Below are 41,484 nucleotides of genomic sequence, written 5' to 3'. Positions count from 1 at the left end.
AATTAAACATATAATAAACCTCACCCTCAATCCCTCTCCGATACTTTGGAGAGGGAAGCCGGAGGCAGGGTGAGGTTTTAGAAACTTCGGCGCTTGTTTTGTCCCCGGCTACAAAAGAAGCCGTAAGTATGTGGAGAGCGGGGTCTAAGAACGCGGACATGATATTACTTATTACTTATCATCTCGCACGGGCAACGGCATATCCAAAATCTCCATTAGCAAATCCAGACGAGAGGGGCGCGTTAGCAGTGGGATGATGTTCGGCAAACTGTAGTAGTCACCCGCGAAAGTAAACGTATCTACAGGTGCTTGCTGCTGCTTCAGTTGGCTCTCTACCCAGTTGTAATGAGTATCTACACGGACAATCACCACATTGGGCATTATCGCCAACTCTCGGCAGTAGTTCTTGTAGACTTCACCGAAATAAGGAGCCGCATTTTCGCCCTCATCCGTCACTAGGATAATCTGGTCAACTACCTGCTTTTTTCGCCGCATTGCTTCCAATGCACAGCCAATGCTAGTACCACCGCTTGCTTTGATGTGGCAGAAAGCACGCTCCCAGTCGGTCAACTCTTTGCCCTTTGCCGTAACAGCATAAGGAATGGTGTCGAAAGCGTAGACAAACAGTTCTGCCTGAGTGATACCAGAAATTAGGGCAGCGAGTTGCAAACCCGTGGCGATCGCATTTTGCATTGAACCAGACTTGTCCACCAATAAAGCAGTTGGACGAGCGATCGCACCGCGCCGCTTCACCTGCTCGTTTGTCACCTTTTCCAGTCGAGCAACGGTATCTGCGTCAAAATCTGCGGCATCTGTTGCAATCTGTGCTTTGAATGCTGAGACACGCCCACTCTTAGACGCTTCTTCCAGCTTGGAATCAATCAGCTTTTTGACTTCTGGGTGATCCATTGCACCCCTAGTCTGGAGAGACTTGAGGTTATTGATCGCTTCTTGTGGAGACATGCTGTTGATCAATGCCACCAATACAACTGGTGTGAGTTGCTTGATCGCACCAATTGCGATCGTGTATGGAATTTTGAACTCCACAATCAGCCGTGCCTGTTCTGCGGCATTTTCAGCCTTAGCAAGCTGCTTCAGCACATTTGCTAAGGAACCCTCACAAGGAGTATTGTCAAACAGAATCGCATTTGCTCGCTCATTTGGTTTGATGTGCAGCGAAGCATATAAGTGCTTCATTGCCTTACGACCTCGCAAAGCGGCGCGATCAAACAAAGCTGGATTGCTCTCCCGTGTCTTCAAATAACGCCGTACCGCAGTCCGAGCCGAACGAGGCAGTTTGTTTTGCTGCTGTTTCATAAAGTCCACTATCCGAGCCACTTGATAGGGTGGAAACTCTTGCAGCATCATAAATCCAGCATCCCGGTGTTCAGTTAAATTGCTAGTTAACAAGTAAGCAAGAAACACTTCCTTGTGGTCGCGGACATCACCATGACGCTGATACCAGACTGCCAGATGTCCGTAGAAGATGGGATCGAGTTCAACAATTAACTGATGAATTTCTGTGACTTGCTCAAGTTTGCGGTGAGGAGTTGTCAGCAAACTGTTGAGCATTTCCAAACGCAGGTCACGTTCTGCGGTATTCATTATGAACCTCCTTTAAGAATTTTGGATTTTGGATTTACGATTTTGGATTGCAATCAAAAATCCAAAATCTCAAATCTACGCATTGCAGGAGGCAGATGTTGCACGCGAGGCGATATCACCGCGCAAGTTGTAGAAGCATTGTGTATAACTTATTCAGAGTTATGTAAGCTTCTGCGATCGGGGCGCGGCAACAACTGCCAGTTTGGATGTAATACCATTTCACTTTAATAATGATACAAATAAGTAGGTCGGCGAGAAAAAACAAAACTATGTAACAAAAAGTAAAATTTCTGTATTTTGTTCGTAGTTGCGCTTTAGCGCTAAAGCGCAACTACAAACCAGTGATGATTATTTGCGCCGACTTCCTTACGCTTTTTTGGGGCTAGGCAATGCCTGGCCTTTACGATAAATCTATTGGGAGCATCCCGTCAGGTGCAAAAACCTTGATAGCCCTAACCTATCCCCCTTCATACGGGATTCGGCGAACTAGAATTATGTCTCCCCTCTCCCAAATATGGGAGAGGGGCTGCGGGTGAGGGAAAAGATTTAAGCATTCATTGAGATGCTCCCAATATATATGTATCAAAATTTTCGTAAATTGGTATAAGGTATGTTCGTACCTCGATATTGAAATGAAATAAGATCACCTCGTGCAAGTCGAAAAAGCTGTTGATTCACACACGGGATTTGAACCCGTAATCGCTTGATTTAGAGTCAAGTGCCTGTTCCAATTTGGCTAGTATGTAAGCTTTTTCAGTTAGGGCGCGAAGTGAAAATTTTATGTTTTAGAAATTTGATCTAAAATAAATCTAATTTCTTTCTTACTACACTGTTGTTTCCTGACAGCGTAAATTATTCGACCTCTATACATTGCGGCAGAACGATGAATTATACCTTTGACAACATCTGTCACATAATCAGTTGGTAGCGGTGGAAAATCTTCAAAGGTAATTAAATACCAAATCTCGTTTAATTTCTGGTATTGATGATAATTATCAATGATGACAATATCAGTTTGCTTCTGCTTTAGCTTCTGCTTTCGAGGCACTTTCTCGGCTGCACAAAGAATTCCGGTTTCAGGATGGATATAGAAGCGATCGCTATGGTTTGCATTTAGCTGAATTCGATACCCACGGTAAGGCTTGCTGTAAAAACCACCATCAATTATTTCTACATGCCGTTCAACGTAGCCCCACACATGACCGATAACATGCTGTCCGGCCATTGTGCTGGGATCTAATCGTTGACACAGTTGGCTGTAAACGTCATTCCAAGGCTGTCCGACTTGCGCTCGCAAAAACCGACGCAGGGGGCCCAGATGATCTGAAAGATACTTGGATTTATTTATTGGTTTAATCAGGTAGGAATTCAACAATCCATCCTGACTCGCTTCCTCAGTGATTTTGTGTAATTGCTTCTTAAAGCCAGTCACCTTTTTGAGGCTAATTTTCATCCCACCGCGAGGACGCTCAATCACAATCTCGCTCAAACGATGTTCGCTCATATCTCACGTTGTTTAAATGCAGTTGTTCTAATTGAATTGTTATTAAACATGAGTTAGCTAACATCATTGAACTTACCTCTGTATTGAGTAAAGGTTATAGACAAATACAATAAATAATTGGAATTTTGCACAAGTTAGCAAAGCAGTTTTCACCGTTGCCTATACCAATTTGGCTACGCTCCCATCAAAGGGAGCGGCAGGATTTGAACCTGCATTCCGTTACCGGAGTGTGTGTAGGCTTCACAAGTTAGGGCGCAAAATTAAGTCTTAAATCACCGGATGACTCTGAAATTTAACCATAGACAGCTTCAGGACGGACGATAAAATCACCACTGGGACGGCGATCAATTACGTAACCAGAAAGGCGATCGCTATTCACATCTAAATGCCGAGCAACGCGCTCCTTCACCGCTACATCATTCATCCCTGCGACAATTCCTAGTTGTGTTTCTGGCATATCAACAGAACGTCCTTCAAATCGAATATGAACCATTGCAATCACCTCTTGTTTTAATTACGAATTGATATTAGTGGAGCCGTCGGGAATTGAACCCGAATCCTGCAACCGTCCGTTTGTTGGTTTCGGAGCAGTCGAACACCAATCGCGGTCCCAAAAGTGGGTACTGCCGAAGTAAGTTGCTAAACTAATCCCCAAAAACTAGCAACTATTCAATTGTCAAGGTTCCGAAAGGTTTTGGTTTTGCCTTTTGACGAGGCTTTTATCTTTGTACTACAAATGTAATTCAAAACTTACACGTTGTCAAGGGGATACTACAAATTTTGCATTCCGATGTCTGGAATTTAGATTTTCTTGTTGCGAAAGTGCGAACATCCCAAATGTGTAAAACATAATTTGTCATTGCCTACTCCTTTGGAGAACCCGCAGGGTATGCTCGGCGCTGTCTGCATTTTTTGTGTATTATTCGCTAAAGTGGTTAGAGAATGTCTTTATCCTGGTTTAATGTATAAAATAATGCTTAATTAAACCTTGATTACCAAATATTAATGCTTTGAGCATTAAATGAGTATTTAATAGAGTTTAAAAGCTGTAAGTATTGATTTTGTGTTATTTCAAGGTTTTCTCAACTTAAACAAACCATTTGACTGGACTTCCCACGACTGCGTAGCGCGAGTGCGAAAATTATTGCGCCTCAAACGTGTCGGACATGCGGGAACGTTAGATCCAGCTGCGACAGGGGTTTTACCAATGGCTCTTGGTAAAGCCACAAGATTATTGCAATATCTGCCAGAAAACAAAGCGTACATTGCCACTATTCGGCTAGGTGTGCGTACTACAACCGATGATTTACAAGGTGAAGTCATCACTTCTGGTTCTTGTGGTGGATTGAGTTTGGCACAGGTGAAAAGTGCATTACCACAATTTGAAGGCAAAATTGAGCAAATACCACCGAATTACAGTGCAATTCAAGTGGATGGTAAACGTCTCTACGACTTAGCACGTCAAGGTAAAACGGTGGAAGTTCCAGTGAGGACAGTGGAAGTTTTTCAGATAGATATTTTGGACTGGAGAGAAGGAGATTTTCCCGAATTGGATGTGGCGATCGCCTGTGGTTCTGGTACATATATTAGAGCGATCGCTCGTGATTTAGGGGCAATTTTAGAAACTGGTGGTACTCTTGCGGCTTTGATTCGCACCCAAAGCAGTGGTTTCGATTTAACAGATAGTCTGACTTTGACAGATTTAGAAACTAAACTGCAAACCGGGACATTTCAACCAATTTGTCCAGATGCAGCTTTACAACATTTGTCATCTGTTACTTTACCAGCAACATCTGCTCAAAAATGGTGTCAAGGTCAGCGAATTCCTCTAAGTTTCGATGTTCCTGAAATAGTTAGAGTTTATGATGAAGAAACTCGCTTTTTAGGTATTGGGCAATTACAAGATGAAGTGTTGAGTCCCCAAATGGTTTTTGAACCGATTTCTTAAAACTGTGATCAGTTGAAGGTTTTAATTTGAACAAAGAGTTTGACCACAATAGACCTTCTACAAAATTGCCTAATACCCACCCCGATGCTTTGGGGAGGGGAGCGTAAGTTTACTCAAATGCGGGGTGGGGTTCTCTATTTTTGATTTATGCAAGAGGTCTAAGTAGGTAGGCAAGATAAAACCAAACTATGTAACGAAAAGTAAAATCTCTGTATTTTGCTCGTAGTTGCGCTTTAGCGCTAAAGCGCAACTACGAGCCAGTGATGATTATTTGCGCCCACTAACTTATTCAGTATGGGGAGATTTGACTGAAATCTTAGAAAATATAGATGCCCATAGACTAGTTCAAGAACATCTTGAACTATGTGATTATAAAGTTTGCGGCTACTGGGATGAGCAAGATAAATATTATGAAATAATTACTTTGCCTCGTGTCCTCGAAACAGAATTAGTTAGCAGTTCTATTGGCTTTACTCAGAAAAAACCCTTTCTAAAGCTAAAGTTTGTTTTCACAGTCTCTGGTATTGATGCTATAGATAAGCCAAGTCATAACGCTCAAAGAATTGGTGAGTTGCTTCTTGTCTATGATGAAAATCTAAAATTTGTAGATGAAAATTGGCTTTTAGATATTAATTCCCCTTTTTTGGATATCAAACTTCCTGACACCTGAATACTGTAGTAGCTTGAACTGTAATCGAACACTGCAATGCTTGGCAGCTAGCCGTATGACACGATTAGAAAAATAATATAACGAATTATGACAGAAAATCCAAATCGAATTCAGGCAATTTTAGAGCGGAAAGCAGAAAGGGCTGAAGCAAATACGACAGCGATCGCTGTTTTTACTAGACAGGAGAACAACGAGTAATGAGCGATCGCCATCCTACCACTGCTGCACGTCTCAATGTCTACATCCAAGGTCAAGGATTCCCCATTTTGGGTTTACATGGTCATCCTGGTACTGGTCGTAGTCTATCTGTCTTTACCAACCATTTATCGAAACGTTATAAAACTTTTGCCCCTGATTTACGTGGATACGGCAAAAGTCGCTGGAATGGCAATTTTGATATGAATGACCATTTGACTGATTTAGAAGCGCTGCTAGACCGCTTTGAGATTGAAAAGTGTCTAATATTGGGATGGTCACTTGGGGGCATTCTGGCAATGGAACTGGCATTACGTTTGCCAGAGCGGATTACAGGGCTGATTTTGGTGGCGACAGCCGCAAAACCCCGTGGGAGTCATCCTCCTATCACTTGGCAGGATAATTTATATACTGGCGTTGCTGCCCTAATAAACTATATAAAACCGAGTTGGCAATGGAATATTGAAACTTTTGGTAAGCGATCGCTTTTTCGCTACTTAATCCAACAACATACATCTACCACTTACAACTACATCGCCACCGCAGCAGTACCAGCTTATTTACAAACCTCTCCTGCTGCTACCCGCGCCCTCTATAGTGAAATTCAATCGGGATACAACCGACTTCTAGATTTGCCACAAATACAATGCCCTAGTTTAGTACTTGCTGGTGAACAAGACCGCCACATTACATCTAATTCCAGCTTAGAAACTGCTCAACATCTCAACAATTCTCAATGGCAGTGCTATCCAAACACCGCCCATCTTTTTCCGTGGGAAGTCCCCCAGCAGGTGCTGAATGACATTGACCACTGGCTCGAACTTCATCCGCAGGTAATTAGTAGTCAATAGTCCAAAAGTTTTGACTCTTAAACAAATAATTCGTAATTCGCAATTACAAATTACGAATTACGAATTACGAATTATATTGACTCTGGCCTAACTTAACTTAAATCTGACCGCCAAAGGCAGGCTGTACTTTGCGGTCAAATCTTTCCCCCAAGTCTTCAGCAATTGTTAAGGTATTAGGTTTGCAGCGCTTCACATTCACAGAAATTCCCGTAGCTCCTTCGATCTGCAAATCTTCTATATATCCAATGCTTGATAATTTTGCATCAGAAGAACTCAAAAATGGCCCGAAGTAGTATGTACAACGGGGATTTTGTGTCACAATCTCTACCCACCAAGCCAAGCCGATGGAGTTGAATGTGTTAATTAACACTTCCTTGAGGTTATGCCAAATGGTTTTCATGGTTTTCGCCAGTTTATAAACGTCTACAAGGTGTTAAACAATATCTTGCTTTATTATCTTTTACATTTCTTTATACTCTGTTACTGTTACTTTTTCAAAGAGATTTTTTGTAATTTATCTAAGTGCAGGGTATTTAGCGATCGCTGCCGATAAATTTCATAAAGCGTCATCCCTGCTGCTACAGAAGCATTGAGACTAGGAGTCTTACCTTGTAGAGGAATCGATACTAAGAAATCACACGAGCGTTGAGTTAACATACTCAGACCTTCGCCTTCTGAGCCGATTACCAAAACAATTGGCCCAGTGAAATTGACTGTATGCACAGCTTCGTTTCCACTTGCAGCAGTGCCGTAAATCCAATAGCCAGCTTCTTTTAATTCTTCTAAGGCGCGGCCGAGGTTGACAACTCTAGCTACAGCAAAATTTTCTAAAGCACCTGCTGCGACTTTCATCACAGTGGAAGTGATTCCAGAAGCCCTTCTTTGGGGAATCACCAAACCTTGAGCGCCTATTGCTTCGGCGGTGCGAATAATTGCTCCCAAGTTGTGGGGATCAGTAATTCCATCAGCCACGACAATTACAGGATCGGTTACAGCTTTTGCCTGTTCAATTAGATCGGGTAATTCGATGTAAGCGTAGGGAGCAACTTGTGCTGCCACACCTTGATGATTGGCCCCGTTGGTGAGATAGTCTAAGCGCTTGGGTTCAACCTCATCAATAACTGTGCCATTTTCCTTCGCTTGCAAGAGATAATGGTGAAAGCTGGGGTCGTAGCGCAAACGAGTAGTAATCCAGAGACGGTTGAGATTACGCTGATTTTGCAATGCACTCAATACTGGATGACGGCCGTAGATGAGATCGCTATCTTCTTCTGTCGGTGTAGATACAGGCGGCTGGGAGAAGTTACTATTTCGTTGGCGCGAGTCGTCAATGGGGTTGCTATCTATTTTCCTGGGATTGCGAGCCGGATTAGCACGAGCGTCAGCGTTGCTATCTATTTTCCTGGGATTGCGAGTCGGATTAGCACTAGAGACACCGTTGCTATCTATTTTTCTGGGATTGCGAGCCGGATTAGCACTAGAGACACCGTTGCTATCTATTTTTCTGGGATTGCGAGTCGGATTAGTACGAGCGTCAGCGTTGCTATCTATTTTCCTGGGATTGCGAGTCGGATTAGTAACAATACGCTTACCCTGAATTTTTACGGGTTGCCCACGATTGGATTCGTTAGAAGTCTTGACTTTTCTAGGTTTATTCTGCATTTGAGTTATAGATATAACGGATGGTTGATCGTCACAATTACCTCAATTTGTTGAACCTAATCTACTGCTGCGGCTACTGTAAAATTCAGTTGTCACTCTTTTTTTACATTAAGCATTTGCAACAGTTCGGTTAGACGCTGGTAATCGGTGAGATATAAGTAGCCAATTAAGGTTTCTAGACTGGTTGCCTGTTGATAAATTTCGGGATTAAGTCGCTTAGGGCGTCCTGTAGCGGCGTTTCTACCCCTTCGGACAATTTCTAATTCGGTGTCCCTGAGATGAGGAATCAGCGATCGCAAATGTAGCGCTTGTGTTTCCGCTCTTACCTGCTCCACTACCAGACTATGGTAAATTCCTGACCGCTGCAATGGCAACAGATAGAACATTCTAACATATAACTCATAAATTGCATCCCCCAAATATGCTAAAGCAGTAGGAGAAATTTGTTGCACTTGTGAGAGAGAAATCTGTTGGAATGGCCCTGTGGTTGTCAAGAGTGCTTGAGTCCAAGATAAGGTCTGTTTAGGAGTTTCATCTTGTCCGTCTAATACCTCTTCCTCCTGTGACTTCACAAATAAATCATTCCTTGACGGGCTACATTGGGCAGGCATTCTTTGCAAAGACTGATTTTTCGGAAGTAAGCCATAATCTTATACTTAGCATAATCAATACAATCAGAACTACTTACTAATTCGATCTTTTTGATTGATCAGAAAGCATTTTAGATCACCCTGATGTCAACGCCTGTAAACCAAATTTTGCCTACTTGTGGTCTGTGCCTAAAATAGGGTAAAATTTTGACATCAAACTCACCCTCTTACTTGATCACATTGTCACGCTTACTTAGGAAGCGACAATTTTTAAGTATACACTATCAAGTCAATACCTATAAACAAATCTGCTGGCTTTGTGTTTCTTACAAATTTCTCAGACTTGATTGTTTATCCGATAAGAAGCCAAAAATTACATACCCAAGAACTGGGTGTCTATATCTTTAATTATTGCTCAACTTTAAACATAATAGCTTAACTGGCTTTGTGCCTCTCCCACAAGGAGAGAGGTTTTCTGCCAGAAGTTTTAAAAATTAAGCTATCCGATGTTGAATCTGGATAGCCGAATTGATCTCTCGGTTCAAGCAATCAAGACTACTTGACGTTTTCTAGAGCTTCTTCAACTGATTTTTGCAGGGAGAGAAACTTCTCTAGGCGAACAAGCTTGACCGTTTGAGTTACCCGGGCATTCGTAACGATTTGTAAAGTGCCTTCGGCAGTTTGAGCCTGCTTGGCTAGCTGCACCAAAGCACCCAAGCCAGAGCTATCAATAAAGTCGATTTGTGAGAGATCCAAAATAATATGCTTAGGTCCCTCGTCAATCTTACTGCCAAGTACCTTGCGAAATGTCGGCTCAGAAAAGGCATCTAACAAACCTGTGAGGCGGAATAGCTGACAGTTATCCCGGACTTCACGAGTGCCTCTCAGGCTAACGGTTAGATTCAATGGATCAGCAATAATTCCCTCCTCATGAGTTAAAGTGAACGCTCAAGTATAGATGGTTTTTGAGCAAGTTGTCTACAATCTGCTGAAGTAGGGGATTGGGGATTGAAAAGAGGCAGAGGGGCAGCTTCTTGCTGCTCTTGTTGAGGGGAAAATTCTTCTCCCTTCTTCTTCCCCATTCCCCATTCCCCATTTTTACCTCACTTCGGCTGCCACGGCTTGACGTGCTGTTCGCATGGCTTGAACAAATTGCTCAAACAAGTAATCAGCATCGTGAGGGCCAGGGCTGGCTTCTGGGTGATATTGTACGGAGAATACAGGTAGATATTTGTGACGTACCCCAGCAACGGTGCGATCGTTTAAGTTCAGGTGGCTAATTTCCACAACTGCCGTAGGTAAAGAATCTGGGTCAAGAGCAAAACTATGGTTTTGGCTGGTAATTTCTATCCGTTGTTGTAAACCGGCTGGCTGATTTAAACCACGGTGACCAAATTTGAGTTTATAGGTTTCTGCCCCTAGTGCATGACCTAAAATTTGGTGTCCCATACAAATACCAAAGATGGGCTTTTCACTTAACAGCAGCGCTTTAGCAGTTGCAATCCCTTGAGTGACGGCAGCAGGGTCACCAGGCCCATTTGAAAGAAACACACCATCTGGATTGTAGTTGAGAATTTCCTCTGGTGGCGTATCAGCAGGCACAACAATTACCCGACAACCATAACTTGTTAAGCGACGCAAAATATTCCGTTTTACGCCAAAGTCAAGGGCAACAACGGTAAAGGGTTCTCCAAGATTTTCCGCAGCTTCCGAGTTGAATTCCCAAGCTGGAATGGTGGGATCTGACCATTCATAAGCCGTTGGGGTGGTGACTTCTTGAACCAGGTTCAATCCTGCCATGTTGGGAGCCGCTAGTACCTGCTCTAGCAATTCCGCCTCATCGAGAATGGCTGTGGAAATGCCACCGTTCATGGCTCCAAACATCCGAATTTTGCGGGTGAGGGCGCGGGTATCGATGCCGTAGATCCCCGGTACTTGGTTTTGTTTAAGGTAGTCTGGTAAGGATTGTGTCGATCGCCAGTTACTCGGTCGGTGACAAATATTCCGAGCGATCGCACCTTGAACCTGGGGGCCATCTGATTCCTCATCTTCAGAATTTACCCCAGTATTGCCTAATTCAGGATAGGTAAAAATGACAATTTGACCGCAGTAACTTGGGTCAGTTAATACTTCTTGGTAGCCGGTCATACCAGTGTTGAACACCACTTCTCCGATCGCGGTTCCCGTAGCACCGAAAGACCAACCGCGATAATTGGTTCCATCTGCCAGGACAAGTAAAGCTGGTATTGCGTCAGTCAGGGGCATAGTAAATTGGGGAGTGGGGAGTGGGCAAAACAGTTCTGAGTTAGGAGTTAGGAGTTAGGAGTTTGGAGTTAGGAGTTTGGAGTTTGGAGTTAGGAGTTTGGAGTTTGGAGTTTGGAGTTAGGAGTTTGGAGTTATTCTCCTCTCTGCCCCACTCAGCACTCTTGAGGGGCATTGGGAAAACTCTTCCCTATTTCCCAATACTGCGATTGTTAATTATCCCATGAGTTGAGCAATTGGGAGTTTTTAGAATAGTTAATTAAAATTAAAAGAGAATTAAATTAGCGGGAGTGGCTTTGGCAAAGCTTGGGCGGTTAAAATTAATTATGCTTCAGTCTTTTTTATCCCGTGCAACCCTAATTTTTTTATCAAGCACTCTAGCGGTTTTGTGTGTTGCCTGTAGTGAAGACCAACAAAACACTGCGAGTGGTGGCAATGAGCAACCCGCGCCAATTGGGGAGCGGGCATCAGTACAGCCTGCTGTCGAACCAACAACACCAGCAGTTACCCCAACCCCAGAAGCACAGCCGTTACCGCTAGAGCCGTCTGAAAGTGAACCAAGTCTTTTTGAGATGGGGCGAGACAAAGCTGTTGGCGCTTGGAGTATTAGCCAATCTGCTCAATCTCCAGGTGATTGGATTTTGGTAGCGAATCAGTACCAGGATGCGATCGCGCTGATGCAAAGAGTCCGGCGACAAAGCCCAGAATTTGCGATCGCTCAAACTAAAATTACTGAATATCGCCGCCAAATTAAATATGCTAAACAGCAAGCTAATCCTCGCCCTGTGCGCGTTGCCGAACCGAAGAGGATAGTAGTTGTGGTTCCGCAGATAACAACTGCACCAAAGTATACCACACCTCTATCGCCTCCACAAGAAATAAAACCGTTACGAACGGAGCCAGCTTTGCCCTCATCAGCAGTGGTAATTCCAGATCAGGAAGTATTTACAGCCCCGATTAAAAGGCGAATTGGTGGAACGCCAATTGTCGAAGTTACTTTTAATGGCCAGCAACAATTTGACATGATTGTGGATACGGGAGCCAGTGGCACTGTAATTACCCAAGAGATGGCTAATACGTTGGGAATAGTGGCAGTGGGGAAAGCTAAGGCAAATACCGCGAGTTCCAGGGCTGTAGAATTTCCTGTGGGCTACGTTAATTCGATGGCAGTTGGCGGGGTAATAGTGAATAGAGTAGCAGTAGCGATCGCAGGTGCGGAACTAGAAACTGGACTTTTAGGACATGATTTTTTTGGTAACTACGATGTCACCATCAAACGTAATGTGGTAGAGTTTCGTCCGCAGGTGCGATCACCTCCGGTGCGCGGGACGCGATCGCAAATCAATTCGCCAGAAACTCAACTAACTGCTCCAACTTCGTCCAAGCTGCCCCGCTTTGTAGGATATCCTTAGCGATTTTAATCCCTTGGGCGTGATCCAGCAGTGCGATAGTACCCCCTACTTGCAGCGCCAAAGACGCATTTAAGGCTACTGCATCTTGTTGTGCCTGAGTTCCCTTACCTTGCAGTACCGCCTTCAGAATCACCGCATTTTCTTGGACATCTCCACCCCGGAGCATCCCTATGGTAGCAGGTGTTAGATCCAAATCTAGGGGATTAATCGTAGTTAACTCTACTTCTCCATCTGATAACACCGCCAAGTCAGTTAAATCTCCTAACCCAGCCTCATCAAGTTTTTCTCGCCCGTGCAGCACAATTGCCTTTTCCTTGCCTAAATTCTGTAAAGCTTCGGCAACAGTTGCCAAAAGCTTAGGAGTATATAAGCCCACCACCTGCCCAGTTGGACGCAAGGGATTTACTAAAGGCCCAAGCAAATTAAAAATTGTTCGCACTTTCAAAGTCCGCCGTAATGAGGCAACCGCCTTGAGTGCAGGATGCCAACCAGGGGCAAACAAAAAAGTGATCCCGACTTCTTGTAATGCGGCTTGTACTTTTTCATTAGAGGCACTCAAGTTTACACCCAAGGCTTCCAATACATCTGCACTTCCCGTGAGACTTGACGCTGAACGATTGCCGTGTTTGGCCACAGCTATACCAGATGCTGCCGCAACAAATGCAACGGCTGTAGAAATATTAAAGGTTGATGAACCATCTCCACCAGTGCCACAGGTATCTATTACAGTGCTGATTTCTAAGTGCTGAGTGCTGAGTGGGGAACATTGAGATTGTAATACTTCAGCCATACCAGTCAACTCGTCGGCAGAAATGCCTCTAAAGTTCAGCGCTGTTAAAATAGCCCCTGATAACTCTGGGGGAACCGCTTCACTGAGCCATCCTTGCATCAATTCAGCAGCTTGACTACGGGATAAGGATTGGCCATCTATTAATTGTTGCAGCAGGACATACCAGCTAGCAGAGGATTCTTGAGCAGGGATTGGAGAAGTTATCATAGAAAAAAGTTTGTATGTTGTAGCTATATTGAGAGCTATGGGGTTATCCTACCGGAAAATTGGAAGCTATCAAAGTTAGGGCTAAATCTCAAGGCTTAATTGCAAAGCTGGATTAGGAAGATTCTGAACTTGTGATTTTTTTTCTAAATCAAGTTTAACTTCGTAGTTAGTAATGAATAACTCTTTTCCTTTAGCCGCACCACTCTGTTTATAGTTATTCATCCCATACTGTAATTCCCACTCGGAGATATTAGCCGATTGAAAATTTTCTCGAATTTGTGCTGAGTTGTCGTAGGTTATTAGCCAGCGATGATGGGATTGTTGCAAAACTTCAGCAAATTTATGATGTTCAAATGAGGTATGCAAGTCACCCCTTTTACCATATAACTTTGATTTTGTAGCACTAAAATATGGTGGATCTAAAAAGATAAATACATCTTCACCTTCTGATTTTAATAGGTGGCTGTAATCCAAATTACTAATTTGAACATTTTCTGATAGAATACTTTCTAATTTTTCTAATCGTTCTATTGAAGAATCAGTAAATCTTTTATGAAAAGCTTGTTCAGAAAAACCACCTGATTCTACAGTTCCAGAAAAAGTAATTCTATTGAGAACGAAAAAGCGAACGGCTCTTTCTAAATCAGATAGATTATTGACATCTACCTGAGTTAATTCTGTAAAGAGTAATTTACCATCTGTATATTTAACTTTAATCTGTCGAATTTCTTTAACTAATTGGACTATATCAGATTGGGCAAGTTTCCAGAATAAAAAGAGTTCGCGGTTTAAATCGTTAATCCAAATCTTGATATGAGGAAACTTTTGTCTTAAATAAATGAATACAGAACCACCACCCACAAAAGGCTCCCGAAATTCCGAAAAGCTTTCTGGTAAATATTCAGATATTTGATTTATTGCTTTCGACTTACCGCCAGGATATCGGAGAGGACTTTTGAGCATAATTAGAAATCGTCACATTTGGGGTAATAACAAACGTCGAAAGCCCTCCTGCTCAAAATGACGATCGGTGGTTAATGCCTCAGTGACAGCACGCTGACGCATCAACACAAAGCTAACAACGTCACATAGAGAATAGGTCTTATCTTGCCAAGCCATTAGAAGTTTAACAGCTTCTCGATGTAACAACTCATTGATCCATACCGTCTCGATATCTGGATTTTCTAACAAATCAATAATAAATTGCAGTGCTACTGTACGTGGAAAGCGACGAACCTGAGCTAATGCAATAAACTCTGCTAAAACATAATTGTGAGTTAAGCTTCCACTAACACTATCCAGAAACTCAACTGCTTTTTGATGTTCTGGTTCACCACTGTGGACATAGCAAAGTAGCCCAGATGTATCAAGTAGAAGCACTCAATTTGTTTCCTCAAATGTATCGCTGTATGCTCTGGCTAAATCAGCATCAATGCTTTCATTATCTGCTCCTGTAGCATAACCCAGGTTAATGGTTCCAGCATGACTTCGGAAACGTTGGCGAGCGGCTTCTTTTTCTATTTCGGCTTGGGACTTCTCACGTTTTAGAGAACCATACTGCTGTTCTATGGAAGTAGCTACCAATTCTGCAAGAGATACGCCTGTAACCTCGGCTTGCTGCTGCAATGCCGCATAAACCTCATCACTTAATTCTAAGCTTAAAACCTGACTCACTGCACTACACCTCTAGCTACTATATGTAACCATAAATGTCATATTAGCTTAATTTATTGACAACACATTACCTTTTAATCCTAACCCACGATTGTCTTAATTTTACCACCAAAATATCGGAGATAGCTTTTGATTATACTTACAAAAAAGTAATTCTTTGTAGCTTTAATTCTATTAATTAGATTATCTAAATAATCACAACAAAAACAATATTTAACTATCTATAAAATAGTCAGAATCTATATTTTTAATTTCATAAATTGATACTGTTGATATACCTACATTATTATCAATCATCAATTGTGCTAATTCTTGCCCATCTATTAATACAACCTTGATATCTATGTCAGACAGATAATTTTTTGCCTCTTGACTAAAACTAGAAGTGGTTATAAACACTCCTTTTTTTGCTCTTTGCCCATATAAAGCACCAACGAATTTTTGGATTTCTGGCCTGCCTATAACATTAGTATTCCATCTTTTGGCTTGAATATAAACAACATCTAATCCTAATTTATCTTCTTTAATTATACCATCAATCCCACCATCACCACTTTTACCAATTGCTTTACCAGCATCACGTCTTGAACCTCCATAACCCATTTTGATCAGTAAATCAATGACCAGCCTTTCAAAAAACTCTGGCGAAATATTTTTAACACGGTTAATTAAATCTATTTCTAATTCCTGGCGAATTTTTTGATATCCTAATTCTATAGACTCTTGGGGAGTCTTTTCTGATATTTCGTCAAATTCCGTAATAACATTATCATCTGGCTTTTTTGAACTCTTGAAGTTAATAAAATCAGGGAATTGATTAAGAAATCGAACATCTATCTCTCTTAGGGGTTGTCTAGTTACGTTTATACCTTGTTCTGTAATCTCAAAATATCCTCTTTTTGGGGCGGCTAATAAACCTGCTTTTTTTAAGTATGTTCTTGCCCATCCTACCCGATTATCAAATAATGGTTGTTGTCCGCTAGGTAATAATTCTTTTCGTTCATCTTCGCTTAAATTAAACTGGTCGGCTAAAGCTCCAATGGCTTCTCTCATAGAGTGTTCTCGACCATCAACTGCATATTTAAGTAATGGAAGCATTATATTTTGATAATTAGGTATTGCCATTTTTATCTATCTAAAAGTTTATAAAAATGAGACTCTAGCCATTTTTAACATCCTTTCCAGAAAATTGGTGAAAAATAAGATTAAGCGATCGCAAACCTGCTAAAATAAAAATACGTACCCGTAATATATCTGGCTGAATTTTGAGTTTATGTTGCATTTTCGTAAAAACCTGTTACATTACTTTACAGACAGTGATAACTGTTACAACATAAAAGCTCGGAGTATTATTTATGGCAAACGTTAAGAAGACTACGCCTTCGGTATCAGAAGATCCTAATGCTTTGCGCTGGGGCTTCACTCCTCAGAGCGAAAATTGGAACGGTCGTTTTGCAATGATTGGTTTTTTATCTGCCGTTGCACTTGAAGTATTTTCTGGTCAAGGCATTTTACACTTCTGGGGCATTTTATAAATTTAAACGTTTTTAGCTTCATTAGATTATGAGGTAAGGCGGGGATTGGCAAAATTGTCTGTCTTGCCTCATAATCTCAAGAATTAGAAAACTCGCCAGCAATTAACGTGATGAGCGAAATATTACACGACCTGGAGATTCTTCTTGATTGATTCGCGCATAGACTCGAAGACAAGTTAAGACTTCGCCAGGAATACCACCACAGTCTAGTTGTAAGTCATCCTTAGATGAAGCACAGATATCTGCATAAAGTCCCGATAATTGGCGAATTCGCACTTCATTACCTGCATTAATAGCTTCATCAGCGACTTTTTTGAGGATGCGCCGTGATTCATGTTGTAGCTTTCCCCACCAAGAATAGCGTTCAGCCGGTGGTACAAATACTAGGGAATGTATAGCTTCGTCGATGTCAATCCAAGCACGGAGAATTGACAGGGGATCAGTATTTTTCTCAGCTTTTTGGGTACGTTGGAAGCGATCGCTTAAAGCATCAATATATTGATCGCGCTGTTCTGCTTTCGAGTGTAAGGGAATCACATCAAAGCTAAAAACGCTCTTTAAAGCATGATGTAAATCTGGGTCTATTTCAATAAAATTCATATATAAAAATAGGAATGCTGCTGGTAAATCGGATACATTACCTTGAGCATTTTTAGGATTTGAAAGTACTTGTTGGTATAAGCATAATCCCTGAGTTTGAACAGTACCACTAAGCCCAGGGTAGATAATTTCGTCGCGGATAAAGGGAAGCTGATAGAGGTTAGAATTATCTGCGATCGCACCAACTTCTTGGGCTAAATCTAGGGTGCGCGATCGCCAAGTTGCAGCCAAATCTTCTGGTACTCGCAGCAGCTTGCGTTGAATCTCATTCCATAAATCTGAATCTGTTGTGCTTTGCAATTGGGAATTACCCAGATAATAATTAAGTTCTGAATCAGAATCAAAAACTTCCCGCAGGTGACTTAATTTTAAATCATCTGACGCATCTTCCCAACCAGTATTTTGCTGTGGAGGTTGCAACAAATTATGAAGTTCTTCCAGCACCTCATCGCATATTTTAGATCCTGGATCTAGTGGAAATTGTGTGCGAGCCTGATTTAAACTCGCCTCTAATCCATACAAACTAAACCGCAGTAATTGGGCTAACTCAGAATTTTCTATCTCTAATAATTGATGCAAGTGCTGCATGAATCTCACCTCCAAATATTACTTGTATGTGATTCGTAGCGAATTAAACCTTTGCGTACCTTTGCGTTTAAAATCTTAATTTTTTCAACGCAGAGGTTTAATGCAAGAGTTAATGTATACCGCAAAATGGATCGCGTTCTTTATCAACTTCGTTGGGCTGCAATTCTAATTCAGCCAGATAAACGCATCCCTCTTCTTTGAGGCATTCTTGACTGTTTGATGTCCAGTAAGGGACTTCACCGGCGTGCATCCGCAAAATGCCTTGATCGTCGAGAGTTACACGATATTGACAAGGGTAATCTGTTGTCACATCTGGTTTGCTGAGTGCGCCAATTCTTATCCATTTTTTGCTGTTAGTTTCGGCGTCTGTTTGATAAACATAGAAGGTGTGCTGGCCAGTTTGCGGGAAGGGAGGTAAGGGATTACTAATTAAGCCAGTTCCTGGTTGTGTCGCCCCATCGCGCAGATAGTGAAATTTTTGGAACAATTTACTACCATCATTTCCTACTTCAAATACAAGATGATAGGCATCTGGTTGATCAACAGTTGCAGACTCAATCACATTGACGGCAATATCACCATCATTTAAATCTTTATTGAAGCGTTCGACAGCGATATTCCAGTTCAATTTGCCATTCGCAAATAGCGCTGATTTCTCTGAAACTACCGATTCCAAATCAATGCCAGGGATATCAATTAAATAATGGGGATTTCCCTGACAAAGCAACACACTAAATTCAAGGGTTTGGTCAATTTCAAACTGAACTTTAATTTTTTTGAGAAACTCTGCTTCTCGCATTTCCAGTTTATTCATCAGGTTTTTGCCGTCGAAACTACCCCATAGTCGTAAATCTCCATCTTCGTAGTCTTGACGGTAAATAATATTAGTTAATTGGATTCCTTGCCATACAGTCCGAACCTTGGCGACGCTTTCCCAAGGTGCTAGTTGATAAAGTTCTTGTCCAGCCTTGAATATGGTGAGTAAATCGTTACTTTGAGTTTTGCGTTTGAAGTTGCAGGGTAAATAATAAAACAGGTTTTTAACATCAATTTCTAGCTGGTTGGCTCCCTTACGCAACAAGCTTTTAGACTCTTCTGGATCGAACCTTAATCTTCGCAGCTTCTCGGCATAGCAAGCACCGGCGGAGGTGGCTAATTTGGTAAATTCCAACACAAAGGTAATTCGTTCTGGATTCCACACAAAATATGGAGATTTACTAAATTCTTGGTAGATTTGGCGCTGCACTATCTCTAAATTACAAGTTTTTCCAGACAAAATTAACCAATCAACTTTTTGGGAATTCCAAGAATCTTTGGTGATATCATCAGGACGCAAGCGACTTTCCATCAATCCTTTAGCAATCCCGATCGCTTCTTTAATTCCTGAAACGGCGGCTCGTTCAAATTGCTGGTTATCTAAGGTAACGCAGATGCTATTTGGATCGTTGACTTGTAATTTAACGGCGCTTTGGGTGAGCAGTTCAGAAATTTGCTGCTCAGAAAGTGTGAAGGTTAATAGAGAATTATCTGCTAGTGCTTTTTGTCCAAGTTTAAGTTTAGCTGCTTCTGCATGATCCCAGAGGATATAAAATGATTGCAGACGTTGAGGCGCTTGTTGCCAACGGGTGGGTAATACTTTCTCGGCAATATCTAGGGCTTCTTTGTAAGCAATATCACCTTCTGGATTCTCTTTATCTAAACATTTCAAAAGACTGCCAGTTTTGAATTTACCTTGTTCTAAAAAGCGCTCGTTTAATTCAGAGTTAATTAAATCTTCTAACTTTTCGCTTTCAATATCACCTGCTATTACTGCTGTCAATAAAAAATCTGCGATCGCAACTTTTAATAATCTAAAAATTCGCAGTGTAATTAACTCGCCACCTAACTGTAAATGACCAGATGAACCTAATAGTTTGGGAGTAAGTTTATAGTAACGTCCTCCTAAACCTCGGTCTTCATAATCGGCAAAAGTAGGGGTTTTATCTTCTAAAGTCAGTTCAATTAAAGCTAAGTCTGTGGTTCCCCCGCCAATATCCAAAACTAGAACATTTTGTGACCATTTGTTTCCTGCTTGACGACAACGAGTTTTGAATGACTCGATGCCAATGTTGAGATTACCACCAAATTCTCGCCATAAAAAGAATATTGCTACAGAAACAGCTTCATCATAAGCAGTTTGCACATCATCGATCCCCAACTGCTCAACTAATTCCTTAACTTCCTTGCGAACAACTGGTGGGGCGACAGTGGGGTAGGTGACAACTGCTGTTAAAAAATCTCCTTCTGAAAACCTGCGTTGGGCGCGTTGGCGGTAATCTTCAGTTAACTCGATTAAATGCGCCCAAGCAGATTGGATCAGTTTGTTGGCGGTAATTAATTCTTCTTCACCATCCAAAATAACTGAAAATAACCGTTCCTGACCAAAATACCGTTTGGGTGAATGGTGAAACCTGCTGATAATTTCCTTTAAAGAACCGCTTGTACCTTGAGCGATCGCTTTTTTTCGGTTATCTCTGGCTTCCCTTCCCATCCGCAGTTTTAAGTCGCTTAACTGCGAAATTTCCGACTCGCTAGGAATTTCCGTATCGCGGCGATCGATATCCAGCACAACTGAAATCAGATTTTGCGACTCTAGAGTAGGGACGCGGAACACCTCATGATAGATTTGGTAAAGTTTTTTGCTGACAGCACGGCGGAATCTCTCACTGTTTCCTAAAGAAAGTTCAATTTGGCGAATTGCTTCCAAAAATCGCTCTTTATTGTCACTTTCAAAGACTTCACTCAATTGGCTGGGTTCTATCTCCAGGTTTCTGCTAATTTCTGCGATAAACTTTTCCCAATCATCAGCACTGACATCTGGTAAAGCTACTGAGGCGGGAGAACTCAGCCATTGTGATAAGCGATCGCGCAACCGGATTTCTTGTTCTTTGGGTAGAATTTCTGCGATCGGTACTTCAATTGGATCGAAAAGTGTAACTGTGGAATTCGATGTCCCAAAATCTAAAGCAAACCATCCTGGAAATCTTTTTTGTTGTTTCTCGCTTGGTTCTTGCTCGCTATATTTGTTGAGTTGAAAAGGGTTCATTATAGTATTAGTTTCTGTTGTTCGTTTTATAGCTGGCTAAAAACTGTAATGTTCTATCATAAAATTACAAATTTAGAGAATCTTTGGTCTTGTACCACTGATTCTCTTTAGCACTGGCTTTTTTATTTGGCGCGATACCTAGTTTGGGCTACGCTTTTATATAGAAAGGGAGTAGGTGTAGGACAAACTAGGCGATCGCTATGAAAATTGGAGCAGTTACTAAGTTGATGTTGAAGATTCTTGCTCATTTGCAAGTCTTACTTGTTCGACTTCTTCGATAGTTAAATGAAGTAACCTCGCAACCTCTTCTATCGAAATACCATAAGCTAAACACCGAGGTATAAGTTCAAGTTTTGCTAGTTTTCGTCCTTCTTTTCATCCTTCTTTTCGTCCTTCTTTTCGTCCTTCTTTTCGTCCTTCTTCTCGTCCTTCTTTTCGTCCTTCTTCTCGTCCTTCTTTTCGTCCTTCTTCTCGTCCTTCTTTTCGTCCTTCTTTTCGTCCTTCTTCTCGTCCTTGCTGTAATCCTTGTTCTAGCCCTTCTTGTTTAGCTTCTTGATAAACTCTAGTTTCTTCTAACTTAATTCCTAACATAGCCTCTACCTCTTTACGACTTAAGTTGGCAAATTTATAAACAGCGTAGGCGTAGCCCGCCGTAGTCATCGTTGTGATTACTCAGCTGCGAGTCTTACTTGTTCGATGGTTAAATTAAGTAATTTGGCAACGTCTTCCATCGACATACCAAGAGCTAAGAACTGAGGTACAACTTCAAGTTTTGCTTCTTGTCGTCCTTCTTGTCGTCCTTCTTGTCGTCCTTCTTGTCGTCCTTCTTGTCGTCCTCGCTGTAATCCTTGTTCTAGCCCTTCTTGTTTAGCTTCTTGATAAACCCTAGTTTCTTCTAACTTAATTCCTAACATAGCCTCTACCTCTTCACGATTTAAGTTGGCAAATTTATAAACAGCAATCGTTGTGATTACATCTATTATCTCCTCCTTAGCTAAAAGAGTTATCTGTTCTTCTTGCACCCGCTCAATTAAACGTTTCGCTTCTTGCACCATTTGAGTCTCTGAGGCGATAGTCAACTGCATCAAACTGATACCTACTCTTTGCTCATCAGGACTACCTAACTCATCTAAATAAATCCGTTGTACTTGGGAACTGTTCAGTAACGATCTGTGAATAGTAGTGTTTTCCGGTTCCAAGCTGCGAGACTGTAAAATAATTACACCGTACCAGTCATCATAAAGCGACGGGTTGCGATACATATACAGCATCGATTCTGAGAAAAACCGATGGTACAGTAACTCATCTTTTTGGAATTGTACCTCAGCAAAAAATATCATCTGAGATGTTGCATCAGCTGGAGGTAAAAATACCCCATCAATCCGAAATGTTGGCTCTTTAACTTCAACTGATTCAAAACGATAGCTACTAGCTTCGGCTGGTGGCTGTTCTACTAACTCGAAAAATAATCCGGGAACACGCTTAAAAATTGCATAAAAAATCGCATCACGTCTCACAAATACATCCTCATAACCGTAGCGATCGCAATCAGTCACCTTCTGAGTTAGCTTATCTCAAATCATCTAAGTAAGAAACAGCAGCAAGTTCTGAAATAATCTGCAACCAAGTAGGAATTGCGATCTCAGATGGCAAGTCTCCAGCCGCCAAATATCTCAGCAAAGTTTCTTTTTTTGAAAGGTTTTGTAAACTAGGAATAATCTGATCCAAAATACCTTCTAGTTCAGAATTAATTTGCTGATTAACTTCGCTAACATACTGCACAAGGTGAAGGCTGGCGCTAGCAGTAATTTCATCTCGCAGCCGCAGTACTAAAAGTTGGTGATTGCTGGATCTAGGTAAAGCTTGGCTTTTTTCTGGTGCCCAGTCAAAGATTTGACCAACGTTGTGTTTCTCGTCTTGACGCGCTAGGGGAAACATGATTTCGGGTGCAACGGTTTTGTTTTTACTACTGATTTCGGAGATGATTGCTTCTTTCCATTCGTTAGGATCGCATCCTAGTAATAATTTGTAAAAGAGATCGGCATCTTCAAAACCAAATTTTTCTTCGATTTCTTGTTCCATATCTGGATGGAAAAATGCCTGCAATTGTTCGCGTTCTGGGGCTACATAATTTGACAATTGACTTAACAAATCTACCACTGCTTGATGGATGCGATCGCGGGCAAAATCTTCTACTTCTTTAACAGTTTTCTCAAATACTGGATAAAAATCATCGCTTTTAGTCGGAAGGGAACTATTGACGCGATTTCCCCGATCGAATAATTTCCCGGCTGCACCTTTAGATTCCGCCAGAGCGATCGCTCCATTGTTAGCTTTATTGAAGAGTAAAGTCCACTGGTTCCAATTCAGTATTCTAAAGGTAAGTTCGTCTTTTACTACATCGCTGACGACAACACCGCGCCGATCTTTAAGTGGTTCTTTCCCTAAATCTTTTTGAAAATTCCTATAGATTTTATCCAAGCTTTCGACCACAAAGCGCAATTCGATAAAGGCGGGACTGTCTCCTGTGGGGATGCCTTGCTCGTGAATTTCATCTATGATGTCTTTCAAGTAATCTTGTTGCTGGCTCACCACATCAGCTGCTCTTTTAGTATCTTCATACAGTTGCTTAAGTCCATGAGTCGCTACGTGGGTTTGAATCAATTCCCGCAGTTTACCAAGTCCCCCATCTTGAGCAAAGTAACCTAGCTGTCTACCCAAATAACTGCGAGTGTCAGATTCTAGCAGTCGTTCACTTAAGTGCTGCCATTTTTCTTGTAGCCGTTTAGACCGATCTAAATAATCAGGATAGTCTAAGTTAGCTAAAAATTCTGTTGAACCTGCTTTGACGGTACTAGAACGTTTTGCCAATTCAGCTAATCCCAACAGTGGCGATAGTAAAACGATGCGGTCTTTTTGAGTTGTAAACGCTTCTGCGCCGTCAATGGTAGTTTGCAGAATTTTGAGTTTTTGGAAAACGGTTTCCTCTTCTAAATCGCTATCTTCAATGAGTTGATCGAGTTCTCTTTCGCCACCTTCGCTATCTAGGGGTAGTTGATCGAAGCGACCCACACCTACGAGAATTAAATCTTTTAGGTCTTGTCCCGGTCGCTGCTGCTGCATCATCGTGAAGATTTTATTGGCGCGATCGCTCCCAGGAGATTTACCATTTAGCAATACCAAAATTGTTTGTACTTCTGCTAATTCTCGCAGCGACAAAAAGGTATCCCTAGCCCCCGAATTAGCAGCCCCCAATCCCGGAAAGTCGATGAGAATAAATTTTCCTGCGTCTGCAAAATCCCAAATTTCCCGTGATATTTTTACATCAATATCTACGCGGCGGATCAGTGGGAAACTGTTTTGTAATAACTTGGTTGGTAGTCTCTGGGGTGGACTCGGTAATCGGATATGCGCGGGGGGTAAATCTTCAAATTTCAGAGTTTGGATTGCCATTGGCTGTTCGACTAGCTGTAGCCCTTCGCGGGCGGTGGTAGCATCAATCTGGTAACGTCCACCACACATAACTTCCCCATAAGCTTGATAAGCCCGCAAGAATAATACCAACTCCCGGAGTAAATAACGCAGTTCTAAATTGTTACTGCTATTCCATGCTTCTTCACACCAGCCAATAATATCTGTGCCAGAGTTGAGTTTCGATACTGGTATCGGAGGAAGCCCTGCTGCTGTTGTCCGTTTATTGGCTTCCCCTAGCATGAAGCGTAGACACTCATGTACTCCTTCATGAGAAAGATAATCTACCGTAAAATTACTTAGTTGTGTAGTCGCAAAATCTTCTTGCGATATGATGTGTATGGCGGTAACATTACCTGTAGTGGGGTTTTCGCTGACTGGCAAAGCATCTGCATATCCAATTAGACTGCCTAAAAGTAAAGTTTTTCCACTACTGAATTCCCCCATCACCCCAATTTTGACAGGTGAAGTTGCAAGGTCTACAGTTTTCTGGGCAGCTGACCGCAGACGAACAAGACAGTCATCAAGACTAGCTGGAACCCAATCTTCTTGTTTTGAAGGGTGCTGGGGTACAGAATCTATCTTTCGGAGGATGAATTCGCCGTACTCCTTAAAACGGCCCAGTTTATCTGGTTCCATAAAATAGTTTCCGCCTAACATTAATTTCTGTGAGCTTTATAACATATAAAATGCGATTGCTAGCCATTGTTGCAACGTGTTGATATCACATTTAGCATTTCTCTCATTTTCTTTGCGATTTTGGGAGCAGGCGTTTTGAACCGTCAAGACAATTTTAATAAATCGGGTTTTAATTGGAAAATTGAAGAAGAATTTAGAAGTCAGAATGGGCTAAACCTTAGCTATCCGCTAACAGGAGTCAGAATGAATAAAGTACAGTTTTATACCACCAATTGAATAAAGACTCCTTAGTTGAGATGTGGCTATTAAACCCTTTTATACTCTTTATTTTAAGAGAATGTCCAAACAATATTAAGTGAATATAATTCGCTACTACACTAGCATTGTCTACCTACGCCCAAAACATCAAAAATCAACAATTTCCAACCCACGCAGGTAGGTTTTGTCTGTATAGCCGCCACTTATAGTCGCCAGGACTCTAAAAGGATCTTTCAAAAGTGTCGTATAGCACATCAAATTCTGACATTACCCCCGATATATTCGGGGGCTTTAAGAGGCTATTCCCCCTTGTAAAAAAGGGAGGGTATTAGATATTTTGAGTAAGAAATATAACTTTTAAAATATCCTCTAATTCATGCTGAATTCTTATTGATAAAAAATCAATATTTATTTGATATGAATTTCTGATTATTATAAAGTTTTGATAAAGATGGAAATGCCTCATAGTTAATCAGATAGTTTCCGTGAAGCTAAATCAGCTTTTTGAGCAATGCGATTAGATAGCTAAGATGAATTTATAGGGAATTTTAAGAATACACAAAGTCAAACAAGTTTCCTGACACATGGATGCCTTAAATTTAACTAAAAATACTGAAATTAATTTTAATCATAACTTCAGTATTTTTTTCAATTCACTTCCAGTAAGAAAGGAATTATTATAAATAAAGGATTAAGATAAATAGCAGGTTGACAGGAAGATTATATGTAGTTATTAAGTAGGTATACGTAATTAAACATAATAAAAAACCTCAGCCTCAATCCCTCTCCTTACTATTGTCGGGGTCAGCCGGAGGCAGGGTGAGGTTTTATATTTAATTTGACCCACTTACTTAACATCTATTAATTAATTATATTTTCCGACTATTACCTTTTTGCAGCAGATGGTAGCGTTGTTGGTTACATCGGTTATTGGGGAGCATCTCAATTTTAGCTTAAATCTTTTTCCTCACCCCCAGCCGCTCTCCCATATGACGGGAGAGGGGAGACATAATTCTAGTTCTCCCTCTCCCAAACATGGGATTTGGGGTTAGGGAATGAGGGCTATCAAAATTTTTGCACATTTGGGATGCTCGCGGTTATTGTGTTGATATAACAGAAGTGCGACCTCCTCTGAGAGAAAGCTGCTCGGCATCTACAAATTATTCTTGTTGTCTGCATCAAATTACAGAACAAAAACAGGTGGCATTACCAAAAGCACTAGAACAACTACAAGCTGAAACTGCAAAACGCCAAGCAGTTGAAGCACAATTACGCCAAAAAACATCAGAATTTGCAGCGATTTTGCAAGTGCTTCCTGATTTATACTTTCGTATTGATGCTGATGGAAGTATTCTGGATTACAAGCCAGGATTGATGGAGCATCCGTATATTCCAGCAGGAGATTGTCAGGGCAATTTGCGAGAATGCCTACCGATTGCTGTAGGCGATCGCTTCCACCAAGCAATAACTCAAGTACTTGAAACTCAATATCAAGTCAGTTTTGAATATACCTTAGCGCTACCATCGGGGAAGAATAATTTTGAAGCTAGGTTATTACCATTACCAGACCAGCAAATCATAGTTCTTATCCGCCACAGCAGCGATAACATCCAAGCAGCATTTATAGAAGGCGATGCCAAGTTTCGTAGCATTGTTGAAAACGCCAATAACATTATTTTTGCGCTGACACTTGAAGGGATATTTTCCTACGTTTCTCCTAACTGGACTGAAATTTTTGGACATGAGGTTGCAGAGGTTGAAGGCAAATCTTTTATTCTCTTTATACATCCTGATGATGTGCCTATCTGTGCCGATTATTTTCAAAGAATTTTGACAACAAGCGAGAAACAAGACGCAATTGAATATCGGGTAAAACACAAAAATGGTAGTTGGCTATGGCATACAAGCAACTCATCTGCTATTAAAGACGCTAATGGTAATATTTTAAACTTTGTTGGTATTTGCTATGACACCACTGAGCGAAAACTTGCAGAGTCAGCTTTAGCAGAACGGGCGCGTTTAGCAAATTTTCGTGCCGATGTAGACGCAGCCCTTACCCAGAGTGACAGCTTACAGAAGATGATGCGCCGTTGTACTGACGCTTTAGTTGAACATCTTGATGCAGCCTTTGCTCGCATCTGGACGCTGAACAAAAAAGACAACGTATTGGAGTTGCAAGTCAGTTCTGGGATGTATACCCACATTAATGGTTCCCATAAATGTGTGCCAGTTGGTCAATTCAAAATTGGTTTAATTGCCGAAGAGGGCAAACCCCACCTAACTAACTCTGTGCAGACAGATCCCCGCGTGGCTAACAAAGAGTGGGCAAAGCTTGAAGGTATGGTCGCCTTCGCTGGCTATCCCCTGGTTGTTGAAGATGAAACTGTAGGGGTGATAGCCATGTTTAGTCGTCAAACGGTGACAGAATCAACTTTTACAGCACTAGAATTTGCCGCCCAGGAGATTGCCATTGGCATCAAGCGCAAACAAGCAGAAGTTGCACTCAGAGAAAGCGCCCAACGGGAAGCCCTACTCAATCGTCTTTCTAACCAGATTCGAGCTTCCTTGGATCTCAATTACATTGTAGAAACCGCAGTGCAGGAGATTCGTAACTTATTTCAGATCGATCGCTGCGCCTTTTTTTGGTATCGGCAAGATGCTGATTTACCTTACTGGGAGAGACTATATGAGGCGAAAAGTTCCTCTTTTTCCTGTTTGCTTAACTACCAAGAAGCAACTAATGCAGAAATCGAACTAATTGCAGCCAAAACCTTGAACAGAGAAATCATCCGCATTAATGATGTTGAGACTGCCGGCGATGCCTGCGGCGGGCTACGCCTACGCACTACACAACAATTTTTGCAGGATTTGGGTTTCACTGCCTTTATGTCGCTGCCTGTACATACCCAATCTGGGGAAATTGGCACATTTAGCTGTAGTTCTTGTAGTGGCTCTCGTCCTTGGTTGGACAACGAAGTAGAATTATTACAAGCAGTTACAGTTCAACTAGCGATCGCCATAGACCAAGCAAAACTTTACACCCAAAGTCGTATCGCTGCCCAAACAGCCCAAGACAAAGCCCAGCAACTAGAAGCGGCACTGCTAGAACTTCAACAAACCCAAGCGCAACTGATTCAAACTGAAAAAATGTCCAGTTTGGGACAATTGGTTGCAGGTATTGCCCACGAAATCAATAATCCCGTCAATTTCATCTATGGCAATATTAGCCACGCCCGTGAATATACTAAAGATTTATTGGACTTGGTAAAACTTTATCAACAGAACTACCACCCACCAATACCAGAGATTGAGGAACAAATCGAGACTATTGATTTAGACTTTATCAGGCACGATTTGCCCAAAATTCTAGATTCTATGAACATGGGAGCCGAACGCATTCGGCAGATTGTCCTATCTTTACGCAATTTCTCTCGCCTTGATGAAGACGGCAGAAAACCAGTAGATATTCATGAAGGTATTGATAACACCTTACTGCTGTTGCAAAATCGCCTGAAAGCCAAACCAGGAAATCCCGAAATCCAGGTAATCCGAGACTACGGCAACCTGCCACCAGTAATGTGTCACGCTGGACATATTAATCAGGTGTTTATGAATCTGTTGACAAATGCGATCGATGCTTTACAAGAGGGAGTGGGCAATGGGGCATGGGGAGTGGGGGAAGAAGCACTCCCTACTCCCCAGATTCGCATTCGCACCCTCATCGAAGCAGGTCATGTAATTATTGGCGTTGCCGACAATGGCCCAGGCATGACTGAGGAAGTACGCAAACACGTATTTGACCCCTTCTTTACTACGAAGCCCGTCGGTAAAGGCACGGGCATGGGGTTATCAATTAGTTACCAAATTGTTGTAAAAAAACATGGCGGGCAAATCCAGTGTATTTCAGCCCCAGGAGAAGGTACTGAGTTTGCGATCGTGATTCCATTCAAGCAACAACCCGATTTGTAGATATTACAAAAAATTAATTAGAATTTAATTAAATGTTAACCTATTAGTTGTTAACTATAGATTAATTCACTTTTTGCTGCAACATTTGAACCCCCCCAACAACCTGAAATTTACAGGAATTGGGGGATTATTTCTTCTAATACAGGGCAAAACCTACGCAGTAGTGCAAACTAGGCAATGTCTACGACGGGCGTAGCTGCGGCATATTTGAAAAAATCTCTGAGTACAAATAAAATAGAAGGCTGGGATGATACAACCCCAAAGTCACAATAGTATCACCTACACACGGATTATCCACCTAAGTCATGTAATTGACATAGATATTCCCCAATGGTCTGGCGACCCTCCAGTAGAATTTGAAACTGTGGCTGAACTGAATAATGATGGCTATTACCTGCGGCGTTTCTCCTTGGGAGAACATAGTGCTACCCATATCAACGCCCCTAATAGTTTTCATAGTTATGCCGTGGGAATTGACCAATACCCAGCCCAATCTTTGGTTGTACCTGCGGTGGTCATAGATAAACGCCTTGCCACAGCAGTTAATCCTGATTATGCGCTGACTATTGCTGATGTTCTGGTTTGGGAAGAAGAATACGGTGAAATTTCTCCTGGGTGCGTAGTTATACTGAATACTGGTTGGCAAAAAAAGTGGTTTGATAAAAGTGCATTCCTAAATCATGATTCTCAAGGAATTGCCCACTTTCCGGGTTTTGGTAACGATGCGGCTCAATTATTACTGGATGAACGGCAAATAGCAGGGGTAGGAATTGATACTCACGGTGTCGATCCCGGACAGGATAACAGTTTTGCTATTAACCACTTGGTGTTGGAGAAACCGCGCATTGTATTGGAGAATCTCACCAATTTGGATCAATTGCCACCTAAAGGTACTACTCTAGCGATCGGCATTCTCAGGTTGCGTGGTGGTTCTGGTTCTCCTGTGGGGGTGTTGGCGTTCGTGCCTTAATTTTTATATCGATATTTGTATCTGCTGCCAATTCCCGAAACTTGAGGATAACTTAGAAAGCAAGCAAACTTAGTACACAAATTCCAGTAGGCCGATTGTCAATGAAAAGCAACTCCAACAGGTGAGCAAGTATTTGGATATCGCCCGTGAGGAAGGAGCAAAGGTTTTAATTGGTGGACAAATTGCCAGTGAAGATTCATTGAAAAACGGTTACTTTTTTCAACCAACTATTTTGGATGATGTCACTCCTGATATGCGCGTCGCCCGTGAAGAGATAAGTAAGTGGTCAAATTAAATATAAAACCTCACCCTGCCTCCGGCTTCCCCCGACAATACTAAGGAGAGGGATTGAGGGTGAGGTTTTTCTTATGTTTAATTACGTCTACCTACTTATTTAGGCTAGTGGGGGGGATTACTTTTCGTCCTCGGGCCTCCGCCTCATGTTGTACCAGTAGTACCACCTGTTCCAGTGCCTCCTTGTGTACCAGGATCTGCGCCTTCGTCAACTGTTCTAGTAGCACCTCCAGAAACAGAACCTAGTTCGTGTTCAGATAACCCATTCGGAGTCTTAGGAAAAGAGGTAGTCTTATTAGGAGGGATGAAATTACCTCCAGAAACAGAAGCTATGTCTTTCTCAGATAACTCATTTGTAGTATTATCTTGAGCGATGGGATTTTTGGAGTCTTTGTTTTCAGTCATTGTATGTTCTCTTTGATTTTTTAGCTATCTAACCGTATTTTTAGAAGTGACTAATCATGAACAATCACTTTTGTGATGAAATTTCTCAATGCTCGGTTTGGATTGATATTTTATAGCTTAGAAGCGATAAAATATTTTTACAATACACAATATTTCTGTGGGAATAACAATTTTTTAGTTTCTGATATTTTTCGAGAGAGTAGGGGATGGGGAAAAGTATATAAGTACGTAGGCATGAAAAAACCAAACTATGTAAAGATAAGTAAATACAGAGAATGCATCTACCGAGGTAGCTAAAATATGGGCGCTCGTTTAAGGGTATTTCTATCTAATGAGCAAGACCGAACTTTGTTAAACCTTAGAACTGCGGATGTAACACAGAAAGTCAAAGACCGAGCAGAAGTAATCAGATTAAATACACATGGCTGGTACGTAGAAAAAATAGCCGCTCATTTTAATTGGACTCCGCAAACAGTAAGAGAGGTTTTACATAAATGGCAGAAGCTAGGTCTGGAAGGGCTTTGGGAATTGCCTTTCTTCGAGGGGGAAAACAAAAATGGACTGAAACTGACATTGTGTTTTTAGAGGAATGCCTCAAAAAAGAACTACGTACATACAACAGTCGTCAACTCACTGAAAAATTAGAACGCGATAAGCTTTCGGCATAGCTTCGCTTACCGCAATGTGCAACTGAGTCCTGACAGATTAAGACGGGTACTCAAAAAAAGGGGAGCCAGTGCGTTGGGCGGCTCTGCGGACTTGAAGCAACTGGCGTGGTCAATTGGAAGCGTGCCAGAAAGAGCCATAAAGGAAAACAAGACCCTGTAGTACGCGATCGCAAGCAAGCAGACTTAGATATGTTGGAACTAGCTGCTGCAACTGGAGAAATTGATTTAAAGTATCTTGATGAATCTTTCTTTTTGTGTATGGAGTGAACCAGGTTACACCTATTACTTTAGAGGTGAGCAAAAACGTTTAGAACTTCACATTGCGTCGTGGTCGTCGGCTAAGTATTATCGGGTTTCTGCAACCTTTAGTGAAAAAGCAGGGGAGCTCTTAGCTGGGAGCAGGGGAGAAAAACCACCCACAAGGGGTGGGGCTTCAACCAAGCGAGAAAAGGAGCAAGGGGGCTTTTGCCCACAAGGGGCAAGGTTTGTACCTTTTCCCCTGCCCTCTGCCCCCTGCCTCTTATCAACTTTATTTACGGTTTAGTTATTGGGGGTGTTGACCGAAAATCTTATATCCAAATGATGGAACAAGAAGCCGCTGATGCCCAGAAGACAGAACGTATAAGGGTAATTGTCCAGGATAACGGCCCGATACACCGATGCAAACAGGTGCAGGAGTTATGGACAAAATGGGAATACATGGGATTGTACATTTTCTTTTTGCCGAAATATTGTTCTGAAATGAACCCAATTGAATTGGAGTGGCAACACCTTAAAAAAGATGAACTATCTGGGCAAATGTTTGATGATGAGTTAGACCTTGCTTACGCAGTAATTAAGGGTGTTGAAGCTCGGGGAGAAAGAGGAAGCTACAGTATAGAACGTGTAAAATTTAACTCTGGTTCTTTTAGTTAAATTTTCGTTACATAGTTATTATTTTTCACACCCACTGCGTAAAATGCGATCGCGGATGGTTTTTAAATGCTCCGGCTCGTCAAGTGCTTCCCAGTTTGTCAGCATCTGCGATCGCACCAGATGCTCTACCCACTCTGTAATGTTGGATTCTACCCTTTTCCCGATCTCTTTGCCATATTGCAATACCAACTTACATAACTTTTGGGTAAGAAACGGTTGTCCTCCTGTCCAGTTTAAAACTGCTTTGATTAATTCTTGGCGATCGCCAATATCTACTAGTCCCTGCGCCAGTGGTTGCGTCTCTGAGAGTTGAAAACCTGTCAAGTCAACTGCACGACCAATATTAAAAGGTGTCCGCCCTTTGTCTTTAATTAGGTTGGAGGGCGCTACAGGAGCATTTGATATTACTAATTGTTTGACCGCAGCCAGCAATTGTCCACAGCGCAAATCGTCAGGACGTACTGCCCATTTAGTGATGATTTCAAACTGACCTCGGCTTCTAGCTCGTTCCAACCCTGCCTGAATTTCCCGCACTTCCTCGTCTAGGCGTAGCTTGTTTGTGTTCGTGGGATTGGCTGACAAAATCAGGATTTTCTTCACACTGCTTTCAACCATTAAACGCGGGATTATTACTTAGATGTAGTGTACTACAGCATAGTTAAGCTTAATTACTGATGACCATTCATATATTTTTGTTAAGGACTTACGCATTACATACAAAATGTAGGGGCAATTCATGAATTGCCCCTACGGGAAATCAAGGCTTTGACTACCTTGAAAGCGTAAGTCCTGTGGATATTTACTGAGATATCGAAGTGAAAACTCTGTTGATATCGTGCGTGTACTCGCAGCAAACATGGACAGTGCGCGGGAACTCGCCAGAGAATAAACAAACTAATTGTTTATAGTCAAATAAAAATCATCACATGCAGCAATGCAACACCAATATCCAACATCCAAAATCCGAAGCCGACTATGGTGTTGGGAAGTTTTTTTTTGCAGGTTTGGCTCCTTCAATATCCAGCAATTGTGCTAATTCGGTTGTATTCAATGACTTAACCATACTCAAACCAAGCGACTTACTAGAAATGCTTTGAGTGTAGGCGGCGTTAAGGTAAGGGGTGTATTGCGGCCTGACTGCAATGTATGTTTGGAAGAAAGGTAAACTTAAAACATTCATGTAACGACGCGCTTGGGAAGCATCGCCAATCATATCAGCAGGTAATGCTACTTGTTGATTTGCGGGGTTACCATTGCCAATGGTGGAAAAGTGGGTGCCGCCTACAAGCATGACGAGATACTTTTGTGAATTCGCCAACCAGGAGAAAGGTAAAATTTGTTCGGATAAAGCCGGTGCAACTGTATCATCACTACTGCTGACGATCATTACTGGAGTTTTTATTTGACTTAAGCCAGCTTTGCCGAAAATAGAACTAGTAATGGGATTAACTGCGATCGCAGCTTTCACTCTCTCATCCCGCAGGTTATAATTTTTGCTAAACTTGCTGATGCTCAATTCTAAAGCGCTACACTGGAGCATTAAAGACATATTCCAGGTATTTTGCAGTGCTGCTGGTTGACAGTCAAGTTTTAGCTGCTCAAAGTTGATTTTAGCGCCTGCTAGGGCTAAGGCTGTGTAGCCTCCCAAAGATTGACCAAATACTCCGACTTGTTGCAGATTTAACCGACCTTTAAACCGTGAATCAGATTGATTACCTTTTTCCAATTGATTCAGGATATATGTTATGTCCATTGGTCGGTTTTTAAATTCACCTGGTTCTGCTATTTCATTGGCGTGTCCATTTAACAGAGAATGCAATTGTTTCGCATCACTACCAGGATGATTGGGAACGACAACGGCAAATCCGTAAGAAGCTAGGTGCGTGGCTAAATATTGAAAGTTGCTACTATCTAAACCCAACCCGTGAGAAATCACAATTACGGGTGCAGGATTCTGGACATTGGGAATGTAAACATCAGTTAATAAAAGCCGATTGCGTGTTGAGTCGAAAAACTTTTGGGTGTATTTTTGCGACTTAAACTTTCCCGGAACTTGTAAATCAGGTAATTGTGATAAATTTGGTTGTTTGATGGTAGCAGCTTCTATTTTAGACTCTTGAGAAACTGCTGCGATCGCCCGATGGGTTTGGTTAACAAGTTTCTCTAATTCCGTACCTATTTCTAAAGCTTGGGCTACGTCAAGGCGAATGCTGCTGCTGGGATATTTACGCAACACATTCAAAAGTGTCAAGCCTTCTGATTCACCAGAGGCTAAAATTAGCGCCGAACGCAAACTACCAAATCCTGGTTCTTGGTCACTGGTTTTAATCATTTGCGCCAACCGATGCAGCAACAATTCTCCTTGCTGTGTGTAGAGAAGTTGCGAAACTACTACCGGACTAACTTTCACACGATTAAGTAAAATTCGCCGCAATTCTTGAAGCTGTTGAAGAGGCAGATATTGCTGATAGGCTGCCAAGTCTTCGTTAATTACACCTGTTTTGGCGTAGTTTTCTAAAGTGGTGACTGAAATGGAAAGCTCTAAAGCTGAATAAGATGCATAAATCCGCTCTGCTGCCAAAACAGAATTGCTAATTCCAAATGTTGGCAGCACCATTGAAAGAACCAGCAATAGGGAATTTTTTCTCAGGGTGCTGGCCCAATTACCAAACAAACTATTCATCGCTCAACTGTTTCGGTAGTCTGGTTTTATCAGGTGTTGGCTTTGGTAGTTATTCTGGCGCCCTGCTTGGTTTACTTAAAGTTATTAGCCTGATTTTATCAAAACAGAATTTAGGAGTCAGGAGTTAAAATCCTTTACTAATTAATTCTGACTCCTGAATTCTGATTTCTGAATTCTTCTGCAAGAATTTTCTCTTGGCTATCAAGTCAATAATTAGATCCTACAGAGTCACACAGATGGTTAAAGTATCCATCTTATAAGAGGCTGACCCCGTAGTTTGCCTTCACTAGTAAATCATAACAAATAAAAAATTCTCTGCCTCAGTATTTCTCTTGTAGCTTTGAATATGCCACGAATTTGCTAAATGAAAAAACCAGGATAAATTCTGAAAATTATTCTTATTAATTAGCTTTTCCCCAAAGCGATCGCTACTGAACCTGTGACTATTAAACCCGCTCCCAATATCGCTATGAAAGTAAAGTTTTCTGATGGTATCCACTCCGGTGCAATAACTGATACAACTGCAACTGATATTAATGTCACAATGGGAGCTAAAGCTATTACTGCACTGACTCGTGATGCTTCCCAATGTTGTAATGATTCGGCAAAAGCACCATAAGCGATTAGAGTATTCAAACCACAAAAAAGTAGCATTAATAAATGGAAAGTATCAAGTATAAAAAGTGATTGTATTTTGGCTAGAGGAGTGAATAATAAAGCACAGCCCCCATAAATCATCAGCATGATACTAGGAGAAGATAAAGATTGTAATAATTGCTTTTGTGCCAAAGCATAAATAGCCCATGACGTTGCTCCTAGCGCAATCAAGACACTACCTAGTATATATGTGTCATGCGCTGTGATTAAATTTGTTAGTTGTTCTCGAAAAAATAAAAGATAACCGCAAATCATTACACTGACACCAATCCATTGATACAGTCGGTAACGTTCTTTAAAAATCACTAACCCTCCGAAACCTAATAAAAGGGTAGATAATTGAATGAGAACTTCAGCATTAGCAGGCGATGTTAGTGCTAAACCTTGCATAAACAGAAAGTAATTAATCCCTAAGAATAGTGTAGCGATCGCTAATAATTTCCAAGAAGCAGAACGCAATTGTTCTAACTTTGGTAATTTACCGCGTATTCCTAAATACATACCAAGCAGTAAAAAAGATATCAAAAAGCGAAACCAAACGACGGTATAGACATCAAGCACTTGCAGAGTTACCGCCAGAGTAATAGGTAAAATTCCCCACAATAAAACCGTTAATAGCGATAATGCTAGCCCTAAGCGCCAGCGAGCAGAACTTTGATGTAGTGACATTAAAATATTTTACCTAAAGTAGGGCTGATGATAAATTCAAACATATCTAATTTGTATACCTAAATTTTCTCAAGCTCTTGTAGATAAAGTCAGTAAATCGCCTAGCTAATGCAAGTTAAATGTAGAATAGCTTACCTAGCTTGATAAATTTTTTTATAGTCTTATAGCGTTTTTTGTTCACATAAAATTTGTAAATCGTCTAATTACTTTACATGAATATTACATTTGAAGTATGATTACAGATGTATAATTTTTTCGGTGTTAATTTACTACAAAAAACCTATGGGGATTATACCCATAATAAGCTTAGTAGTCTTTATTACTGGCTTCTTAATTTATTTGCTACTGACCTCAAGAGGTCGGTTTTTGCTCAAATCTTTGGTGACAAAAATAAAACGCCAAGAGTGGAGATTCAGATATAGCAAGCTTAATTACCTGAGATCAAGATTTTTAAAGACTATAACAATTGCTGCCCTTATTCTGGCAGCAGTAATAGCTGGAAATACTGTATCAGCTCAGGTTACGCCGCCTTTATCTTCGCTCAAGAGCGTATCGGTTCCTCGGCCTGATAATCTTGGAGACTTCGTAAATAACGAAGGAGCTGCAATCAAGTTAGGAAAAGCTCTCTTTTGGGATATGCAGGTTGGGAGCGACGGACAGACCTCCTGTGCTAGTTGTCACTTCCATGCTGGAGCCGACAATAGATCCAAAAATCAGATTTCTCCTGGGCTTTTGCGGATTAACGCTGATGGTACACCGAATCCAGATACAGTTTTTGATATAGGTGGTGGGCCAAACTACCAGCTTAAACCGGGAGATTTTCCCTTCCACAAGCTGTCAGATCCGAATGATCCTAAAACCGTTGTATCTGATCGAAATGATGTCACTTCCTCTCAGGGAGCCTTTAATGCTAAGTTTGTTAATGTCGTACCTGGTAGCGCAGCAGACAAAGTAAAAACGCAGCCAGATGCGGTGTTTAATGTGGGAGGTACAAATGTGCGCCACGTCCAGGCGCGTAACACCCCAACCGTGATTAATTCAGCATTCAACTTTCGCAACTTTTGGGATGGAAGGGCGCAGAACATCTTTAATGGGGTGAATCCCTTTGGTTTAAGAGATCCTAACGCCTCTGTGGTAAAAGCACAAAACCCAAATCAGCTTAAATTTGTCAAAATCAGCCTGAATAATTCGTCTTTGGCTTCTCAGGCGCTTGGTCCGCCACTCAGTTCCTTCGAGTTGTCCGCCGATGGTCGGACTTTTCAAGAAATTGGTGATAAGTTCGGGCGAATTGACAACAGAAAATCTAGCAAACTGCCGCTAGATAATTTAGATAATTTAGATAATTTAGATAATCTAGATAATTTAGATAATCTAGATAATCTAACTGATACTCTGGTTGGGCCGCTACTCAATTCCGTTGACCAACTTAATGGTAATTTGGCGCAAATTGGCAATAGTAATTCTCTCAGCACACTGCTGCAAAATGTTCTGTCAATTAGTGGTACAAAGCTCCCCAGAGCCTTGGGGGAAAAGTTATCTACCCTCAGACCGCTAGGCAAACAGGTTGTGCATCCACAAGACAGCGTTTTAGGTGCAGACAGTAGATATCCTCAGCCCGGACTAAAGGAGAAAACCTACGATCAGCTGATTAAAGATGCCTTTAAGCCGGAGTGGTGGAAGTCTAATCAACTCATCCAAGTAGATGCTCAAGGTGTACGGACTTTTGTCAACAGCGCTGATAACTCTTCTCAAACCAATGAGTACACGCTGTTGGAGTATAACTTCTCGCTGTTCTTTGGGCTTGCAATTCAGTTGTATGAGTCTACACTCATTGCCAACGATACGCCCTTCGATCGCTTCTTGGAAGGAAACACCACAGCCCTAACCTCTCAGCAACAACAAGGTAAACAACTGTTTCAGGGTAAAGCTCTGTGTATTGGTTGTCACGTTGGATCGGAATTAACAGCTGCTTCAGTGAGCAGTGTGGCTAAAGACGGACGAATCAAACGTGCGCCATTCGGTGCAAGATCCCCTGAAGACAATGGTTTCTTCAATATCGGCGTTAGACCTGTTACTGACGACCCCGGTTTGGGTGGTAATGACCCTGTGCAGAATAATCCGCTTTCAGAGGCACGATTGGCTCAGTTAGGGAAATTTCAGCTTCTCCTGGGCGAAAACCCCCCCACCCTCAATCCACCGTTGAATTCTAGTGAAACAGTGTTTGCAAACGGAGCTTTTAAAGCGCCTGGACTTCGCAATGTCGAACTCACTGCCCCCTACTTCCACAATGGAGGTCAAGCGACTTTAGAGCAAGTGGTTGATTTTTACAATCGAGGTGGTGACTTTGGAGTTCTTCCCCCGCTAAATCTTTCACCAGAAGAAAAACAGCAATTGGTCGCCTTTTTAAAGGGACTGACTGATGACCGAGTTCGGTACGAGAAAGCGCCTTTTGATCATCCGCAACTTTTCGTTCCCAATGGACATCCGGGTAACCAGACATTCGTTACCGACGATGGTACGGGCAAAGCTACAGATAGCTTCCTGGAAATTCCTGCTGTTGGTAGGAATGGCGGTAGTGCTACACCAAATTTCTTGAAGTAATAACATTTCAGGAAATACCTGATAGTCATAGATATGTAGGGGCGTACATCTGTACGCCCCTACATTTATTTGTTAAAGATGACTTTTGTCAGTACTGGCACAATTCAGGGGTTGAGGTACCGCCTGAAATGGACTCTGCAAGAATTGCTATTTGCTGAGTAAATTGGAATATAGAACCAGAAAAATTTTCTGTGTAAACTTGACCAGCAAATGGTAATGAAAAACTATTATCAAGATTTTTTAATCCGTGATTGGGTGCAAAGCGATCGCACACGAGCCGCCGAAGTCATCAGTTATGTACTATCAGAATACGGTCTGGGTTGGGAACCAAAGGGCGCTGACCGAGATGTGCTGCGAGTAGAGGAATATTATTTAGCTACTGGGGGAGAGTTTTGGGTAATTGAACACCAAAGCCAGTTAGTAGGTACTGGAGCATACTACCCCATACACCGTGGCAAAAAAGCTGTAGAAATCCGCAAAATGTATCTTTTGCCCAGCATCAGGGGTTTAGGATTAGGGAAATATTTGTTACAACAACTAGAAGCAGCGATCGCAGACCGTGGTTTTGAGCAAATTTGGATTGAAACCGCCAGCGTTTTAGTAGAAGCAGTCAAGCTGTATGAAAGCAACGGCTACACTCCAGCAACGGGAGTAGAAACAACAAGGTGCGATCGCGTGTATGTTAAATCACTCCATAACGGTTATGAGTTATGAAGTTTGAATTTTTAACTCCTAACTCCTAACTCCTAACTCCTAACTCCTAACTTTTAAAATGCATACGTGGATTAAAAATCTTACAGGCTTACTCAATCTTTTTCTCCAATCCCATTGTCCTCTGTGCCAACGTGCAACCTCACAAGAATTCTGTCAAAATTGCACCAGACAACTGCAAAAATGTCAACGTCAAGACCAGATTTCTCTGTGGCAAGAGCCAATACCAGTATTTGGCTGGGGGGAGTATGGTGGGCCGGTGAAACGAGCGATCGCAGCGATGAAATACGACAATCAACCCCAAATAGCTCGTTCTTTAGGTCACTGGTTAGGAGAAGCATGGTTGTTAAATTCACCGAGGCGAGATAGCCACCCTGTGGTGGTTCCCATCCCACTTCACCCTAGCAAGCAAAAGCAACGTAAATACAATCAAGCCGCACTCATAGCCCAAAGCTTTTGCGAAATAACTGGATTAAAAGTGAAACTAAACGGTTTAGCAAGAGTGCGAGAAACTGAAGCGCAATTTGGTTTATCGGTATCTAAACGAGAAAAAAACTTGGCTAACGCTTTTGCTGTTGGCCAAGAATTTCGCTATTGTCCCCCAAATGTCCCTGTGCTGTTAGTGGACGATATTTATACTACTGGTGCTACTGCTAGGTCTGCTGTGCAAACACTTCGTCAGAATGGAATTCTGGTCTTAGGATTAGTAGCAGTAGCCACTGCCGTTAAAGACGGATAAATCAAGAATTAATGGACAGCCTTTAGCATATAAGTGCATAAATTAACCGAATTACCCTATTTTTGGAGACAAAATTCTTTGAAATGTATGAATAAAGTTTTTGCGGCAGGTTTAAAACAACTCACGATCGTTCCTGCTACATTGCTGGCAATAGGTATAAGTACAAGTACAGCTTTTGCTCAAAATAAGTTGTATAGTCCAATTCCTTTATCTAACAGTACTGAATTTTCCGATACCCTCTCAAACAAAGATATTCCCACAGGTCAAGGTGGGTTTGCGCGTGACTACATAATAAAGTTACAGAAGGGCGATAATTTAGCAATTGACCTGTCATCCGAAAACTTTGACACCATGATCACCCTGCTAGCACCTGATGGATCGACTTTGGCAGAAAATGATGATGGCCCTGATGGTACTAGCAATTCGTTACTATTTACTCGCATCGTAGAGACAGGGAATTATGTGATTCGTGTCCGGTCTTTTGGGGAAACTGGGGTTGGGGCTTTTAAACTTAAGGTAACAAAGCTTCAACCGATTAAGTAAAGTTAGGAGTTAGGAGTTAGGAGTTGGGAGTTAGGAGTTAGGAGTTAGGAGTTAGGAGTTAGGAGTTAGGAGTTAGGAGTTAGGAGTTAGGAGTTAGGAGTTAGGAGTTAGGAG

General features: G+C 41.7%; 37 protein-coding genes and 3 pseudogenes. 16 read left to right on the top strand and 24 right to left on the bottom strand.

Annotated elements, in window-relative coordinates; genetic code table 11:
* Positions 1 to 171 precede the first annotated feature (171 nt).
* The 3 genes from V7K73_RS10160 to V7K73_RS10150 form a co-directional block, all read right to left on the bottom strand.
* On the bottom strand, positions 172 to 1,605 hold the full coding sequence (locus tag V7K73_RS10160; protein WP_334879526.1) for a vWA domain-containing protein: 1,434 nt from the start codon (positions 1,603 to 1,605) through the stop codon (positions 172 to 174).
* Positions 1,606 to 2,383: 778 nt separating this feature from the next.
* Positions 2,384 to 3,109, bottom strand: coding sequence for a hypothetical protein (locus tag V7K73_RS10155; RefSeq protein WP_334879524.1), 726 nt, complete (start codon positions 3,107 to 3,109; stop codon positions 2,384 to 2,386).
* A 292-nt stretch (positions 3,110 to 3,401) separates the two neighbouring features.
* Positions 3,402 to 3,602, bottom strand: coding sequence for a hypothetical protein (locus V7K73_RS10150; protein WP_334879522.1), 201 nt, complete (start codon positions 3,600 to 3,602; stop codon positions 3,402 to 3,404).
* 570 nt (positions 3,603 to 4,172) lie between these two features.
* On the opposite strand from V7K73_RS10150, the gene truB reads away from it, so the two are divergent.
* The 3 genes from truB to V7K73_RS10135 all read left to right on the top strand — a co-directional run bounded on the left by truB (position 4,173) and on the right by V7K73_RS10135 (position 6,773).
* Positions 4,173 to 5,057 carry a tRNA pseudouridine(55) synthase TruB gene (truB, locus tag V7K73_RS10145; RefSeq protein WP_334879520.1) on the top strand — a complete coding sequence of 295 codons (885 nt, stop codon included), beginning with the start codon at positions 4,173 to 4,175 and terminating at the stop codon, positions 5,055 to 5,057.
* Positions 5,058 to 5,361: 304 nt separating this feature from the next.
* Positions 5,362 to 5,727: a hypothetical protein gene (locus tag V7K73_RS10140; protein WP_334879518.1), complete on the top strand. Its 366-nt coding sequence runs from the start codon at positions 5,362 to 5,364 to the stop codon at positions 5,725 to 5,727.
* A 197-nt stretch (positions 5,728 to 5,924) separates the two neighbouring features.
* Entirely contained in the window at positions 5,925 to 6,773 is an 849-nt protein-coding gene (locus V7K73_RS10135; protein ID WP_334879516.1) for an alpha/beta fold hydrolase, read from the top strand.
* Positions 6,774 to 6,870: 97 nt separating this feature from the next.
* Here V7K73_RS10135 and V7K73_RS10130 read toward each other — a convergent pair whose 3' ends face one another.
* From V7K73_RS10130 to carA, 6 genes are all read right to left on the bottom strand, one after another.
* Positions 6,871 to 7,173 carry a DUF1816 domain-containing protein gene (locus V7K73_RS10130; RefSeq protein WP_334879514.1) on the bottom strand — a complete coding sequence of 101 codons (303 nt, stop codon included), beginning with the start codon at positions 7,171 to 7,173 and terminating at the stop codon, positions 6,871 to 6,873.
* A gap of 86 nt (positions 7,174 to 7,259) precedes the next feature.
* Complete coding sequence (gene rlmB, locus V7K73_RS10125) at positions 7,260 to 8,435, bottom strand: 23S rRNA (guanosine(2251)-2'-O)-methyltransferase RlmB (RefSeq protein ID WP_334879513.1); 1,176 nt, start codon at positions 8,433 to 8,435, stop codon at positions 7,260 to 7,262.
* A 92-nt stretch (positions 8,436 to 8,527) separates the two neighbouring features.
* Positions 8,528 to 9,007: a Mini-ribonuclease 3 gene (locus V7K73_RS10120; RefSeq protein WP_334879511.1), complete on the bottom strand. Its 480-nt coding sequence runs from the start codon at positions 9,005 to 9,007 to the stop codon at positions 8,528 to 8,530.
* A 573-nt stretch (positions 9,008 to 9,580) separates the two neighbouring features.
* Entirely contained in the window at positions 9,581 to 9,931 is a 351-nt protein-coding gene (locus tag V7K73_RS10115) for an STAS domain-containing protein (RefSeq protein WP_199326607.1), read from the bottom strand.
* A 29-nt stretch (positions 9,932 to 9,960) separates the two neighbouring features.
* Complete coding sequence (locus tag V7K73_RS10110; RefSeq protein WP_334879510.1) at positions 9,961 to 10,107, bottom strand: hypothetical protein; 147 nt, start codon at positions 10,105 to 10,107, stop codon at positions 9,961 to 9,963.
* A 16-nt stretch (positions 10,108 to 10,123) separates the two neighbouring features.
* Positions 10,124 to 11,290 (bottom strand): glutamine-hydrolyzing carbamoyl-phosphate synthase small subunit, encoded by a 1,167-nt coding sequence (gene carA / locus V7K73_RS10105; RefSeq protein ID WP_334879508.1) that lies wholly within the window; start codon positions 11,288 to 11,290, stop codon positions 10,124 to 10,126.
* Positions 11,291 to 11,613: 323 nt separating this feature from the next.
* On the opposite strand from carA, the gene V7K73_RS10100 reads away from it, so the two are divergent.
* Entirely contained in the window at positions 11,614 to 12,699 is a 1,086-nt protein-coding gene (locus V7K73_RS10100) for a retropepsin-like aspartic protease family protein (RefSeq protein WP_334879506.1), read from the top strand.
* Here the strand turns inward: V7K73_RS10100 and trpD are convergent.
* The 6 genes from trpD to V7K73_RS10070 all read right to left on the bottom strand — a co-directional run bounded on the left by trpD (position 12,629) and on the right by V7K73_RS10070 (position 16,652).
* On the bottom strand, positions 12,629 to 13,696 hold the full coding sequence (trpD, locus tag V7K73_RS10095) for an anthranilate phosphoribosyltransferase (RefSeq protein WP_334879505.1): 1,068 nt from the start codon (positions 13,694 to 13,696) through the stop codon (positions 12,629 to 12,631). The genes V7K73_RS10100 and trpD overlap by 71 nt on opposite strands.
* A gap of 81 nt (positions 13,697 to 13,777) precedes the next feature.
* Positions 13,778 to 14,659 carry a DNA adenine methylase gene (locus V7K73_RS10090; protein ID WP_334879503.1) on the bottom strand — a complete coding sequence of 294 codons (882 nt, stop codon included), beginning with the start codon at positions 14,657 to 14,659 and terminating at the stop codon, positions 13,778 to 13,780.
* 12 nt (positions 14,660 to 14,671) lie between these two features.
* Positions 14,672 to 15,076 (bottom strand): type II toxin-antitoxin system VapC family toxin, encoded by a 405-nt coding sequence (locus V7K73_RS10085; RefSeq protein ID WP_334879502.1) that lies wholly within the window; start codon positions 15,074 to 15,076, stop codon positions 14,672 to 14,674.
* Positions 15,077 to 15,370 (bottom strand): hypothetical protein, encoded by a 294-nt coding sequence (locus tag V7K73_RS10080; RefSeq protein WP_334879500.1) that lies wholly within the window; start codon positions 15,368 to 15,370, stop codon positions 15,077 to 15,079.
* 213 nt (positions 15,371 to 15,583) lie between these two features.
* Entirely contained in the window at positions 15,584 to 16,495 is a 912-nt protein-coding gene (locus tag V7K73_RS10075; RefSeq protein WP_334879498.1) for a restriction endonuclease, read from the bottom strand.
* A gap of 34 nt (positions 16,496 to 16,529) precedes the next feature.
* Positions 16,530 to 16,652, bottom strand: a complete 123-nt coding sequence (locus tag V7K73_RS10070; protein WP_334879496.1) for a hypothetical protein — start codon at positions 16,650 to 16,652, stop codon at positions 16,530 to 16,532.
* 73 nt (positions 16,653 to 16,725) lie between these two features.
* On the opposite strand from V7K73_RS10070, the gene V7K73_RS10065 reads away from it, so the two are divergent.
* On the top strand, positions 16,726 to 16,905 hold the full coding sequence (locus tag V7K73_RS10065) for a high light inducible protein (RefSeq protein WP_104907792.1): 180 nt from the start codon (positions 16,726 to 16,728) through the stop codon (positions 16,903 to 16,905).
* Between the two features lie 102 nt (positions 16,906 to 17,007).
* On the opposite strand, the gene V7K73_RS10060 is transcribed toward V7K73_RS10065, so the two are convergent.
* The 5 genes and pseudogenes from V7K73_RS10060 to V7K73_RS10040 form a co-directional block, all read right to left on the bottom strand.
* Positions 17,008 to 18,093 carry a hypothetical protein gene (locus tag V7K73_RS10060; RefSeq protein WP_334879494.1) on the bottom strand — a complete coding sequence of 362 codons (1,086 nt, stop codon included), beginning with the start codon at positions 18,091 to 18,093 and terminating at the stop codon, positions 17,008 to 17,010.
* A 109-nt stretch (positions 18,094 to 18,202) separates the two neighbouring features.
* On the bottom strand, positions 18,203 to 21,178 hold the full coding sequence (locus V7K73_RS10055) for a molecular chaperone (protein WP_334879492.1): 2,976 nt from the start codon (positions 21,176 to 21,178) through the stop codon (positions 18,203 to 18,205).
* Between the two features lie 375 nt (positions 21,179 to 21,553).
* Positions 21,554 to 21,811: pseudogene (locus tag V7K73_RS10050) on the bottom strand (hypothetical protein); the annotation flags it as partial.
* 35 nt (positions 21,812 to 21,846) lie between these two features.
* Positions 21,847 to 22,695, bottom strand: coding sequence for an Rpn family recombination-promoting nuclease/putative transposase (locus V7K73_RS10045; RefSeq protein ID WP_334879530.1), 849 nt, complete (start codon positions 22,693 to 22,695; stop codon positions 21,847 to 21,849).
* A gap of 52 nt (positions 22,696 to 22,747) precedes the next feature.
* Positions 22,748 to 25,288 carry a proteasome protein gene (locus tag V7K73_RS10040; RefSeq protein ID WP_334879489.1) on the bottom strand — a complete coding sequence of 847 codons (2,541 nt, stop codon included), beginning with the start codon at positions 25,286 to 25,288 and terminating at the stop codon, positions 22,748 to 22,750.
* Positions 25,289 to 26,620: 1,332 nt separating this feature from the next.
* Between V7K73_RS10040 and V7K73_RS10035 the strand changes: the two genes are divergently transcribed.
* The 3 genes and pseudogenes from V7K73_RS10035 to V7K73_RS10025 all read left to right on the top strand — a co-directional run.
* A complete protein-coding gene (locus tag V7K73_RS10035) occupies positions 26,621 to 29,515 on the top strand; it encodes a GAF domain-containing protein (RefSeq protein WP_334879487.1) in 2,895 nt (964 codons plus the stop codon).
* Between the two features lie 247 nt (positions 29,516 to 29,762).
* Positions 29,763 to 30,485 (top strand): cyclase family protein, encoded by a 723-nt coding sequence (locus tag V7K73_RS10030; RefSeq protein WP_334879485.1) that lies wholly within the window; start codon positions 29,763 to 29,765, stop codon positions 30,483 to 30,485.
* Positions 30,486 to 30,576: 91 nt separating this feature from the next.
* Positions 30,577 to 30,762, top strand: a pseudogene (locus tag V7K73_RS10025) (aldehyde dehydrogenase family protein); the annotation flags it as partial.
* A 161-nt stretch (positions 30,763 to 30,923) separates the two neighbouring features.
* Here V7K73_RS10025 and V7K73_RS10020 read toward each other — a convergent pair.
* Entirely contained in the window at positions 30,924 to 31,184 is a 261-nt protein-coding gene (locus V7K73_RS10020) for a hypothetical protein (protein WP_334879483.1), read from the bottom strand.
* Between the two features lie 300 nt (positions 31,185 to 31,484).
* On the opposite strand from V7K73_RS10020, the pseudogene V7K73_RS29805 reads away from it, so the two are divergent.
* From V7K73_RS29805 to V7K73_RS10005, 4 genes and pseudogenes are all read left to right on the top strand, one after another.
* A pseudogene (locus V7K73_RS29805) lies at positions 31,485 to 31,649 on the top strand (IS630-like element ISAcma27 family transposase); the annotation flags it as partial.
* A 29-nt stretch (positions 31,650 to 31,678) separates the two neighbouring features.
* A complete protein-coding gene (locus V7K73_RS10015) occupies positions 31,679 to 31,852 on the top strand; it encodes a hypothetical protein (protein WP_334879481.1) in 174 nt (57 codons plus the stop codon).
* 105 nt (positions 31,853 to 31,957) lie between these two features.
* Entirely contained in the window at positions 31,958 to 32,119 is a 162-nt protein-coding gene (locus tag V7K73_RS10010) for a hypothetical protein (protein ID WP_334879479.1), read from the top strand.
* A 198-nt stretch (positions 32,120 to 32,317) separates the two neighbouring features.
* On the top strand, positions 32,318 to 32,767 hold the full coding sequence (locus V7K73_RS10005) for a transposase (protein WP_334879478.1): 450 nt from the start codon (positions 32,318 to 32,320) through the stop codon (positions 32,765 to 32,767).
* 18 nt (positions 32,768 to 32,785) lie between these two features.
* On the opposite strand, the gene V7K73_RS10000 is transcribed toward V7K73_RS10005, so the two are convergent.
* From V7K73_RS10000 to V7K73_RS09990, 3 genes are all read right to left on the bottom strand, one after another.
* The gene (locus tag V7K73_RS10000) at positions 32,786 to 33,367 is read right to left on the bottom strand and encodes a hypothetical protein (protein ID WP_334879476.1); all 582 of its coding nucleotides are present in this window, start codon (positions 33,365 to 33,367) and stop codon (positions 32,786 to 32,788) included.
* A gap of 373 nt (positions 33,368 to 33,740) precedes the next feature.
* A complete protein-coding gene (locus V7K73_RS09995; protein ID WP_334879474.1) occupies positions 33,741 to 35,450 on the bottom strand; it encodes an alpha/beta hydrolase in 1,710 nt (569 codons plus the stop codon).
* Positions 35,451 to 35,855: 405 nt separating this feature from the next.
* The gene (locus V7K73_RS09990; RefSeq protein ID WP_334879472.1) at positions 35,856 to 36,776 is read right to left on the bottom strand and encodes a DMT family transporter; all 921 of its coding nucleotides are present in this window, start codon (positions 36,774 to 36,776) and stop codon (positions 35,856 to 35,858) included.
* A gap of 282 nt (positions 36,777 to 37,058) precedes the next feature.
* Between V7K73_RS09990 and V7K73_RS09985 the strand changes: the two genes are divergently transcribed.
* From V7K73_RS09985 to V7K73_RS09970, 4 genes are all read left to right on the top strand, one after another.
* Complete coding sequence (locus V7K73_RS09985) at positions 37,059 to 39,377, top strand: cytochrome-c peroxidase (RefSeq protein ID WP_442936750.1); 2,319 nt, start codon at positions 37,059 to 37,061, stop codon at positions 39,375 to 39,377.
* A gap of 216 nt (positions 39,378 to 39,593) precedes the next feature.
* Positions 39,594 to 40,091: a GNAT family N-acetyltransferase gene (locus tag V7K73_RS09980; protein WP_334879470.1), complete on the top strand. Its 498-nt coding sequence runs from the start codon at positions 39,594 to 39,596 to the stop codon at positions 40,089 to 40,091.
* 58 nt (positions 40,092 to 40,149) lie between these two features.
* A complete protein-coding gene (locus tag V7K73_RS09975) occupies positions 40,150 to 40,827 on the top strand; it encodes a ComF family protein (protein ID WP_334879468.1) in 678 nt (225 codons plus the stop codon).
* Positions 40,828 to 40,914: 87 nt separating this feature from the next.
* Positions 40,915 to 41,370, top strand: a complete 456-nt coding sequence (locus V7K73_RS09970; RefSeq protein WP_334879466.1) for a PPC domain-containing protein — start codon at positions 40,915 to 40,917, stop codon at positions 41,368 to 41,370.
* Positions 41,371 to 41,484 lie beyond the last annotated feature (114 nt).

Origin of the sequence: Nostoc sp., assembly GCF_036916975.1 — a bacterium.
Classification (GTDB): domain Bacteria; phylum Cyanobacteriota; class Cyanobacteriia; order Cyanobacteriales; family Nostocaceae; genus Nostoc.
Note: the sequence above shows the minus strand (reverse complement) of the source record. Positions and strands in the feature narration are given on the sequence as shown.

Bases quoted from the DNA above. Each gene is read 5' to 3' on its own strand.
- V7K73_RS10015 (WP_334879481.1), top strand. From the start codon at position 31,679: ATGGCAGAAGCTAGGTCTGGAAGGGCTTTGGGAATTGCCTTTCTTCGA.
- V7K73_RS09985 (WP_442936750.1), top strand. From the start codon at position 37,059: ATGGGGATTATACCCATAATAAGCTTAGTAGTCTTTATTACTGGCTTC.
- V7K73_RS09970 (WP_334879466.1), top strand. From the start codon at position 40,915: ATGAATAAAGTTTTTGCGGCAGGTTTAAAACAACTCACGATCGTTCCT.
- carA (WP_334879508.1), bottom strand. From the start codon at position 11,290: ATGCCCCTGACTGACGCAATACCAGCTTTACTTGTCCTGGCAGATGGA.
- V7K73_RS10150 (WP_334879522.1), bottom strand. From the start codon at position 3,602: ATGGTTCATATTCGATTTGAAGGACGTTCTGTTGATATGCCAGAAACA.
- V7K73_RS10090 (WP_334879503.1), bottom strand. From the start codon at position 14,659: ATGCTCAAAAGTCCTCTCCGATATCCTGGCGGTAAGTCGAAAGCAATA.
- V7K73_RS10055 (WP_334879492.1), bottom strand. From the start codon at position 21,178: ATGAACCCTTTTCAACTCAACAAATATAGCGAGCAAGAACCAAGCGAG.
- V7K73_RS10040 (WP_334879489.1), bottom strand. From the start codon at position 25,288: ATGGAACCAGATAAACTGGGCCGTTTTAAGGAGTACGGCGAATTCATC.
- V7K73_RS10060 (WP_334879494.1), bottom strand. From the start codon at position 18,093: ATGCAGCACTTGCATCAATTATTAGAGATAGAAAATTCTGAGTTAGCC.
- V7K73_RS10075 (WP_334879498.1), bottom strand. From the start codon at position 16,495: ATGGCAATACCTAATTATCAAAATATAATGCTTCCATTACTTAAATAT.
- V7K73_RS10130 (WP_334879514.1), bottom strand. From the start codon at position 7,173: ATGAAAACCATTTGGCATAACCTCAAGGAAGTGTTAATTAACACATTC.
- V7K73_RS09980 (WP_334879470.1), top strand. From the start codon at position 39,594: ATGAAAAACTATTATCAAGATTTTTTAATCCGTGATTGGGTGCAAAGC.
- V7K73_RS10135 (WP_334879516.1), top strand. From the start codon at position 5,925: ATGAGCGATCGCCATCCTACCACTGCTGCACGTCTCAATGTCTACATC.
- V7K73_RS09990 (WP_334879472.1), bottom strand. From the start codon at position 36,776: ATGTCACTACATCAAAGTTCTGCTCGCTGGCGCTTAGGGCTAGCATTA.
- V7K73_RS09975 (WP_334879468.1), top strand. From the start codon at position 40,150: ATGCATACGTGGATTAAAAATCTTACAGGCTTACTCAATCTTTTTCTC.
- V7K73_RS09995 (WP_334879474.1), bottom strand. From the start codon at position 35,450: ATGAATAGTTTGTTTGGTAATTGGGCCAGCACCCTGAGAAAAAATTCC.
- V7K73_RS10155 (WP_334879524.1), bottom strand. From the start codon at position 3,109: ATGAGCGAACATCGTTTGAGCGAGATTGTGATTGAGCGTCCTCGCGGT.
- V7K73_RS10100 (WP_334879506.1), top strand. From the start codon at position 11,614: ATGCTTCAGTCTTTTTTATCCCGTGCAACCCTAATTTTTTTATCAAGC.
- V7K73_RS10030 (WP_334879485.1), top strand. From the start codon at position 29,763: ATGATACAACCCCAAAGTCACAATAGTATCACCTACACACGGATTATC.
- V7K73_RS10065 (WP_104907792.1), top strand. From the start codon at position 16,726: ATGGCAAACGTTAAGAAGACTACGCCTTCGGTATCAGAAGATCCTAAT.
- V7K73_RS10020 (WP_334879483.1), bottom strand. From the start codon at position 31,184: ATGACTGAAAACAAAGACTCCAAAAATCCCATCGCTCAAGATAATACT.
- rlmB (WP_334879513.1), bottom strand. From the start codon at position 8,435: ATGCAGAATAAACCTAGAAAAGTCAAGACTTCTAACGAATCCAATCGT.
- V7K73_RS10160 (WP_334879526.1), bottom strand. From the start codon at position 1,605: ATGAATACCGCAGAACGTGACCTGCGTTTGGAAATGCTCAACAGTTTG.
- trpD (WP_334879505.1), bottom strand. From the start codon at position 13,696: ATGATAACTTCTCCAATCCCTGCTCAAGAATCCTCTGCTAGCTGGTAT.
- V7K73_RS10070 (WP_334879496.1), bottom strand. From the start codon at position 16,652: ATGCAACATAAACTCAAAATTCAGCCAGATATATTACGGGTACGTATT.
- V7K73_RS10110 (WP_334879510.1), bottom strand. From the start codon at position 10,107: ATGGGGAAGAAGAAGGGAGAAGAATTTTCCCCTCAACAAGAGCAGCAA.